The sequence below is a fragment of the Curtobacterium sp. SP.BCp genome (assembly GCF_051903255.1).
Classification (GTDB): domain Bacteria; phylum Actinomycetota; class Actinomycetes; order Actinomycetales; family Microbacteriaceae; genus Curtobacterium.
The window spans coordinates 2,882,759-2,939,006 of the sequence record NZ_CP194338.1; the positions used below are offsets into that span (position 1 = coordinate 2,882,759).

Here is a 56,248-nt window from a genome sequence, read left to right on the forward strand (position 1 = left end):
GGCGTTCGCCGACATCGGCTCGCACTGGTGCGACCTCGTCGAGTTCGTCACCGGCCAGCGCTTCGTCGAGGTCTCGGCCGCCACCGACGTCGTCTACCCGACCCGACCCGCGGCGTCCGGCCCGTCGTTCTCCGGATCCCCCGACCCGGACCCGCTCGCGGACGCCAGCCAGCGCGCCGACGTCACGACGGAGGACACCGCGGTCGCCACGTTCCGCACCGGTGCCGGCCGCATCGGGAACGTCGTCATCTCGCAGGTCTCCGCCGGCCGCAAGAACCGGCTCTGGTTCGAGGTGGACGGCACCCTCGGGTCGGCCGCCTTCGACCAGGAGCAGCCGGAGTCGGCCTGGTTCGGCACCGAGCGCGGCGCCCAGATCATCGTGCGCGACCCCACGCAGGGCACCCCGGACCAGCGTCGCCTCGCGGTCGTGCCGGCCGGCCACCCGCAGGGCTACCTCGACGCGTTCACGGCGTTCGTCGCCGACACCTACGACGCCGTCCGTGGCGGGTCCCCCGAGGGACTCCCGACCTTCGCGGACGGCGCGCGCGCCGCGGCGATCATCGGGGCGGTCCTCGACAGTGCGCGCGACCGCGCCTGGCACGCGATCGGCTGAGCGCTCCGCGCCCGACTGGAGGCCCGCATCACGTGACCGGCGTCGGTCACGTGGTCCGGGCCTCCAGTCTGAACGCGTACAGCCTGCGGGATGCACGCTGGTCGCATGGGCACCACCGTGAGCGACTTCGTCATCGACCGCATCAAGTCCTGGGGCGTGTCCCGGGTGTTCGGCTACCCCGGGGACGGCATCGGCGCGTTCGACGGAGCACTCGGCAAGGCGGACGGCAGCGAGCGTGCCCTCGAGTACGTGCGGCCGACGCACGAGGAGATCGCCGCGCTCATGGCGACCGCGCACGCGAAGTTCACCGGCGAGGTCGGCGTGTGCGTCGCGACGTCCAGCCCCGGAGCGTTCCACATGCTCAACGGCCTCTACGACGCGCAGATGGACAACCAGCCGGTCGTCGCGATCGTCGGCCAGCAGGGCCTGGCGTCGATCGGGTCGTTCACGCAGCAGGAGTCGAACCTCGAGCGGGTGTTCGCCGACGTCGCGTGCTACGTCGAGACCGTCGCCTCGCCGGACGCTGCGGGGGTCGTGATCGACACCGCGTTCCGCACCGCGATGCTCCGGAAGCAGCCCGCCGTCGTGGTCCTCCCCCACGACGTCCAGGCGATGGCGTGGGAGGAGCCCGCGGCCGAGCACTGGGTGTCCCGGTCGAGCGATGTCCCCGCCTCCACCCGCATCACCCCGTCGGCCGAGGACGTCCGGCGGTTCGCGGAGATCCTCAACGCCGGCGAGAAGATCACCTTCCTCGTCGGGGCCGGTGCCCGCGGTGCGACCGACCAGGTCCTCGCCGCCGCGGAGAAGACCGGCGCCGGCATCATCACCGCCCTCCGCGGCAAGGACGTCGTGCCGTCGGACGTGCCGTACCACACGCAGCAGGTCGGGCTCCTGGGGTCGCGGCCGAGCCTGACGCAGATCAAGGAGTGCGACACGATCGTGCTCCTCGGCACGAACTACCCCTACGGCGAGTACCTGCCGGCGACCGGGCAGGCCCGCGGTGTGCAGGTGGACATCAAGCCCGAGCAGCTCGGCCTCCGCTACCCGACCGAGCTCAACCTCTGGGGCGACGTCGGCGCGACGCTCGACGCGGTCCTGCCGCTCCTCGAGCAGACCACGGACCGCTCGTGGCAGGAGCAGCTCGCCGACGAGATGCGGGAGTGGGAGGCCGAGATGGCCCGCCAGGCCGAGGTCTCCTACAGCGACGGCGTCAACCCGCGGCGGGTGATCAGCGCCGTGAACGAGCGCCTGCCCGAGGGCGTCACCGTCACGTGCGACGCCGGGACCACCGCGGACTGGTACGGACACCACATCCGCCTCCGCCGGGGCATGCACGGCGACATGTCCGGCCGGCTCGCAACCATGCTCGCCGCGATGCCGTACGCCGTGACCGCCAAGTTCGCGTTCCCGGACGCTCCGGCCGTGTGCACCATCGGCGACGGCGCGTTCCAGATGCTCGGCATGAACGAGCTCATCACCGTGAAGAAGTACATGGCGAGCTGGCCGAACCAGCAGCTCGTCATCGTGATCATGCACAACGACGACCTCGGGCAGGTCTCGTGGGAGATGCGCACCGAGGACGGCAACCCGATGTGGCGGGGCTCGCAGGACGTCGAGACGATGGACTACGCCGGCTACACCGAGCTCCTCGGGTTCACGGGCATCGCCGTGCACGACGACGCCGAGGTCGAGGCGGCCGTCGAGCGAGCGTTCGCGAACCCGGGCGTGACCGTGATCGACGCCTACGTCAGCCGGAGCGTGCCGCCGCTCCCGCCGCACATCACGGCGGAGTACGCGATCAACACGGCGAAGAGCCTGCTGAAGGGCGACCCGGTCGAGCTCGACGTCGTGAAGGACTCGGCGAAGGCCATGGCGGCGGAGGCCGTCGAGCGGGTGAAGGGCGCGCTCGGCCGCGACTGAGCGGGTCGCGGGTGTTGCTCGTGTGAACATCGTGTGACGCGTTCGGGGGGCGTCTGGCGTGTTGCCTGTGCGTCCTCCTAGGTTCGTCGCCGATGAACACTTCCCACCACTCCCGAACGCGTCGTGGGCGCCTGGTCGCGGGCGCTGCGCTCGCGACCGCCGGTGTCCTCGTCGCGCTGTCCGTGCCGTCCGTCGCCAGTGCTGCCGAGGGCGACACCACGATCGACCTGTACAACGTGAACGACTTCCACGGTCGGATCGCGCAGTCCATCTCACAGACGAACGGCGTCCCGACCCCCCGCGACGGCGACGCTGCCGGAGCGGCGACGTTGGCCGGCGCACTGGAACAGCTCCGCGGCGACGGCACGACCTCCGCGTTCGTCAGCTCCGGCGACAACATCGGCGGCTCGACGTTCGAGTCGTTCATCCAGGACGACCAGCCCACGATCGACGTGCTCAACCAGATGGACCTCTCCGTCAGCGCGATCGGCAACCACGAGCTCGACAAGGGCCAGGACGACCTCCGCGACCGCGTGATCGGCGGCCAGGGCGAGGGCGTCCGTGCGGCGCAGTGGGACTACGTCTCCGCGAACATCCTCGACTCGGCCACGGGGAAGCCCGCGTTCCAGCCCTACTCGATCCAGGAGATCAGCGGCGAGCGCGTCGGCTTCATCGGCGCGACGGTGGACCTGATCGGCCAGGGCCTCGTCGCCCCGGACGGCATCGAGGGCCTCGAGATGGGCGACATCACGACCGAGGTCAACAAGGTCGCCGCGCAGCTCACCGACGGCGACCCGGCGAACGACGAGGCCGACGTGCTCGTGCTGCTCGTGCACGACGGCGCGGAGTCGTCGACGCCGGTCACGCCGACCTCCGACACCGACTTCTCGCGCGCGGTCTACGGCGTCACCCCGAAGGTCTCGGCGATCCTGTCCGCCCACACCCACCAGACGTACGCCTACTCGGTCGTCCCGACGGGCGGCACCGTCGCCCGCCCGGTGATCCAGACAGGCTCGTACGGCTTCAACCTCGGCCACGTGCGGCTCACGGTCGCCGCGGACGGCACCGTGACCCCGGCGGCACCCGAGAACCTGCGCCTGGTCGACGGGACCTACACGCCCGACCCCGCGGTCCAGGCCACCGTCGATGCCGCCGTCGCCGAGGCCGACCGGCTCGGCGCCGTCGAGCTCGGCACCGTCGACCGCGACCTCAAGCGCGCGGTGCAGACGGACGGCTCCGAGAACCGCGGCGGCGAATCGACGCTGGGCAACTTCGTCGCGGAGGTCCAGCGGAGCCAGACGCAGCGGCAGGGCTCGCAGATCGCGTTCATGAACCCGGGTGGCCTGCGCGCGGACGTTGCCTCGGGCGCGGTCACCTACAAGGAAGCCGCGGTCGTCCAGCCGTTCGCGAACACACTCGTCGTCCTCGACCTCACCGGCGATCAGATCCGGCAGGCGCTCGAACAGCAGTGGCAGCCGACGTCGGCCAGCCGCCCGTTCCTCAAGCTCGGCGCGTCCGAGGGCTTCGCCTACACGTACGACCCGGAGGCTGCGGCCGGCTCCCGCATCACCTCGATGACCCTCGACGGCGATCCCGTCGAGGCCACGCGCGCCTACAAGGTGACCGTGAACTCCTTCCTCGCGACGGGCGGCGACAACTTCGGCGCGTTCAAGGACGCCGCCGCGAAGCAGGACAGCGGCATGGTCGACCTCGAGGCACAGGTCCAGTACTTCCGGGCGAACCCGACGGTGGAGGTCCAGCAGGACCAGCGCGCCGTCGGGGTCCGGACGAACGAGCCCGAGGGCGGGTTCCAGCCCGGCGACGAGGTCCGGATCGACCTGTCCTCGCTCACCTTCAGCAACGCCACCGACCAGGCCGGCGAGGTCGCGGTGAGCGCCGACGGCGAAGAGCTCGACCGTGCCACGATCGACACGTCGGTCGTGGACACCACGGACGAGCAGGGGCGCGCGACGCTCGAGTTCACCGTCCCCGGCGGCGAGGCCGGCGTGGCGCGCTCGGCGCTGACGACGCGCGCCGCGGCCACGACCGACGAGCCGCTCGTCGTCACCCTGCCGAACGGGCAGACGATCACCCTCGCGGTGACGATCCCGGTCGCCGCCGAGACCGCGGACCCCGGTACCGACCCGACCGACCCCGCTGACCCGGGCACGACGCCCGGTGCGGGCAACGGCGGTGCCGTCGACGGCGGCGCGGGCACGGGTGTCGACACGGACGGCGACGGCACGGTCGACGTGATCGTCGCCGACGACGCCGACGGCGAGCTCGCCTTCACGGGCGCCGAGCTCACCGGTCCGGCGATCGCCGCCGGGCTGCTCCTCCTCGCCGGCATCGCCGGTCTGGTGGTCGCTCGACGACGACGCGCCCTGCGCGCCGGAGCGGTCACGACCGACTGACGGGCGACCGGATGACGGACTGGAGGCGCGGTGCCAGCTGGCACCGCGCCTCCAGTCCGTTCAGGTCCCTGTCCCCGCGGAGTGGGACGGCGTATCCTCAGCCGTGTCGCACAGCGACGCGTCGCGCCGGGTCATCTCTCATCCGCCGGCGGTGGTTCCGCTCGGTGCGGACTCCGCGGCGCGGGTGCTCTCCGTCTCCAGGGAAACGACGGAGGGCACCCACCACCCGGCTCGTCAGCGGAAGAGCTGCTCCGCGATGTACGAACCCTTCCGGGGCGCCGGCGGGACCGCGAAGACCCCGGAACCGATGTGCGAGACGTACTCGTTCAACCGGTCGGATGCGCCGAGCTTCCGCTGCAACCGGGTGAAGTGCTCCGGGTCGGACACGTACGCGGCGAACAGCAGCCCGGCGTCGAGCTGCCCGTACTGGTTCAGCCCGTCCGTGTAGTTGTAGCCGCGTCGGTGGATCTTCACGCCACCGTTCGCCTCGTGCGCCGCGAGCGCGATGTGCGAGCGGACGTCGATCTTCGTGGTGCCGTCACCGTGCGCCGCGTGGAAGTCGGGCGTCGTGTGCTCGGAGCCGCCGGACAGCGGGGCACCCTCGATCTTCGTCCGGCCGAAGACGCGCTGCTGGTCGCTGACGTTGTCGGCGTCCCAGGTCTCGAGGTTCATCCGGATCTTCCGGACGACCTGGTACGTGCCGCCGCGCATCCACGCGGCGCCGTCGCCCGGGTCGTCGACCCACACGAAGCGGCTGAACTCCTCGTCGGTGGACACGTTCCGCGTGCCGTCCTTGAACCCCATGAGGTTCCGCGGCGTCGACTGCGAGGGGCCGGCGGAGGCCCGTCCGAAGCCGAGCACCGTCCAGCGCACGGTCGCGGTCCCGCGGGCGATCCGGGCGAGGTCACGGACCGCGTGGTACGCCACCTGCGGGTCGTCCGCGCACGCCTGGAGCGACAGGTCGCCGCCCGTCAGCTGCTCGTCGAGGTTGTCGCTCGGCAGGGTCGGGATCGCGGCGAGATGCGCCGGACGCTTGTCGGCGAGGCCGAAGCGCTCGTCGAACACGCCGGGGCCGAGCCCGACCGTGACGGTGAGGGATGCCGGGCCGAGGTCGAGGGCCTCCCCCGTGTCCGCTCCGACGCCGTTCCCGTGCGCGGGCTCGACGCTGCCGACGGTCTTCCCGGCCTGCAGCTGTGCGATCGCCGCCGACCAGCGGGCGAGGAGCACCTGCAGGTCCGTCGTCACCGACGTCGACAGGTCGAACGTCATGAAGACGCAGTGCCGCTGCGGCACGGTGCGGATGCCGCCCTGGGGCTGCCCGGACGCCGTCGCGTAGAACGGGTGCTCCTGCGACAGGTCGATCGACTCGTCGCCGTTCGCGGCCGCGGCGAACGGGTTCACCCCGGTGGCCGCGGTCGCGCCGGCGACGCCGGCCGCGGCGCCGACACCGGCCCCGGCCGCGGCGAGGCCGGCGCCGAAGAGGCCGCGTCGGGACACGCCTCCCCGGCTACCCGCAGCCGACGTGGTCGCGGTCGCGGTGTCGCCCGGCGCGGTCGCGGCGTCGCCGGTGCGCGCGCCCGGCGCGTCGCGGTGCTCGTGCTCGCTCGTCACGCGGTGGCGACCTTCTCGGCCAGTCGGGACAGCGGATCCTGCAGCGCCTGGACTTGCTGCGAGATCCCGTTCGCGTCGTCGCGCTTCAGGTCGCCGGTCCAGGCCTTGAACCCACCGAGTCCGTCGGCGTCGCGGTAGCCGTCCATGAGCGCGTTCGTCGCGTCGAACTGCTTCGCGATCTGCTTCGTCAGCGTCGGGTCCGTCTTCGTCAGTCCGGGCTTGAGGTACGCGAAGGCCTGCCGCGCGCCCTCGACGTTGGCGGCGAGGTCGACGAGGTCGATGTGGCTGTAGGCCTCCTCCTCGCCGGTGATCTTGTTGGACTGGACCTCCTCGAGCAGCCCCGCGGCGCCGTTCGCGAGGTCCTCGGGCTTGTAGTCGAGCGTCGGGACGAGCTTCGCGAGCAGGTGCACGTTCTCGGTCAGCGCCGCGGCGGTCTTCTTCGTGGACGCGGTGATCTTCCCGGCTTCGAAGAGGTCTTTCTCGACTGCGTGGAAACCGCTCCAGCCGACGGACTCGTCGAGGTTCGAGGCCCGCATGTCGATGAGGTAGTCGAGGTTGCCGGCGTTGTCGGTGGCCTTGAACCCCTTCTTCACGAAGCCGTCGACGTCGCTCTCGATGTGCTCGTAGAACGGCCGGGCGTTCGCGTAGTCGGTCTTCGCCGCGGCGAGGTCGCCCGCGTCGACGTGCGCCTGCAGCTGCTCGACGGCCGCCACCATGTCGGTGACCTGGCCGTCGACGTAGGTCGCGTAGCCCTTCGTGCCGTCGGCGAGCAGGGTCGCCGCGCTGCTGTTCGCGGTGTCCGCGACCTTCCCGGTCACGGTGAAGTCCGTGAGCTCGGTCGTCGCACCGGGGCAGTACACCTGGTACTTCCCGCCGGTCAGCGTCGCGGTGAAGTGCACGGGCTCGAGGCCGGGCGCGAGGTTCTCCTTCTCGCCGAGGATCCGCTGGTCCTGCAGGAGCTCGACCTCGGTGATCGCCGTCGACGACTCGTTCTTGACCGTGAAGGTGACCGGTCCCGCCGGCACCTTCGTCGTGGAGACCGCGCAGGCGTCGGAGCCGTCGTTCGTCAGCGTGACGGTGACGCGGGCGACCTTCCCGGAAGCGGACGGGTCGCTCGACGCGGAGGACGAACCGGACGCGCAGCCGGTCAGCGCGAGCGCGGTCACGGCGCCGAGGGCGCCGAGGGTGATCAGGGGGCGGACGGTGGAATTACCGAGCGGCATACGCGGGGCTCCTCGTGGGGTCGTCGGCGGGCGGGCCGCGCGACGGGGTGGTGTCGGGGTCGGGCGCAGGGGTGGCTGTGGTGCGGCGGCGGTCACGGAGCGCGAGCAGCAGTTGCGCTGCGGCGGCGATGCCGAGCGCGAGCGGCAGCCAGGCTGCCCAGAGTTGCAGTTCCGCACCGCGCGTCGCGGCGGTCGCCGCGGTCGCGGTGGCGCGCTGGGCGACGGCGTCGGGGACGCTCCACACGGCGCGGTCGAGCGTCGTGGTGCGAGCGGACGGGAGGCCCCCACCGCTCAGCGTCAGCACGTCGCGTTCCGAGGCGGTCGCGTCCAGGACCCCGCCGGCTGCGGTCCAGAGGGTGGTGGTCCGCTTCGTGACCCACTCCGCCGTGAACGGGCCGGGGTTGGTGGACGGGGAGATGCCGACCGGGATGCGGCCGAACAACCCGACGAGGTCGTCGAGTGTCAGGCTGCTCGGCTGCGCGGAGGACGCACCGGCGTCGACGACCTGCCAGCGGTCAGCTGCGACGCCGTCGCGGGTGACACGGCGGTGCGTCGACGCGGGCAGCTCGATCTCCGCCTGCGAGCCGTTGCCCCGGGTGCGGAGTGCGCCGGCCGACCCGTGCACCTCGGCCGTGAGGCTCGTCTGGTCACCGTCGAGGCGGACGGTGTCGGACAGGTGCGGGGCGGAGGCAGCGACGGCCGGGACGCCGGCGGCCAGCGCGACCGCGGCGACCGCCAGACCACCGGCGACGACCGTGCGGACGAACGGCACCCGCGCCGGGGACGGGCGCCAGGCACGCGGCCAGAGGGACAGCGCGAGCACGGGTACGAGGTAGAGCACCCAGCCGAGCACCTCGATGACACGGGGGTCCGGTGGGATGCCCAGCACACCGGTGACGAGGGCGCCCTGCACCGAGCCGTTCGGCGCCAGCCAGGACAGGTCGACGGTGCGCTGCTGCCCGACGACGACCCAGCCGGCCTCGTGGGCGTGACGGATGGCGGTGAGGACGAGCCCGGCCGCGACGAAGACGAGGAACACCCCGGTGCCGGTGAAGAACCGCGACAGGTTCAGCCGGACGCCGCCCGTGTAGATGCCGTAGCCGATGAGGACCGCCGCGGCGATGCCGATCACCGCGCCGAGGGCGGCCGAGCCGGTGTCGCTCGACGCCTGGAACGTCGCGAGCAGGAACACCGCCGTCTCGAAGCCCTCCTTGAGGACGGCGAGGAAGGCCATGCCGGCGAGGGCCCACGCCGTCCCGCGGCCGAGGGCTGCCGTCGCACTGGCCTCGAGGTCCTTCCCGAGCGAGCGAGCGTGCGTCCGCATCCAGACGATCATCCCGGTGACGAAGACGACCGCGACGAGGCCGATGATCGTCTCCATGCCCTCCTGCTCGGCCTGCGGCAGCGCCTGCTCGACGAGCTGGAGCCCGAAGCCGACCGCGACGCTGAGCAGCACGGCCGTGCCGACGCCGAGCCACATCGGCGCGAGGGGGACGCGGTTGCGACGCAGGAACGCGGCGATGATGCCGACGATGAGCGTCGCTTCGAGGCCTTCACGGAGGCCGATCACGAGTGTGGCGAGCATGGCGTAGGTGAGGCTAACCTAACCCGGGCTCGGCTCGCCACTCCCGCCTCGTGGGGTTTGATGGTTCTCATGAACCTGCTGACCGCCGAGGGCCTGGCATCGGTCACGAACGTCCTCGACCTCGCCGGTGTCTTCGCGTCGGCGCTGCTCGGTGGCTCGATCGCCCGGACGATGGACTTCGACCTCTTCGGGTTCCTCGTCGTCGGGTTCGTCTCGGGCCTCGGCGGTGGCATCCTGCGCGACACCCTGCTGCAGAACGGTCCCCCGGTCGCACTCGTCGACCCGCTGTACGTGCCGGTCGCCATCGCCGGGGCGCTCGTGGCGTTCTTCGTGTCGTTCTCCGAGGTGACGTGGGACCGCCTCTTCACGATCCTCGACGCCGCCGTCATCGGCATCTGGTCCGTGGTCGGCGTGCAGCGGACGTTCGACGCGGGGCTCGGCTGGCCGGCCGCGATCATCATGGGCACGATCACCGCGGTCGGGGGCGGCGCGATGCGCGACCTGCTGCTCCGCCGTGTCCCGGCGGTGTTCGGCGGGAACGCCCTGTACGCCACCGTCGCGGTCGCCGCCTCGGCCGTGATGGTCGTCGCGTCCTTCCTCGGATCGCCGTCGATCGGGATCGTCGCGGCGATCGTGCTGTCCCTCGCGCTGCGGTACGGCGCGGTCCGGCGCGGCTGGGGCCTGCCGAACGGGCGCGACTGGCAGCCGCAGTCGACCCTCGGCTCCCTGCTCCGACGCGGCCGTGGCCTGCGGGTCGTCCGTCCGGACGCGCTGCGACTCCTCCGCCGACCGGGCCGTCGCTCGGGGGTCGGCAGCGTGCACGAGCACCACGAAACGGACGCGGAGAGCCAGGACGCGTAACGGACTACCGCCGCGAGGCCGCGCGGGCGTAGCATCGAGACCGCCGGGTATCGAAACCGGCGCACGTGGCACCGAGCACCGACGCGACCCGAACGCGGCGGTTCACGAGCAGCGTGCCGAGGGGGCTTCGCTGATGCCGCGCGGGATCAGACGCGCGGCGCGGCAGGTCTCCGCGGACCGAGGACGTCCGGACGACGCGAGCGTGTCGGACGGTGTCGTCGGACGCGCCAGAATGGTCCCGACCACCACCACACGCTCCACGACGTCGACCCGACGACGAGCGAGGGGGCACTGTCGAACCAGGATCAGATGAGCGACGTCGCTTCCCCCACTTCGCGAACCCCTCGGGCAGAGGTCCGAGAACGACTGCTGACCGCCGGCGCGCAGGTGTTCGCCGAGCAGGGCGTGCACGAGTCCCGGCTCGACGACGTCGCCGCGCGCGCCGGCTTCAGCAAGGGTGCCGTCTACTCGAACTTCAGCTCCAAGGAAGACCTCGTCGCACAGGTGATGCAGCGCGCGACGAACCTCGTGCTCGGGTCGTTGCAGGAGCTCGTGCACGCCGACATCGCCTCGGTGCAGATCGGCGACGTCGTCCGGCAGGCGTTCGGCCGCCACGACCAGAGCGCGCAGTTCGCCCTGCTGTCGGAGTTCCGCGGCTACGCGACGCGCCACCCGGAGCTCATGCCGGAGTTCGTGGCGCAGCGCCGGAGCCTGCAGGACGGCGTGCAGGAGCTCGTGGACCTGTGGTTCGGCGCCCACCCGGAGATCGACCCCGGCATCCCCCTCGACACCTTCGCGACCGCCCTGATCGCGGCGAACGTCGGCCTCGTGTTCGACGCGCCCGCCCTGCCCGGGCTCGATCCCGGCGAGGTCGTCGCGGCGCTCGTCGAGGCCGTCGTCCGCCCGCGCTGACCGAGCGCACCACCGGCCTCGACGCCTCGCCGGACGTCGCGCCGCGACCGCTCGCGACGGGGCCTCGACGCTACGCCGGGCTCCGGCGTGTCCGGCGTCCCTCGTGCGACCACGCCGACGAGGGCAGCAGGCTCGGCGGCAGCACGCGCGATCGCACCCGCCGACCGGCGGACACCGACGCGTCCAGCGCACCACGGGCCTCCCGGATGGCCTGCTCGAGTGCGTCGCGATCGGATGCCTCGGCACCGGCCGCACCGAACCGCTCGTGGTCGACGGCGTCGACCACCCGGTCGAGCGCCGGGACGACGGCCGGCGGCAGGCCCGGACGCAACCGACCGAGCACCGCTCGTGCGGTCCGGGCGGCGGCTGCGGCGTCACCCGGTGGTGCCAGGCCCGGCGCGTAGCCGTGGTCGGCGACGTCGTCGAGGACCTCACGCCAGGCAGCCGCGGCCGGGGAGCGTCCCGACCGGACTGCTGCGAGTCGCGACCGGCGACGGAGAGCACGCACGACACCGGGTGCGAACAGGAGCGCGACGGCGAGGACGATGCCCGCGGCGAGGCCGAGCACGCCGTTCCCGCCCCCGGTGCCCGGCGTGGCCGCGGCACCCGGCGCTGCCGAGGCCGACGGGGTGGCCGATGGCTCCGTCTCGGCGGGTGCGGAGCGGTCCGGCGCCGGGAGCGGGGTGTCGGGCGTCCCCGGTGTCGCGGACTCGGAGGGCTCGGTCGAGGGCTGCGCCGCTTCGTCGGAGTCGGGCGTCGGCTCGAACGCCACCCACCCGGCGCCCTGGATGTACAGCTCCGGCCAGGAGTGCAGCTGCCGGTTCGACACCGTGTACTCGCCGTCGGCCTGGTCCGTGCCGGCGCGGTAGCCGACCGCGATGCGGGACGGGATGCCGAGCGTGCGGGCCATCACCGCCATGGCGGACGAGAAGTGCACGCAGTACCCCTCGCGCACCCGGAGGAAGGTGTCGATGACGTCCATGCTGTCGCCGTCGTAGCCCTGCTCCACCGGGGCGGTCTCGGAGTAGGTGAAGAGGTCGCTCCGGAACCACCGCTCCAGCGCACGTGCTTCTTCGTAGTCGTTCCCGGCGCCGGCTGCGACCCGCGACGCCGTGGACGCGATGTCCTTCGGGAGGTCCTTCGGGAGGGTGAGGTCGGTGCGGAGCTGCTGTTCCGACGGCCGGGCGAACCCGCGCCCGTCGACCCGGGCGAGCATGCCTGTGCGGGCGAACGCGTCGAGGTACTCGTTGGCGAAGGTGGAGGCGCCGTAGACCTCGTAGGTGGCACCCCGCGGCGTGGCCTGGCCGGTGGACCGCAGCGTGTTCGACTGTCCCATCCAGCGCCACTGCTGCAGGTCGAGGTTGGTCGAGCGCGCCTGGACGGACACCGCGCCCGACGGCACGGGCAGGTAGTTGCTCGACAGCCCGGTGATCCGGATCGTGACGTCACCGCGCGTGGAGAGCCGCGGATTGACCCCGACGGCCCACTGCTGCTGATCGGCCGTCTCCGACTGGCTCGCGTCGGTGACCGTCGGTACCCAGTCGCCGGTGCCGAACTCGTCGAGGTCCGCGAGCTTGAGGTACTCCGGCTGGCCGTCGGACGACCGGTACCGGAAGACCTCGAGCGCGTTCGGCCGACGGAGGTCCTGCCCGAGGTTGAGCAGCGTGCCGGGACGGCCGGGCTGGATCGGCGACTGGATCGCCCCCGTGACACCGGAGAGCCAGCTCGCGTTGAGCGGGATCACCGACGGCAGACCGACCGCGACCACGAGGCCGATCGCCCCGACGACGGCCGCGGGCAGCGCGCGTTGCACGGGCCGGACCGACAGCCAGAGGATCGCGAGGAACGCCACGGCCGTGAGCACCACGAGCACCGGCGACGCGGGCGTGCCGGTGATGATGCCGGGGACGATGAGGATCACGAGCGCGGGCGTCGCGGCGAGGGCGGCCGTCGGTGCCACGGCGGCGAGGAAGAGGGACACCGCGGCGACCCAGGCGATCGCGACGACCACGACGAGCCGGATGGCGTCGGTCTGCGGCAGTGGCGCGGGGTTCAGCCGGATGGCGGCGATCGTCTCCCCGAGCGCGCCGTTCCGGTCGAGCCACCCGAGGGGTTGCACGTCGTTCACGAGTGCAGCGGCGCACGAACACGCGATCACGGCGGCGACGAGCGCGACGAACCGGATGCCGGGTGCGCGTCGGCGCACGGCGAGCACGACGGCGACGAGGACGGCCGCGACGACGACGCCGCCGACCCACCACGCGATCCCCTGCACGAGCGGGCGCAGGGCGAGCGCGGCGATCAGGACGGGCACGGGCGCGAGGACGGTGATCCACGCGCTGGGGGTGTCGCGCTGCTCGTCCGGTCGGTCGAGGATCTCGTGCACGTCGACCCCGCGCCGACGGGCGGGCGTCTGCGTCCCGGTCACCGGATGCTCCCGGGTGCGGACGCCCCGGCGACGGGGACGACGAGCGTGCGCCAGCCGCCGCGGTCGAGGATGCCGCGGACGACCGGCTCCGGCGGGACGATGGTCGCCAGGATCCCCCGGCTCGACCCGATGGTCGCCGACACGAGCTCGGCGGCCTGCTCGGCGGTGCACCGCCCGGTGACGACGGCGGTCATGCCGTGCACGTCGCGGCCCCGGACGTCGGGCAGCACCTCGGTGACGTCGCGGGCGTCCGAGCGCACCTGCACGTCGGCGAGGCCCACCAGGACGTCGGTGAGCCCGCCGGCGTCACCCGCGTGCCGGGTGACACCGTCCGGCTCGTCGCTCACGAGGACGACCCGCGAGGTCCGGGCGGCGAGGGCGCGGGCGACGCTGGCGGCGACGACGACCGCGTGCTCGAACGCGGCGTCACCGCCGAGGTCGGACAGTTCGGCGAGGTCGTCACGGCCGAGCGCCTGGTAGGACTCCCGGCGGACGTCGAGCGCGATCACGGCCTCCGGCGGCTGTGCCTGCGTGGTCTGGCGGACGTGGAGTTCCCCGCGCCGGGCGCTCTGTCCCCAGTGCACGCGGCGGATCGGGTCGCCGGGACGGTACGGGCGGAGTTCGCTGTCGTCCGCGGAGCCGCCCTGGCCCACGCGGCCCTCGTCGGCGGACACCGCACCCGCGAGGGCACCGGTGTCGATCGCGGTGAGCGGCATCGACGCCGGCACCACCACCACCTCTTCCGCGCGGACGACGGGCCGGTCGATGCGCAGCAGTCCGAAGGGGTCCTCGACGCGGATCGTGACCGGGCCGACGAGCCCGCGGCCGCGGTGCATCGCCAGCGCCTCGACGTCGAGCACGGCCGGCGGGGTGCGGGGTCCGACGGTCGCGTACGTCTCCGCCTCGGACACGCTCGCGAAGACGTCGTCGAGCTGCTCCCGGACGAGCAGTGTGGACCGGGGCCCGAACTTCAGGCCGGTGCCCTGCAGGGTGACGCGCTCGCGGTACACCTCGCCGACCTGGACGATGGCCCGCGCGGCGCTCCGGCTCCCCCGCAGCGGTGCCGCGACGACGAACGCCATCACGGTGCCCAGCACGAGCAGGACGAGCAGCAGCAGTCCCGCCGACACCGCGACGCTCGTGCTGCCGACGAGCCCGCCACCGACGAGACCGATGCCGACCGCGAGCAGCGTCCATCCGCGCACGGTCGGGCGTGGGAACGGCGTCCGACGCGCCAGCGCCAGACCGCGTCGCCCGTACCGCACCGCGACCGAGCGCGCCGCTCCCGCCCGCCGGGCGAGCGACGAGGGCGCCGCGGACGAGGACATCAGGACCGGACGGGGGTGGCGGTGAACGGCACGCTGGTGTCCGAGACGATGCGGACCACGATGTCGCGGACCGTGTCGTCGCCGGAACCGCCGAGGCCGCGCGCGACCGGCACGAGACGGTGGGCGAGCACGATCGGTGCGAGCGCGGCGACGTCGTCCGGCGTGACGAAGGGGCGGCCGAGGAGCGCGGCGTGCGCCCGGGAGGCCTGCGCGAGGTGGAGGGTGGCCCGGGGGCTCGCCCCGAGGACGAGGTCGGGGTGGTGGCGCGTCGCGCGGACGATCGCGACGATGTACGCCTCGACGTCGGGCGAGACGTGCACGCCCCGGACGGCGGCGATCATGCCGCGGAGCGTCGCGACGTCGACGATCGGTCGGAGTGCGGACAGCGGGTCGCGGCCGCCGCGGTTCGCGAGCATCTGCCGCTCGGCGTCGAGGCTCGGGTACCCCATCGCGATGCGCGCGGTGAAGCGGTCGCGCTGGGCCTCGGGCAGCGGGTACGTGCCCTCCATGTCGATCGGGTTCTGGGTCGCCACGATCATGAACGGCGACTCGAGCGGCCGTGTCACGCCGTCGACGGTCACCTGGGCCTCGGCCATGGCCTCGAGGAGCGCCGACTGGGTCTTCGGGCTGGTCCGGTTGATCTCGTCGCCGATGACGACGTTCGCGAAGACCGGGCCCGGCGAGAACCGGAAGGTCCCCGACGACTGGTCGAACACGTTCACGCCGGTGACGTCGGAGGGGAGCATGTCGGACGTGAACTGGATGCGGTTCACGGACCCGCCGACCGACGCGCCGAGCGCCTTCGCCAGCACGGTCTTGCCGACCCCGGGCACGTCCTCGACGAGGAGGTGTCCCTCGGCCAGCATCACCGTCAGCGCTGTCCGGATCGCGTCGGTCTTGCCGTCGACGACGGTCGAGACGGCCGCGACGATCGCGGCGCCCGCGTCGCGGACGTGCTCGAGCGGGACGGCTGGGGCGGTCGGTTCCGGCACGCAGGCCTCCTCGGCTCGGGACAGGTGTCGTGCATGCTACAACGGCCCGGTGACAGCCAGCGGAGGATGCGTCACCGACGCGGCCCGCCGCTGGTGGACCCTGCCACGGGCGGACGGGAGGCACGGCACCCGCTGGTGACGCGCCTCCCGTCCGACCTGTGGTCGCGTCTCAGACGCGGGCTGCGAGCGCCGCGTCCGCCGCCGTCAGGACGCGCGCCGCCACGGCGACGCCCTCCTCGCGCCCGAGTTCGGTGTCCTCGTGCTCGATGTTCACCCAGATGTCGGGGTCGACCTCGTGGAGCGCGGCGAGGAACTCCGTCCAGTAGGCGACGTCGTGCCCCTTGCCGAGCGCGACGAAGTCCCACGCGGCCGTCTTCGGCCACTCGTTCGCCCACTCGTCGCCGCCGAGGTTCGTGCGCGCCTCGCCGGGCGACAGGCGACGGAAGGAGTTGTCGAGCACACCGTTGATCGCCGCGTGGGGGTTGACGCGGACGTCCTTCGCGGCGGCGTGGTACACGAGCGTGCCGAGGTCACGCACGACCGCCACGGGGTCCATCTGCTGCCAGAACAGGTGGCTCGCGTCGAGTTCGACACCGGTGTTCGTCAGCCCGCCCCGCTCGACGAGCTCGCGGACCGACGCCGGGTTGAACACGAGGTTCTGCGGGTGCAGCTCGAGGGCGACCCGCACACCGAGCTCCCGGGCGAGCGCGTCGATCTCCTGCCAGAACGGCACCGCAACGCTCCACTGGTGCTCGAGCACGTCGAGGGCGGCGGAGTTCCACGCGTTGACGATCCAGTTCGGTCGACGCCCGCCCGGCTCACCGGCGGGGAGGCCCGACATGGTGACGACCCGGGTCTGCCCGAGGCGGGCCGCGAGCCGGATGCTCCGACGGAGGTCCTCGGCGTGCGCCGGTCCGATCGCGGGGTCCGGGTGCAGCGGGTTGCCGTTGCAGTTGAGTCCGGCGATCTCGACCCCGGTGCCCTCGAACTGCGCGAGGAACGCGTCGCGTGCGGCGTCGTCAACGAGGATCGCGTCGATGTCCGGAACGTGCACCGGCGGCAGGAACCCGCCGGTGTTGAGTTCGATGCCGGTGAGGCCGTTGCCCGCGATCGCCGTCAGGGCGTCGGCGAGCGGCCGGTCGTGGAAGATCGCGTTGTAGAGACCGAGCTTCATGCGAGCGCTCCTTCGGTGGTGGGGACGTCGACGGTGGCCCCGCCGGCCGCGGCGGACCGTGCCACCGCGTCGAGGACCTCCATGTTGTGGACGCCGTCGTCGAACGTGGCGTTGGCCGGCAGCGGGTCGGCGGTGTTGCCGACGACCTCGTCGAGGAAGGCACGGGCCTGGTACTCGAACATCTGGTTCTGGCCCCAGCCGACGCCCGGCGCGTCCATCGCCATGCCGCCGGCGACGTACGGGTGGTCCGGGCCGAGCACGACCTGCCGGAACCCGCCGAGCCGTGCGCCGTCGGACCGCAGGGCGAGGGCGATCTCGCTCGGGCGCTCCTGGTCCCACCGGGCAGCACCCTCCTCGCAGAAGACCTCGACGACGAGGCCGTTCGGGTGCCCGGCGGCGACCCGCGAGACCTCGAACGAGCCGACCGCGGCGCCGTCCCCGAGCCGCGCGCCGAACGTGGCGTAGTCGTCGTTCTCGACGTCGGCTTCCTCGCCGGTGAGCGGGACCGCCTGGCCGCGGAGCGCGAACCCGGCTGCGATCGGACGCTTCGTGATCGCGGTGGTGAAGGCGCCTCCGTTGACGCTCCGGACGTCACCGGTGAGGAACTCGGCGACGTACGTCAGGTGCGATCCGACGTCGGCGAGTGCGCCGGTCCCGGGAGCGCCGGCGAACCGCCACGAGAACGGCACCTCGGGCGAGGCGCCGTAGTCGGTCCAGTACCGTCCGGAGACGTGCAGGACCCGGCCGAGCGTGCCGTCCTCGACGAGCTGCCGGATCGCAGCGAGCCCCGGGGCACGCCGGTAGGTGAAGCCCACACGGCCGAGAACGCCGTCCGCCTCGGCGGCGCGAGCCGCGTCCGCCATCGCGCGCGCGTCGTGGAGCGTGTCCGACAGCGGCTTCTCGCACAGCACGTGCTTGCCCGCCGCGAGCAGCCCCTCGACGATCTCGCGGTGCAGGTTGTTCGCGACGACGACGCTCACCACGTCGACGTCGTCCGCCTCCGCGACCGCCCGCCAGTCGGTGTCGTGCCGCGCGTAGCCGAACCGCCGCGCCGCTTCGTCGGCGAGCGGCTCGTAGACGTCACCGACCGTGACGAGCCGGACGGGCGGCAGGCTCCGGCCGAACAGGGACGGGGCGTTCCGCCACGCGGCCATGTGGGCCTTGCCCGCCATGCCCGCGCCGATGACGGCGACGCCGATGCTGTCGCTCATGGTCTCTCCCTCGAGATCGTGGCCGATTCTGGAACGTTCCAGACCGTGCGGCTAGACTGTACCTCCCCGAACCCATGTCCTGTCAAGGAGTGCCCGTGCCGGATCGCGCCCCGACGATCATCGACGTCGCCGCGCGCGCCGGGGTGTCGAAGTCGCTCGTGAGCATGGTGATGCGGGCGGACCCCGGCGTCTCCCCACGACGTCGGGACGCGGTGCTCGCCGCCGCCGCCGAACTCGGGTACCGGCCGAACCGCGCGGCGGCGATCCTCGCCGGCACCCGGACCCGAACGATCGGCGTCGTGGTCGACGACTTCCGGAACCCCTGGTTCGTACCGCTCCTCGACGGCATCCGGGGGGCGCTCGCACCGCACGGGCTCCGGCTCACCCTCGCGGACGTCCGCGCGAACGCGCACCTCGGGTCCTCCCCCATCGACGACCTCCTCTCGCTCCGCGTCGACGGGGTCGTGCTCGCCGCCGAGGGCTTCCCCGACCTGGTCGCACCGTCCGGCACCCCGGTCGTCGTCGCCGGCGCGCGCGGTGACGTCCCCGCGGACCTCGACGTCGTCGCGTCGGACGAGTCCGCCGGCGGGCGGCTGGCGGTGGCGCACCTGGTCGGCGCGGGTCACCGGCACGTCGTGCACGTGACCGGCTCGGGAGGCCCGGCAACGGTCCGCAGGGAGGCCGCCGTCGCCGAGATGGTCGCCTCCGGCGTCGAACCGCTCGTGTACGGCTCGGGTCCGACCTCGGAGGCCACCGGCTACGAGGGCACGCGGCGGGCGCTCGCCGAGCACCCGGAGGTCACCGCGGTGTTCGCCGCGAACGACGTCATGGCGATGGGCGCGATCGCCGCCGTCCGGGAGGCCGGGCTCCGGGTACCGGAGGACGTCTCGGTCATCGGGAACGACGAGACACCGCTCGCGTCGTCACCGCTGTTGCGCCTGACGACGGTGGACCCGCACAACGAGGAGGTCGGTCGGCTCGCCGCGGTTCGGCTCGTCGAGCGGATCGCCGGCGGCGTGGGTGCCGCCGGTGCCCCGACGCCGACACGGACCCTCGTCGACCCGACGCTGGTCGTCCGCGCGACGACGGGGCCGCCGCGCCGCTGACGTCCCCGCGGCGCCGCCGGGGCCCGCCGCCGCGCCGGCGCCGGTCGCGCCGGCGCCGGTCGCGCCGGCGCCGGTCGCGCCGGCGCCGGTCGCGCCGCGCCGGCGCTCGTCGCGCCGGCGCTCGTCGCGCCGCGCCGGCGCTCGTCGCGTTCGCACAACCGAAGTCGTCCGGCACCACGGTTGTGCGCGGTGCCGTCGGTCTTCGGTTGTGCGACGGCCACTCGCGCCGCGTCAGGTGCGCGGCAGCGCCTCCAGGTTCAGGGACCAAAGTGCGACGCCGTGCAGGCGCAGCGTCGTCGCGAGGGCCACGCGGGCGCGGTAGGACCGCGCGTCCGACCAGTGCACACGGACGCCGTCACGAAGCACCGCAGACCACTCGCCGTCGCGGGCCGACCAGGTCGCCGCCTTCCCGGCGAGCTCCGCAGCCCGGGCAGGCGTCACCTGCTCACCGTCGTGCTCGCCGCCCCACACGTAGCCGTAGCCAGCGATCCCGAGGTCGATCCGGCTCCGCGGGACCCCCTCGGCCTCGGCTGCTCGGACGACCCGCTCCGTCCAGGGCAGCGACCCGATCGCGCCGGGGCCACTCCAGGGCCCGTGCTGGTCGTAGGTCATGAGCACGACCCGGTCCACGTGCTGCACGAGACGGCGCAGGTCGTAGCCGGTGTCGCGGTAGCCGTCGGCGTCCGTCGAGGCCATGACCGCGATCGAGACCCGTGCGCTCCGGCCGAGGCGGTCGTGCACGGCGTCGGACAGCTCGCCCGCGAACGCGACGAGGCCCGCTCGGTCGCGCGCACGGAGTGACTCGAGGTCGATCTGCACGCCCCGCACGCCGAGGTCGTGCGCACGCCGGGCGAGCTCGGCGGCGACGGCCGAGCGGTGCGCTGCGCGGGACAACAGGGCAGTCCCGATCTGCGGGGAGAAGTCGCCGAGGTCGGACGAGAAGTTGCTCACCAGGAGCTCGGGCGACGAACCCGCCCGGGTGGCCGTCCGAGCGAGCGCAGCGGTGCCGTCGGGCGGGTCCAGCAGGGTCGCGCCGTCATCCGCCAGGGTCACGCCGTCGATCCCGATCGTGCTCGCCCGGTCCGCAGCGGCCGTCACGCGGCCCGCCGCCCCCGACCCGGGTTCGACGTAGCCCTCGACGGCGAGCCGACCGGCGGCGACGCTCGGATCGGACGAGCAGCCCGCGAGCAGGACGCCGGCCAGCAGGACCGCGGCCACGGTGATTCCTCGACGCACCATGCGATCACCGTAGCCCGCGGGGCGGGGTCGACCCGTGCCTCCCGGCCGGGTCTCCCACCTGCGATCGTCAGGCGCGCACGCCCTCGAGGCGATCGACCGACGCCGCGAGTTCCTCGAGTTCCGGGACCTCGCGCGCTTCGGCGAGCGCCTCCTCGAGCGCCGCGGCGTGGAGGGGCGTCGCCGCGTCCAGGAGCACCTGGCCGGCGTGGGTGAGCTCCGTGTACAGGCCGCGACGGTCGTCGGCGCAGAGCACGCGGGTGAGCAACGCCCGGTCCTCGAGCCGGTTGACGAGCCGCGTCGTGGCGCTCGGGCTCAGGGCGGCCGCGCGGGCGAGCTGCTGCATCCGCATGTGGAAGCCGTCCTGTCGCCGGAGAGCATCGAGCACCGTGTACTCGACGACGGACAGGTCGACGGCCCGGAGTGCTCGCTCGAGCCGCGTCTCGATGAGGCCATGCAGGGCGGCGAGGGTCCGCCAGCCGTGCGCGCGGACAGCGGTGGACGTGTCGTCGACACTCATCGGGACCTCCGGGCACACGTGTTTGCTTGCGCGGATACCCAGCGTGTGCAACTATCGATACCCCGCGTCTGCAACAACCAGCGTACGCGGGTCACGCTTGCTGCACAACGGAAGGACCACCATGCCCGCGGGACTCATCGCCCTCGCCCTCGGCGGGTTCGGGATCGGACTCACCGAGTTCGTCATCACCGGGCTGCTGCCCGAGGTCGCCGCCGACTACGGCGTGACCGAGACCACCGCCGGATGGCTCGTCACCGGGTACGCCCTCGCCGTGATCATCGGGGCGCTCGGCCTCACCGCCGCCACCACGCGACTCCCCCGCAAGCAGGTGCTCCTCGGGTTGCTCGTGCTCTTCGTCATCGGGAACACGCTGTCCGCGGCCGCGCCGACGTACGGCGTGATGATGGTCGGTCGGGTGGTCGCTGCGCTCTGCCACGGCGCGTTCTTCGGCATCGGCTCCGTCGTCGCGTCGAACATGGTCGCCCGGGAGCGCCGCGCGTCCGCCGTCGCCCTCATGTTCACCGGCCTCACCGCGTCGAACGTCCTCGGCGTTCCGTTCGGGACCTTCCTCGGGCTGGCACTCGGCTGGCGGGCCACGTTCTGGGCGATCGCCGGCATCGGGGTCGTCGCGCTCGTCGGGGTCCTCGTCCTCGTGCCGGCCGTCCGGCAGGCCGAGCAGCCGTCGCTCGTCCGGGAGCTGGGCGCCTTCCGCTCCGGCCAGGTCTGGCTGTCGCTCGGGATCACGGTCCTCGGCTACGGCGGGATGTTCGGCGCGTTCACCTACATCGCGTACACGCTCACCTCGGTCAGCGGCTTCGCGTCCTCCACCGCCCCCTGGCTGCTCGTGGTGTTCGGCGTCGGGCTGTTCGTCGGGAACTTCGTCGGCGGCAAGCTCGCCGCACGGTCGATCGACGGCACGCTCCTCGTCGTCCTGTCCGCACTGACGGTCGTGCTCGCGCTGTTCGCCCTCGTCGCGACCTCGCCGGCGCTGACCGTGGTCGCCCTCGTGCTCATGGGGGCGTTCGGGTTCGCCACGGTGCCGGCACTGCAGACGCGGGTGATGCAGCACGCGGATCACGCGCCGACCCTGGCGAGCGGTGCGAACATCGCGGCGTTCAACCTCGGGAACGCGCTCGGGGCATGGATCGGCGGTCTGACGATCGCTGCCGGGTTGGGCTACACGTCGCCGATCTGGGCCGGCGCGGGCATCACGGTCGTGTCCGTGGCGCTCACCCTGATCGCGGCCGCGGCTGCTCGTCGGCACCGGCGCGCAACGGCCGCGACGAGCGGGACCGGCTCGGTCGCGACCGCGTAGCGACGGGGCGGGCGGCGAGGGTCAGGCGCCCGGCGTCGAACCGCGAAAGCGACATCGAACCGACGTGCGGCGGTGGTTCGATGTCGCTTTCGCGATGCAAAGCGACGACGCACGGCGGCGGCAGCGCACGGCGGCAACCCCGGGAACGACGAGAGCCCCGGTCCGACGGACCGGGGCTCTCCTCGAGTGCGGAGACGGAGGGATTTGAACCCTCGGTCCCCTCAAAGGGGACTCCACCTTAGCAGGGTGGTGCACTCGGCCTGACTATGCGACGTCTCCAAGCGCCCTCACGAGCGCTGCCCCCACCATACAGGAGGACGAGCCCGCTCTCGACCCGGACCACGACGGCCGCGCGCGCCGCGAGCGACAGTCGGTCCCCCGAAGTGGGGACACCGAGGGGTTGTCGCGACGTACCCCGGTGCATAGCATCATCGAGACGCGGCGATCACGTTCCGGAGTTCCGCTCCGCAGTCGCGACACAGCACCCGACGTCGCTCCCCCGGCTTCTGGATCCGCGCGCCCGATAGCGATGCGTCCGCCGGAGGGAGCGACTCGACGGGGGCGCGGCCCAGCGCCGCGTCCCCGTTCAGGTCGCCCGCGGTCCTCGGCCGGCAGCAGGTTCACGCCGACAGCGCCACCCCGAACCGCTCGGGCATCCCGATCAGCGCGTCCGCGAGCTCGACCAGCGCCTCCGTGCACGCCGTGACGGCATCACGCTCCGCCGCCGACCGAGCCCGCTCGAGCAGCTCCACGCGGTACCGGCGGTCCACAGCGGCGTCGATGCCGTTCGCCAGGCAGACGTCGTCCGTGAAGAAGACGTCGAGCACCGCGAACTGCGACTCCAGCCAGTCCGCGCTCACGGAAGCCCCCGATCGCCGGAGCACCCACGCCCCGAGTTCGACGAAGCACCCGGCCTCGGTCCGGCACTCCGCGATGAGTCGACGGTCGAACCGGTCGGAGACGCCCACGCTCCCGCCGAGGGGTTCGACGAGCATGGACCGCGCGATCCGCAGTCGTTCGCACATCTCCCCGACGGTCCAGTTCGCGATGACGACACCCACGTACCGCTGCACCGACACCAGGCGGAGCGATTCGAGCGGGGTGAGCGCCTCACGCACGGGTGTCCGCGAGACCTGCAGGTCGTCCGCGATCTGCTCGAGTCGCAGCCGCTCACCACGGCGGTAGACGCCGAGCAACACGTTCTCGAGCAGGATCGTGAACGCGGCGTCGCGCAGCAGACTGCGGCGGACGGCGAGCTCGTCGGGCTTCCGGATGCGACGGCGGTCTGGTCTGCGTTCCACACCGCCAGGGTCACGCACGACGGCCACCGTCCTGGTCGGGACGGCGGCCGTCGTGGATCGTCAGCGCATCGGTCGTGTTGTGGAGGAGTGCCATGCCGAGGAGCGTGGCACGGGCACCGTCTGAACGCTGAACACTCTGCATCCAGAATTCCACTAGCGCTTCGCGGGTTCCTCCTGCCCGGTGAGGACGGACAGTGGCTGCGTGATGTCCTCGAGCCCCTTCCGGGCCGAGTCCACGCCGAAGATCAGCGCGATGACACCGCCGGCGATCATCACCGCAGAACCGAGTAGGTAGCCCCAGAAGAGCGGTTCGCGCGAGGTCCCGTCCCCGATGAACGCACCGTAGATCGCGGGTGCGATCGCGCCGAAGATCTGTGCGAGGGCGAAGAAGTACGAGATCGCCTGGGACCGCAGTTCGAGCGGGAAGATCTCCGAAACCGTCAGGTAGGCGCTCGACGCCCCGGCCGAGGCGAAGAAGAAGGAGACGCACCAGAAGGCGACCTGGACGCCGGCGCTGATCGCGTCGGCGCGGAACAGGAACGCCGAGGTCGCCAGCACGAGACCGGACACGAGGTACGTCAGGAAGATCATCTGCCGCCGACCCCAGGTGTCGAAGAACCGACCGAGGATGAGCGGGCCGAGCAGGTTCCCGACCGCGAACGGGAAGAAGTACACCGACGTCTGCGCGGTCTTCAGCCCGAAGAAGTTCGTCAGGACGAGCGCGTACGTGAAGAAGATCGCGTTGTAGAGGAACGCCTGCGTGATCATCATCGTCGCGCCGACGAGCGTCCGCTTCGGGTACTGCCGGAACAGCACCTTCACGATGGTGCTGAACCGGACGTTGTCGAGCGGCGTCACCGTCAGGGCCTTCGAGGGGTCGACGTCCGGCAGCTTCTGCCCGGTGGAGCGTTCGACGGACGCCTCGATCTCCGAGACCGTCCGTTCGGCCTCCTCCTCCTTGCCGTGGGTCATCATCCAGCGGGGACTCTCCGGGATGTGCCGCCGGAGGAAGATGATGGCGATGCCGAGCACCGGGCCGAGGAAGAAGCCGATGCGCCAACCGATGTTCTCGGCGAAGTGCGCGGTGTCGAGCAGGTAGATGTTCGCGAACGCTCCGAGCGCCGCTCCGCCCCAGTACGTGCCGTTGATGGCGATGTCGACGTGCCCGCGGTACTTCGACGGGATCAGCTCGTCGATGGCCGAGTTGATCGCCGCGTACTCGCCGCCGATGCCGAGACCCGCGACGAAGCGGAACACCGCCAGGAACCAGAAGTCCTGCGCGAGACCGGCGATGCCCGACCCGACGAGGTAGATCGCCAGCGTCAGGATGAAGAGCTTCCGCCGGCCGAGCTTGTCGGACAGCCGGCCGAACACCAGCGCCCCGATCACCTGTCCGAACAGGTAGATCGTCCCCAGGAGGGTCACCTGCTGGGTCGACAGACCGAGATCAGCCTGGAAGCCCGCGTTCGAGACGATCTGGATCTCCAGACCGTCGAGGACCCAGGAGACCCCGAGACCCACGACGACGCTCCAGTGGAACCGCGTCCACGGCAGCCGGTCCATCCGGGCCGGTACAAGACTCTTGACTGTGCTGCTCACGGATGGAGAACCTACGCCGGGAACGCGCAGGTGGTTCGCAGGTCGGCGACGACGCGTCCAGCAGGACCGGCGCGGAGCCGGATCCCCCTACTCGAACCCGGCTCCGGCGCCGAAGTCACAATCATCGCAAGTGCGATGACAACCCACAAGCGGCCTGGAGGCGCGTGGTGGCGCCGCTCCGCGCCTCCAGGCCGTCCCCGGTCACCACGTGACGCGTGTTGCGTGTCGGAGGCGCGGCGTAACGTCGGCGACGTGACCCGACCTGACATCCGTACGGTCGGCGAGCTCCGCGCTTCTGGTCACGTCCAGAAGTCGGTCCGCGCCGAGATCCGCGACAACCTCCTCCAGGCCCTCCGAGAGGGCCGCGACCCGTGGCCCGGCCTGCACGGCTTCGAGACCACCGTGATCCCGCAGCTCGAACGCGCCCTGATCGCCGGGCACGACGTCGTCCTGCTCGGCGAGCGCGGCCAGGGCAAGACCCGGCTCCTCCGCACCCTGCAGGGGCTGCTCGACGAGTGGACGCCGGTGATCGCCGGCTCCGAGCTCGGGGAGCACCCCTTCGAACCGATCACGACCGCCAGCATCCAGCGCGCAGCCGACCTCGGCGACGCACTGCCGATCGAGTGGCGGCACCGCGACGACCGCTACGTCGAGAAGCTCGCGACGCCGGACACGAGCGTGGCCGACCTCATCGGCGACGTCGACCCCATGAAGGTGGCGGAGGGTCGCAGCCTCGGCGACCCCGAGACGATCCACTTCGGCCTGGTCCCGCGCGGACACCGCGGCATCGTCGCGATCAACGAGCTGCCCGACCTCGCCGAGCGCATCCAGGTCGCGATGCTCAACGTGATGGAGGAGCGCGACGTCCAGATCCGCGGCTACGTCCTGCGACTGCCGCTCGACGTGCTCGTCGTGGCGAGCGCCAACCCCGAGGACTACACGAACCGCGGCCGGATCATCACCCCGCTGAAGGACCGCTTCGGCGCCGAGATCCGCACGCACTACCCGATCGAGCTCGCGGACGAGATCGCCGTCATCAAGCAGGAGGCCGCGATCACGGCCGACTTGCCCGACGCGCTCATCGAGATCCTCGCGAGGTTCACCCGGGCACTCCGGCAGTCGAGCGCGGTCGACCAGCGCAGCGGTGTCAGCGCCCGGTTCGCGATCGCCGGGGCCGAGACGGTCTCCGCGGCTGCCGTGCACCGAGCGGCGCGCCAGGGCGAGGAGCACCCGGTCGCCCGCCCGATCGACCTCGAGACCGCCGTCGACGTCCTCGGCGGCAAGATCGAGTTCGAGAACGGTGAAGAAGACCGCGCCGACGAGGTCCTCGAACACCTGCTCCGCACCGCCACGGCCGAGACGGTCCGCGAGCGCTTCCGCGGCATCGACTTCGGCGTCCTGGTCGAGGCCCTCGACGGCGGCACGATGGTCACGACCGGCGAGCAGGTCAGCGCGCGCGACTTCCTCGAGGGGCTGCCGTCCTTCGGGGAGTCCGACGTGTACGACCAGGTGTGCGAGCGGCTCGGGGCGAACGACGACGGGGAACGGGCCGGTGCGATCGAGCTCGCGCTCGAGGGGCTCTTCCTCGCCAGGAAGATCAGCAAGGAGTCGGGAGGGGGCGAGGCCGTCTATGGCTAGCCGCCAGAACCGCCGCCTCACCCGGGACGCCCGCTACGGGAGGTACGAGGGCGGCCCGGACCCGCTCGCCCCACCGGTCGACCTGTCCGAGGCGCTCGACGCCATCGGCGAGGACGTCATGGGCGGCACCTCGCCCGAGCGTGCGCTGCGGGAGTTCCTGCGCCGCGGCGGTCGGACACAGCGGGGCCTCGACGACCTCATGCGTCGCGTGGCCGAACGGCGCCGTGACCTCACGAGCCGGAACAACCTCGACGGCACGCTGCAGCAGGTGAAGCAGCTCCTCGACGAGGCCGTGCTCGCCGAACGCGGCGAACTGGCCCGCAACGTCGACATCGACGACGGCGACCGCGCCCTCGCCGAGATGCAGCTCGACAGCCTCCCGCCGTCGCCCGCCGCAGCCGTGCAGGAGCTCGGCGGGTACGACTGGACGAGCCCGACCGCCCGCCAGAAGTACGAGGAGATCAAGGACCTCCTCGGCCGCGAGGTCCTCGACCAGCGCTTCGCGGGGATGAAGCAGGCGCTCGAGAACGCCACCGACGAGGACCGCGCCGCCGTCTCGGAGATGATGCGCGACCTCAACGAACTGCTGGAGTCGCACCGCGCCGGGACGGACACGCAGGAGCAGTTCGACGACTTCATGGCGAAGCACGGACAGCACTTCCCGTCGAACCCGAAGGACGTCGACGAGCTCCTCGACGACCTCGCCGCCCGTGCCGCGGCCGCCCAGCGGATGCGCAACTCGATGACCCAGGAGCAGCGGGACGAGCTCGACGCACTGGCCCAGCAGGCCTTCGGCTCCCCCGACCTCATGGGGCAGCTGGGCCAGCTCGACGGCAACCTCCGCGCTCTCCGCCCCGGTGAGGACTGGGGCGGGTCCGAGCGGATGGACGGCGACCAGGGGCTCGGGCTCGGCGACGGCACCGGGGTCTTCCAGGACATCGCCGATCTCGACGCACTCGCCGAGCAGCTCGCGCAGACCGGGCCCGGCTCGGACCTCGACGACCTCGACCTCGACGCGCTCTCGCGGCAGCTCGGCGACGAGGCGGCCGTCGACGCCCGGACGCTGCAGCAGCTCGAGAAGGCCCTCCGCAACTCGGGCACCGTCCGACGGGGTTCGGACGGGCAGCTGCAACTCACCCCGAAGGCGATGCGGCAGCTCGGGAAGAGCCTCCTCAAGGACGTCGCCGAGCGGATGTCCGGCCGTCAGGGCGCGCGCGACCTCCGCCGCTCCGGCGCGTCCGGTGAGCCGTCCGGGGCCACCCGCCCGTGGGAGTACGGCGACACCGAGCCGTGGGACGTCACGCGCTCGATCACGAACGCCCTCGTGCGCACCGCGGCGGCCGGACGCTCCGGTCCCGGCGTGCGGCTGCAGATCGACGACGTCGAGGTGCAGGAGACCGAGGCCCGGACGCAGGCCTGCGTGGCGCTGCTCGTCGACACCTCGTTCTCGATGGCGATGGAGGACCGCTGGGTGCCGATGAAGCGCACCGCCCTCGCCCTGCACACCCTCGTGTCCACCCGGTTCCGCGGCGACGACCTGCAGCTGATCGCGTTCGGCCGCGAGGCCGAGGTGATGGACATCGAACAGCTCGTCGGACTCGACGCGATGTGGGACAAGGGCACGAACCTGCACCACGCGCTGCTCCTCGCGAACCGGCACTTCCGGAAGCACCCGACCGCACAGCCGGTGCTGCTGGTCGTCACCGACGGCGAGCCCACGTCGCACCTGGAGCCGAACGGGCAGGTCTGGTTCAACTACCCGCCCGACCCGATCACGGTCGCGCTCTCCGTCCGCGAGCTCGAGAACGCCGGACGGCTCGGCGCCCAGACCACCTTCTTCCGGCTCGGCGACGACCCGGGGCTCGCCCGGTTCATCGACGCGATGGCGAAACGGGTGGACGGCACGGTCGTGGCGCCGGAGAACGACGACCTCGGCGTCGCCGTGGTCGGTTCCTACCTCGGTTCGCGACGCGGCGGTGGCGCGTACGGCGGCAGCGCCTTCGGCGGCGGCCTCTTCGGCGGGTACGGCCGCGACGACTGGTCGTTCTGAGCCCGCCCACCTGACGGCCTGGAGGCCCGTGACGGCGCCGCCACGGGCCTCCAGGCCGTCACCCGCTCACGCTGCGTCGGAGCGCGACGGCACGATCGAGCCAGGCCGGCCCGGTCGGGCGGGATCGGCTCAGAACAGTGGCCAGGGCACGGCCGAGCCGTGGCCGGGCGGCGGCGGGAAGATCCCGACGGCGCGGAGCGCCGCGCACCGCGCCGCGATCGTGTCGACCTCCTGCCCCGTGAGGTGTTCCCGCAGCGCACGACCGAGGTCGCCGCTCAACGCGCCGGAGACCCGGTCGATGCCCTCGAGTTCGTCGGGGGTCAGGGGTTCGCCGATCCAGCCCCACAGCACCGTGCGGAGCTTGTGCTCGACGTGGAAGGTCAGGCCGTGGTCGACGCCGTACCGGTGGCCGTCCGGCATCGCGAGCACGTGCCCGCCCTTGCGGTCGGCGTTGTTCACGACGACGTCGAACACCGCCATGCGTCGGAGCTGCTCGGAGTCCTCGTGCACGAGCGTCACGGGCTGCTCGTGCTCGTCGATCGCCTCGAGGACGGGCAGCCACGGGGACCCCGGCGCCTCGGCGACGTCCGGCGCGACGATGTCGACCGCGTCCTGCTCCGGGTCGACGTCCTGCCAGCGCTGGAGCATGCCGGGGCCGAACGGCCCGTCGCCGAGCCAGGTCGGCGGGACGACGCCCCAGCCGAACGCCTCCGAGACGAGGTACGCCGCGACCTCCCGGCCGGCGAGCGTCCCGTCCGGGAAGTCCCACAGGGGGCGCTCGCCCTCGATCGGCTTGTAGACGACGGCCTCGCCGTCGAGGTCGGCGAGGAAGGTCGCGTTGGACGCCTCGCGGATCCGGGCGCGGATCGTGACCTCGCTCATGCCACCCCGGGTGGGCGTCCGGCGGCGACGACCTCGCGGGTGCGCTCGACGAAGGCGCGGGCGGTGCCGACCGGGATCTTCACCTGGAACAGCTCCGCGGGCTCGGGGATCTCGACGACCGCCTCGACCTCGCCGTCCTCGCCGGTCTCCTCGGCGACGATCTCGACCTCGTCGCCGATCGGGTAGGCCTCGATGACGACCTGTGCCGTGGCGGGGTCGAAACCGAGGCTCAGGGCACCAGCGCGGAACTCCGGCTCGACGGGCTGGTCGAGCGGGTCCCCGTCGAAGAGCTCCTTCGGCGCGGTGTCCGGGACGCTGAAGCGGTTGTCGTCGACCGTCGCGACCTCGTCCAGGAGCTCGTCGACCTTCTCGGCGAGGACCGCCGACTGCTCCTTCTCGAGGGCGACGCTCGTGACGCGCTTGCCGTCCCGCGCCTGCAGGTAGAACGCACGCTCACCGGGGCGTCCGATCGTGCCGACGACGATGCGGTCCGGCCAGTCGAAGCCGTGGACGATGGTGGGCATACCTGGATTGTAGGAGCGTCGTGCTCCGCTCGTTCAGGGAGCGGCGGTCCCCGGATCCCGGTCCGACGCATCGGCCGCGGAACCGTGTCCCGCTCCCCCGCCGACGGCCGCGTCGCCGCTCGGGGCAGGGGCCGCCGCGAGCCACGCCAGGTCGCCCGACTCGGTGTTCGTCGCGACGACCTCGGGCCGGTGCTCCCCGTAGCGGACGATCGACACCGAGGCGGGCCCGACCGCGATCCGCTGGAAGAGGTCGAGGTGCATGCCGAAGGCGTCGGCGAGCACGGACTTCACGATGTCACCGTGGCTCACCGCGACCCAGACCGCGCCGGGCCCGTGCTGCCGCTCGACCTCGGCGTCGAGGCGCCGGACGGCCGTGACCGCGCGGGACTGCATCGTCGGCATGGACTCCCCGCCGGGGAACACGACCGCGCTCGGGTTCGACTGGACGGTGCGCCACAGGGGTTCCTTCGCGAGGTCGGCGAGCTTCCGCCCCTGCCACTCGCCGTAGTCGGCCTCGGTGATCGCTCGTTCGACGGTGGTCTCGGGCACGTGGCCGTGCGTGGCGCGCTCGGCGTCGGCGATCGCGCGGGCCGTCTGACGGCAGCGCTCGAGGGGGCTCGTGACGAGGGCGGCGATCGGGACCGCGGCGATGCGCTCCGCGGTGCGCTGGGCCTGGCGCCGTCCGACCTCGTCGAGCCGGACCCCGGCCGTGCGTCCGGCGAGCAGGCCGGTCGCGTTCGCGGTGGTGCGTCCGTGCCGGACGAGGAGGACGGTCGCCATGCCCCGATCCTAGGCCGCGTGCAGTGCGGCGCCGGCGGTCTCCGGGACGAGCCGCCCGTCGACGACCGTCACCAGCCGGTCGAGCGCGCCGCGGTGCACGAGGTCGTGCGTGACGAGGAGCGTCGCCGTTCCGCGCTCGTGCGTGAGCCGGGCGAGGAGATCCATCACCGCGCCACCACGCTCCTGGTCGAGGGCACTCGTCGGTTCGTCCACGAGCAGGACGTCGGGATCGTGCACGAGCGCTCGGGCGATCGCGACGCGCTGCCGTTGCCCGCCGGACAGCTGCGCGGGGCGCTTGTCCGCGTGCTGTGACAGCCCGACGGCGTCGAGCAGTTCCGCGACGCGGGCACGGTCGACCCGGTGACGACCACCGCCGCGACCGGCTCGGTCGGCTCGACCCCCGTCACGCGCCCCGCCGAGGTGTCCCATCACGAGCAGCTGCTCTCCTGCGGTCAGCGACGGCAGGAGGTTCGACTGCTGGAACACGATGCCGATCCGCTCCCGTCGGAGCGCGGCGGCCTCGCGGCGGGACAGACGGGCGGCGTCGACCGGCGCACCGTCCGGCCCGCCGATCAGCACCCTGCCGGAGTCCGGCCGGATGAGCGTCGCGGCGACGGCGAGGAGCGAGGACTTCCCGGAGCCGGAGGGCCCGGTGATGCCGGTGACCACGCCCGGCGCCGCGGTGAGCGACACGTGGTCGACGGCGATGACGCGGCGGTCGCCGTCGGGGAAGGTCAGGGTGACGTCGTCGAGGGTGATCATCGGTTGCTCCCGAGTGCGGTGAGGGGGTCGGCTGCGGTGACGGTCCGGAGGGCGACGGCCGCGCCCGCGAGACCGAGGAGGGCCATCACCACCCCGGGGACGAGCGTGGTGAGTGGACTGAGGAGGAAGGGCAGGGTCCCCCCGGCGAGCGTCCCGAGCCCGACGACGGCAGCGGTACCGACCCCGATGCCGACGACGAGCACCACGAGCGCCTGCCCGAGGGCATCGCGGACGAGCGACGGCGTGCTCGCGCCGAGGGCCTTGAGCACGGCGACGTCGCCGGAGCGCTGCATCGTCCACACCGTGAAGAACGCGCCCACGACGAGTGCGGAGACCCCGAACAGCATCGCGATCATGAGTCCGAGGGACCCGACCTCGGACTTGAACGTCTCGAGCGCGGTCAGCGAGGCCAGCGGTGTCGCGGCCGAGGTGTGGGTGCGCTCCGCGACGGTCGCCCAGTCGGGGTCACCGCTGACGGCGAGCACGGTCGGGTCGCCGTCCCCGCCGAGGCGCTGGTCGGCCGTGGACCACGCTCCGGGGGTCATCGCGACGACCGGCGTGTGGCTGTACCAGGCGTCGCCGCCGACCGTCGCGACCCGGAACGTCGTCCCGGCGATCGTGACGCGGTCGCCGGCACGGACACCGAGGTCGTGCGCGGCCCCGGCGGAGAGGCCGACCTCGTCGACCGAGCGGGGTGCGAGCGCTGCGACACCGTCACGGTCCGCGGACGCCGGCAGGCCGAAGAGCGCGACGCCGACGGCGGCGCCGTCCGCGGTCGCGCCGACGGCGGACCCTGCGGCGCGCACGGCCCGGCCCTGGACGATGCCCACCGGCACCACCTCGTCGACGCCGGCCGACGCTCGCCAGCCGGCCAGTGCCTCCCGGCCGATCCGCGAGTCCGCGAACGTCGGCTGCCCGTCGGACGGTTGCTGGAGGACGATCCGGTCGCCCGGCAGGGCGAGCACGGCGGAGACGTTCTGCGCCGCGAGGCCGCCGGTCAGTCCGGCGAGGAACCCGACGAGCAGCGTGATGAGTGCCACGACGGAGCCGATGAGCACGAAGCGTCCACGGGCGAACCGGAGATCGCGCCAGGCGACGAACACGGTGGTCCTTCCTGCGGCCACGGACCCTCCACGACCACGCTGTCCAGCCTCGCGACCAGGGCGGCGACCGGCATCGGCGGTCGAGAGGGTCCTGCGCTCCGACTTTCGGTTGATCCACGTGCGCGGCGACGACCGTACGCTGACGGGGACATGGCCCACAGCACGCTCACCCCGGTCTTCGTCGGTCTCCGCACCGGCCTGCACGTGCTGTCCGCCGCGCTGCTCGCGCTCGTCGTCGTGCGGATCGCGGTCGTCGGGGGGCCGTGGGCGCTGCCATCGCTCGTGCTCGCGGCGGCGTTCGGCGCGGTGTACCTGCTCGGCGCTCGGGTCGCCCGGGTCGCCGAGGGGCGACGGTCGCGTGCCGGAGCGCTGTGGCTGCTCGCCCTGACGGTGCTGTGGACGGCGCTCCTCGTCCTCGTGCCGGAGGCCGCCTACCTCGTCTTCCCGCTGTTCTTCCTGTACCTGCACGTCCTCCCCCGCATCGTGGGGCCGGTCGCCGTCCTCGTCGCCACGGCCGTCGCGATCGTCGCGATCGGCCTCCACGGCGGCTTCACCGTCGGCGGCGTGGTCGGTCCGGTCGTCGGTGCCGGCGTCGCCCTCCTCATCGGGCTCGGGTACCGTGCCCTCGCCCGCGAGGCGTCGGAACGCGAGCAGCTCGTCGCCGAACTGCTCGCCACCCGTGACCGCCTCGCCGCGACCGAACGCGAGCAGGGCGTCCTCGCCGAACGGGCACGGCTCGCGCGGGAGATCCACGACACCGTGGCGCAGGGCCTGTCGAGCATCCAGATGCTGCTGCACGCCGCGGAACGGGCCGACGGCGAGCGTCCGGGTACGGAGCACATCCGACTCGCTCGGCAGACCGCCGCGGACGGCCTCGCGGACACCCGCCGGTTCATCCGCGAGCTCGCACCGCCGGCGCTCGAGGCGGGTCTGCCAGCGGCGCTCGGCCGACTGGCCGAGACGCAGTGGTCGTCCGACGGGCTGACGGTCACGGTGGACGCCCCGGCGACCGTGACCTTCCCGATGGACGTGCAGACCGCGCTGCTCCGCATCGCGCAGGGCGCGGTCGCGAACGTGGTGCAGCACGCCGGGGCGGCGACGGTCCGGCTCGTGCTCGCGGTCGACGGCCGGGAGGCACGGCTCACCGTCATGGACGACGGTCGCGGCTTCGACGTGGTCGCGGCCGACCACCGCGCGGGCTCGTCCGACTCGTTCGGCCTGCGCGCGATGGCGGACCGCGTCGCCCAGTTCGGCGGCCGCCTGGACGTCGACTCCGCACCGGGCGCCGGCACGACCGTCGTTGCCACCCTGGAGGTCCCGTGATCCACGTCGTGATCGCCGACGACCACCCCGTCGTTCGCGCCGGGCTCCGGGCGCTGCTCGACGGCGAGGACGACATCACCGTCGTCGCCGAGGCCGCCACCCCGGACCGGGCGGTCGAGCTCGCCACGGAGCACGCGCCCGAACTCGTGTTGATGGACCTGCAGTTCGGCGAGCGCACCACCGGGGCCGATGCCACCCGCCGGATCCGGGCGCTCGAGGCCGCGCCGTACGTCCTCGTGCTCACGAACTACGACACGGACGGCGACATCCTCGGCGCGGTCGAGGCCGGAGCGAGCGGCTACCTCCTGAAGGACGCGCCACCGGAGGACCTCGTCGCCGCCGTCCGGGCAGCGGCCTCCGGACAGAGCGCCCTCGCACCCACGATCGCCGGACGGCTGATGGCACGGATGCGGGCACCGCAGGTGTCGCTGTCGGCCCGGGAGATCGAGGTCCTCGCGCTCGTCGCCGAGGGTGCGTCCAACGGTGACGTCGCAGCGCGGCTGTTCATCTCCGACGCCACCGTGAAGTCGCACCTCGTGCACGTGTTCTCGAAGCTCGGGGTGTCGTCGCGCACGGCGGCGGTCAACGAAGCACGTCGACTCGGTGTCCTGCGGCGCGGCGCTTGACCCGGCCGCGCGCGCACGGTCTGATGGGGCGATGAGGGCCCGACACCGCGCAGCCCTCTTCGCCACGTCCACGATGACCGGGTTCGGCATCGCCTCGTGGATCACCCGCACGCCGGCCGTCCGCGACGAGCTCGGCGCGAGCATCGAGACGATGGGCATCGTCCTGCTCGGGCTGTCGGTCGGGTCGATGATCGGCATCCTCGGTGCCGGCGCCCTCGTCCGCCGAACCGGCACACGGCCCCTCGTCCTCGTCGGCGGTGCGCTGCCGGTGCTCGGCATGTTGCTCGTCGCACTCCTCGCCCCCGCCCACGTCGCCGCGGGCGTCTGGGCCGGGCTGTTCTGCATCGGGTTCGGCTCCGGCGTCGCCGAGATCGGGCTGAACGTGGAGGCGGCCGCGGTGGAGCGGCAGCTCGGCCGGCCGGTCGTCCCGGTGCTGCACGCCTGCTTCAGCCTCGGCACGGTCGTCGGTGGTGCGGCGGGGATCGGCCTGACGGCGCTCCGGACACCGGTCACCGCGCACCTCGTCGTCGCGACCGTGGTCATGGCGGGTCTGGCGGCCTTCGCCGCGACGAACCTCCGCCCGGTGGCGCGCACCGAGCCCGTCGGGACCGCGTCGTCACCGCCGCCCCGACTCCGGTCGGTGCTCACCGTGCAGGTGCTCCTGATCGGGGTGGTCACGCTCGCGATGGCCTTCGCCGAGGGTGCCGCCTGCGACTGGTTGCCGCTCCTCATGACGTCGGGCCACGACGCGCCGGAGGTCGTCGGATCCCTCGTGTTCACCGGCTTCGCGCTCGCGATGTTCGTCGGCCGCTCGGCCGGGACCCCGCTCGTCGCACGGTTCGGGCGCGCACCGGTCGTCCGGGGCTGTGCGGCCGTCGGCACCGTCGGGGTGCTGCTCGTCGTGACGGCCGGGTCACCCGTGGTTACCGCGATCGGTGCCGCGGTGTGGGGCCTCGGGATCGCACTCGGGTTCCCGCTGGCGATCTCGGCCGCCGGGGACCACCCCACCGACGGCGACCGGCGTGTGTCCGTCGTCGCGACCGCCGGGTACGTGGCGTTCCTGGCGGGGCCACCGCTCCTCGGGTTCCTCGGCGAGCACCTCGGGCTGCAGGCGGCGATGCTCGTCCCCGCGGCGTTGCTCGTCGTGACGGTGTGCATCGCCTCCGCCACCCGAACTGCGCAATCCGGACAACGGACGGGCGAGGCGCGGTGAGGCACCAGGATGGGACGGTGCTCGTCTCCATCCTCTACATGAGCCGCGCGAACGTGCCCTTCGACGACGCCGACATGCAGGAGCTGCTCCGCGAGGCGCGCATCCGCAACACGGCGCTCGGGGTCTCCGGACTGCTCGTCGCGAAGGGCGGTCGGTTCATGCAGCTGCTCGAGGGCCCGGCGTGGAGCGTGGACGACCGGTTCGCGGCGATCTCGCGGGACACCCGCCACGGGGACGTGCAGTCACTCGTGCGCGAGGACGTGGACCACCGACGGTTCGACGGGTGGGCGATGGCGTACCGCGCGCTCGAGGACGCCGACGTGGCGCAGCAGGAGGGGTTCAGCCCGTTCCTGACGGGCGACATGGACTTCGCGCCGGACTTCGACCGCACGAGTTCGGCCTGGCTGCTGCGGTGGTTCCGCTCCCGCGAGCTCAACGACGCCTGACCAGCCCGGGCTCGAGCGTCACCCACTCCTCGTCCCGCCGGTAACCGACGGCGGTGCCCGCGGCGATGATCGCCGGGTTGTCGTCGGAGCCCCCGGTCCGGAAGCGGACGACGTGCTCGTCGAGCAGCGCGAGGACCGATGCCGCCTTGAGCGCGGTGCCGATGCCCCGACCGCGGTGGTCCCGAGCGACGACGGTGAACGCGGTCTCGACCGTGTCGCCGTCGACGTCGACGTACGTGGTGCCGACGAGGTCCCCCGAGGGCGTCCACGCGCCGAACCCGCGCCGGGTCCGGGAGAGTGCGGCCGATGACCCGGTCAGCGCCTCGTGCTGCGTCGCCACGCTCCCCGGGTAGTCGTCGACGGTGGCGGCGTCGAGCGCGAGGACGGCGGGGAGGTCGGCTGCGCGGAGCTCCTGCACCACGACCGGCGCCACCCGCTCGACGAGCTGGCGGAGCACGCGACGGTCGGCACGGTCCGCGTCGAGCTGCGCCGCCCACGACCGCGCGGTGATCCGCCACCCGGCCTCGAGGAGTGTCGGGACGCGCTGGTCGTCCGCGCGCAGCACCGCCGTCTCCCCCGCGTCCGTCTCTCCCACGTCGCGAGCCTAGCGACCGACGGGCTGCTCGCTGAACGCCTCGGCGACGACGTCGAGCAACCGGTCCCGGTGCCGCGGGTCGGCGATGGCGTCGAGGACGATCCGCCACATCGCGGCCACGGCCGGGAACAGGTCCTGCCGACCGGTCCGGACGGCCGACACGAGCTGGACGCCCGTGAACATCGGCACGACGGTGGCACCGAGCTGCTCGGCGGAGAGGTCGGTGCGGAGCTCACCGGCGGCGATCGCGAGACGGAACAGGTCGCTGATCCCGCCGATCCACTGCTCGTAGAAGGCGGCGGTCGCCGCGCCGAACTCGCCGCGCTCCAGGGACAGACGGATGCCGGCGCTGACGACCGGATCGGTGAGCAGCATCCCCGCGATGCCCCGGGACGCCGCGACGAGCGCTTCCGTGGGCGAGCTGTCGACGTGGCTCACGACGTCGAAGGTGCGCACGTTCTGCTCGTCGATCACGCCCAGCGCGAGCGCCACCTTCGACGGGAAGTGGAAGTGCAGCGCGCCCTGGGACACGCCCGCCTCGCGGGCGACCGCCGCGATGGTCGTGGCGGCGTAGCCGACACGCTCGAACTCGCGGGCGGCGGCCTCCAGGATCAGTGCGCGGCGTTCCACGCCACCAGTCTGACGGCCTGGAGGCACGGGGCGGGCCCGCACCGTGCCTCCAGTCCGAGGGGTGGTCGCGTCCACGGCGGCGCCGACTCGGCTCAGCCGTGGAGGTGGTCGGTGCGTTCCGGCACGTCCTCCGTCTGCAGGCGGACCTTCACCACCGGACCGGAGTGCGGCGTCGTCGGACCGGGCACGGCGACCTCGAGGGCGTCCGGGGTCTGCGTCCACGTGACCTCGCCCTCGATGCCGAGCACCTCGACGCTGCGGATCGGACGCCCGAGGAGGTTCGCCGAGCTGCCGAACGAGCGGATGCGCGCGGTGCCGTCCTCGGGGTGTGCGAGGAGGACGGCGTGCACGTACTCCCCCGTGGCGTCGACGCGTCGGGTGAAGCGGACGTCGGCGGGCGTGTAGTCCGGTGCGTCGCCGTCGACGAACGATCCCGCCTGGACGTGGGTCGGGCCCTCTCCGGGGATCACCCACGGTCGGGTGCCGTACACGGCCTGCCCGTTGACGACGAGCCAGCGGCCGATCTCCTCGAGCAACCGCTGTTCGGGCTCGGCGATCGTGCCGTCCGCCTTCGGCCCGACGTTGAGCAGGAGGACACCGTTCTTCGCGACGACGTCGACGAGCTCGGCGACGAGGTCGGCCGTCGACTTGTAGTCGTGCCCCTCGACGAAGCACCAGGCGGTCTTCGACACCGACGTGTCGTTCTGCCAGACGAACGACGGGGTCCCGCCCATGGCACCGCGCTCGATGTCGTACACCGCGGAGCCCTCGGCGAAGGCGTTCCACTTGTAGTTGATGACGACCTCGCGACCCCACTCGGCCGCCCGGTTGTAGTAGTACGCGGCGAGGGTCCGGAGCCAGGGCTCGAAGGCGGGCTGCTCGATCCACCAGTCGAACCAGAGCACCTGGGGCCGGTAGCGGTCGATGACCTCGACGGTGCGGAGCAGCCAGTCCTCGAGGTGCCGCTCGTTCGGCGCGGTCTCCTCGCGCTGGGCGGGACCGTAGAAGTCGATGAAGCGCGGGTCGAGGACGTCGGAGTCGAACCGGGTGCCGCCGTTCATGAAGAACCAGTGCTCGGCCCGGTGCGAGGAGGCACCGCGGACCATGAAGGCGTCGTCCACGGCCTGGAGCAGGTCGCCGAACACGTCGCGCTCCGGGCCCATGCGGGCGGCGCTCCAACGGGACCGCTCGGTGTCGTACATCGCGAAGCCGTCGTGGTGCTCGGCCACCGGGACCACGAACTGCGCTCCGGCGCGCCGGAAGAGCGTCGCCCACGCCTGCGGGTCGAAGTGCTCCATCGTGAAGGACGGGATGAAGTCCTTGTAGCCGAACTCCGACTGCGGGCCGTACGTGGCGACGTGGTGTTCGTACTCGGGCGTGCCCGCGCGGTACATGTCGCGGGAGTACCACTCGTTCCGGAACGCGGGCACGGAGTAGACACCCCAGTGCAGGAAGATCCCGAACTTCGCGTCCTGGTACCAGCGCGGCGGCTCGTACCGCTGCAGCGACTCCCACGTGGCGTCGTACGGGCCCGCGGCGACGACGGTGGCGACGCGCGCGAGTGCCTCGGAGTTGTCGGACACGTCGACGGGTGCCGGCAGGCGATCCGGGTCGATGCGGGGCAGGTCGTTCGGTGCGGTCATGTCTCCTCCTCGAGCTGCACGAAACGTTACGTGTTCGTCCGTCGGCGCGCTAGTGTGTCCCTCGACTTACGGAGCGAAACGTTCCGTTCTCGACGGGGAGAGGACCACGTGGACACGATGACCCGCGCGCTGCGCACCGGAGCGCAGATCCCGCCGATCGGTCTCGGGACGTTCGGCTCCGACCGGTACGGCCCGGACGAGGTCGCGGCGGCGGTCCGGGGCGGGCTCGAGGCCGGCTACCGGCTGGTCGACTGCGCATCGGTCTACGGCAACGAGCCGGCGGTCGGTGCGGCGATCGTGGCGAGCGGCGTCCCGCGTGACGAGCTGTTCGTGATGTCGAAGGTCTGGAACGACGCGCACGACCCCGACGACGCGGTCGCCTCGGTCCGTCGTTCGCTCGACGACCTGCGGCTCGACCACCTCGACGCGGTCTTCGTGCACTGGCCGTTCCCGAACCACCACGCGCCGCACGCCTCGGTGGAGGACCGCGACACCACGGCTCGCCCGTACGACCACGACGCCTACCTCGCGCTCTGGCGGGCGCTCGAGGGACTCGTCGACGAAGGGGTCGTCCGGCACCTCGGGACGTCGAACACGACCGTGCCGAAGCTCCGGCTGCTCCTGCGCGACGCCCGGGTGCTGCCGTCGCTCAACGAGATGGAGCTGCACCCGACGTTCCAGCAGCCGGAGCTGTTCGACCTGTGCGTCGCGAACGGCATCCAGCCGGTGGGGTACTCCCCGCTCGGCTCCCCGTCGCGGCCGGAGCGCGACCGCACCGACGACGACCCGGTGGACGTCGAGCACCCCACCGTCCGCCGCATCGCCGAGGCCCACGGCGTCCACCCCGCGGTCGTGTGCCTCAAGTGGGCCGTCGCCCGTGGGCAGGTACCGATCCCGTTCGCGGTCAAGCCCGAGCAGTACCGCGCCAACCTCGAGGGCGCGCTCACCGACCCGCTCACCGCGGACGAACTCGTGGCCATGGCGGGCGTCGACCGCGGGGCACGGCTCATCAAGGGCCAGGTGTTCCTCTGGGAGGGCGCGTCGAGCTGGCACGACCTCTGGGACGAGGACGGCACGATCCGGGGCGGTCGCGTGTGACGGCGACGTACAAGGACCTCCAGCGCGAGACCGGGCTCTCGCTCGCGACGATCTCGAAGTTCTACAACGGCGGTGCGGTCCGCGACGAGAACGCCCGCGCGATCGAACGCGCCGCGGCGGCCCTCGGGTTCCGGCCGAACGCCTTCGCGCGGAGCCTGCGGTCGCGCCGCTCCGGCACGATCGGGGTGCTGCTCCCCGCGCTCGACAACGACTTCCACCTGACGGTCATCGCCGGCGTCGAGAGCGCGCTCCGGCCGTCCGGGACGAGCGTCATCGTCTCGTCGAGCCCCGATGCCGGGGCCGGCGCGGTCGACCTCCTGCGCAGTCGGATGGTCGACGGGATCATCGCGGTGCCGTCGCCGCACGACGTCGAGGCGCTGTCCCGGGCGGCCGAGCAGGTCCCGGTCGTGCAGATCGACTGGCGCGCGGACGACCTCGTCGTCGACGGGGTCTTCCTCGACAACCACCGCGCCGGAGCCCTCGCGGCGCGGCACCTGCTGGACCACGGGCACCGGCGGCTCGGCGTCGTCGGGGGCGACCCGGCCGTCTCGACGATGCGCGGGCGGGTGGACGGCTTCCGCGAGGTCGCTCGGCAGGCAGGTGCCGACCTCGCGCCCGACGCCGTGCTCGCCGGCCCGCTCACGGTCGCGAACGGCCAGGCCGCGATGCAGCAGCTGCTCGTCCTCCCCGAGCGCCCGACCGCGGTGTTCTGCGCCAACCACGAACTCACGATCGGCGCGGTGATCGCCGTGAACGAGTCCGGGCTGACCCTCGGGCGCGACCTGTCGGTGCTCGGCTTCGACGGCCGTGAGCTCGCGCAGGTGACCGTGCCGAAGCTCACGGTCATCGAGCAGCCGACGCACGAGATCGCGGTGCGGGCGGCCGAACGGATCCGGGAGCGGCTGGACGAGCGGCGGGTGCCGGGCGCGTCGGTCGCGGCCGGTCCCGTCGACGTCCTGGTCGCCCCACGACTCGTCGCCGGCGGGTCCGTCGCACGGGTCGGCCCACCGATCACCGGCCCCACGGAGGCATGATGCTGCGCTACACCCTGACGCACCGCCCGACCCTGAGCGCGCTGGCGTCGCTCGGCCACGGCTCGAGGGTGCTCATCGCGGACGGGAACTACCCGCTCGCCACCGCGATGCACCCGCGCGCGGAACTCGTGCACCTCAACTGGCGTCCGGGGCTGCTCGACGTCGACGAGGTCCTCACGACGCTCCTCGACGCGGTCCCGTTCGAGGCGGCCACCGTGATGACACCACCCCCGGACGCCCCGGTGGCGGCGCACGACGGGTACCGCCGGGTCCTCGGGCCGGACGTGCCGCTCGGGACGCTCGACCGGTTCGCGTTCTACGACGCGGTCCGGGCGCCGGAGACCGGGCTCGTCATCGCCACGGGTGACCAGCGGTCGCACGCCAACCTGCTGCTCGAGGTGGGGTTCGTCGCGGCGAGCTGAGTTCGGGCCGGCCCTGCGCCGGTCCGCGTGCGCCGCTGTCGCACGACGCGACCGCTGTCGCACGACGACGGCGCGGTCGCACCGCGGCGTCCGCAACAGTCCGCGCACGCAACGAACGACGCGACCGCTGTCGTACGACGACGGCGCTGTCGTCCAGCAACGACGGCCCGGGCTCGGCAGCGCGCCCCCGCCCGCGCGACCAGGCGCCGCGCCCCGCGCCCGGGCCGACGCCGCGGCTCAGGCGGCGTGCCTGCCCAGGGTGATCCGTTCCTCCCGGCCGGTGCCGAGGTCACGACCACGGAACCACCGCAGCAGGAAGTCGGCGGAGGTGCCGGACAGCGACACCGGGAGCCCCTCTCGGCGCTGCAGGAAGCCGCTGAAGCCGGGCTCCTCGAGGACGTCGGCGTCGGACGGTGCGCCGAACGCCATCGCCCACCCGTCGAACCGACGCGCGTCGATCGGCTCTCGCGACAACGACTGCACCTCGGTGTGCCGCGGGTCGCGCTCGATGGCTGCGAACCGGTCCTCCACGCTCCACTCCGGGCCCTCGAGCACCTGCATGAACCGACCGCCCTTCGCGAGGAGCAGCCCGGAGACGCCGAGTGCCTCGTTGCGGAGTCGGGCCTCGCGGAGCATCGCGACGAGCTGGGCGTCGGTGAGGTCGTCGACGGCGACGGACATGTACACGAGCGAGGTGAGGGAGGTCATCGGCGCCAGTTTCGTTCGATGGTGGAACATCCGTCAACGCGGTCGTCCACGCACCGCACCGGGCCCGTGGACGACCGCGTGTTCCGGACGACTCAGGTGAGCGCCAGGAGGGTGTTGACCTGCTCGTTGACCGCCGTGAGCGAGGACACCGGCTTGCCGTTGGCGTAGATCCCGTCGAACGCGGGCTGCACCAGCGCCTGCACGTCGGCCGGGTTCCGGGTCACCGGGAAGAGGAACGTCGTACCGTCCTCGACCTGCTCGGTGAACGCGGTGACGTCGAGGCCGCGCTTCGCGTAGGCCGCGACCGCGGCGTCCGTCCCCGATCGGCGGGCCGGGAACACGATGCCCGCCCGGCCGACGATCTCCTGCGCCGCGGCACTGCCGAGGAACGCGACCCACTTCGCCGCCGCCTCGGGGTTCTTCGCCTGCTTCGTGATCGAGTCGCCGAGGCCGTTGAACATCGAGGCGCGGTGCCCGACCGGCCCCTTGGGCGTGGGCGCGACACCGACGTCGATGCCCTGCAGGCCGAGGTAGGTGCCGATCATCCACGAGCCGTTGAACGACAGCGCCACCTTCTTCGAGCCGAGCTGCACGTCCGGACCGGTGGTCGTCGAGAACACGCCGTACTTCGGCATGTAGCCCTTGTCGGCCAGGCCGAAGTACCACGAGATCGTCTTCTGGAACTCCGCGTCGTCGTAGCGGAACTTGTTCCCCCACGGGTTCTCGTTCGTGTAGAACCAGTCGATCGACCCGGTGAACGGCGACCACTGCGTCTGCCCGAACCCGTCGCCGCCGCTGCCGTTCGCGCTCATGCCGTAGACGGCGACGTCGTCCTTGTCGAAGCCGGGTTCGTCCCCGCGGCGCCCCTTGCCGTCGATCGTGAGGTGGGCGACCGCCCGTTCGAAGGAACCGCCGTCGTCGGGGTTCCACGACAGGTTCGCCAGGTCGTCGGCGGTGTAGCCCGCCTTCGCGATGACCTTCTCGTCGTAGAACATCGCGATGGTGTCCCAGTCCTTCGGCGAGCCGTACCGGTGGCCGTCCTTGCCCTTCCAGAGCTGGGCGAGGCCGGACTGGTAGTCGTCGTCACGGATGGAACTCGTCGCCTCGAGCTCGTCGAGCTTGTACAGCACGTCGAGGTCGGCGAACTGCGGGAACTTCGACAGGTGGTCCGTGAAGACGTCGGGCGCGGTACCGGCGATGAACCCGGCGGTGAGCTTCGTCCAGTAGTCGGCCCACCCGAGCTGGGTGATCTTGATGCGGATGTCGGGGTTCTCGCGCTCGAAGGCCTTCGCGACGGCCTGGTACGCGGGGAGTTGGTTCGCGTCCCAGAGCCAGTACGACACCGTGCCGGTCACACCGCTCCTCGGGTTCGGCGTGCTCGGACTCGAGCAGGCCGCCAGCGCTCCGAGGGCCAGGGCCGAGGCGCCGCCGGCGAACAGGGCGCGGCGGGTGATGGGGTTCGTCATGAGCTGGTCCCTACTTGATGCCGGAGAAGCCGATGGAGTTGACGATGCGCTTGGCGAAGAGGCCGAACAGCACGATCATCGGGAGCGCCGCCACGAGGGTCGCGGCCATCAGGCCCGCCCAGTCGGTGCCGGATTGCGGCGACTGCGACTTGAAGACGCCGAGCGCCACGGTGAGCACCCGGGAGCTGTCGGTGTAGGACACCATCAGCGGCCAGAAGTAGTCGTTCCAGGCGGTGATGTACGTCAGCACGGCGAGCGTCGCGATCGGTGCGGAGGCCATCGGCAGGATGAGCCGGAAGAACACCCGGACCTTGCCGGCGCCGTCGATGAGCGCCGCTTCCTCGACCTCGCGCGAGATGCCGAGGAAGAACTGCCGCAGGAAGAACACCGCGAACGGGGTCATCAGCATGGACGGGAGCGCGATGCCGAGCAGGGTGTCCACGAGTCCGAGTGACTTGATGAGGGCGAAGTTCGGCAGGAGGGTGAAGATCGTCGGCACCATGAGCCCGGCGAGGAACACCGCGAACACCTTGTCGCGTCCGGGCCACCGCAGGCGGGCGAAGGCGTAGGCGGCGCCGGCCGAGAAGAACACCTGGCCGACGGTGATGAGCGTCGCCGTGATCACCGAGTTGAGCAGGTACTGCCAGAAGTTGATCGCCGCACCCGAGCCGCCCTGGGCGAGCGCCTCCTTGGTGGACTGCAGGCCGAAGACCCGCTCGAACCCGCCGAGGCTGAACCCGGTCGGCAGCACCGAGGTGGGGTCGGCGGAGATCGCGCCGTTCGACGACAGGGCGGTGCGCAGGATCCAGTAGAACGGGAACAGGGTCACGACGATCACGGCGATCATCGCGATCCAGGCGATCACCCGTCCGACGGAGGGCTTGCGACGCGGCGGACGTGGGCCGCCGCGGGTGGTGATCGCGCGGGTGGCCTGGGGCTCGACCACGGGGGGCAGGGTGCTGGTCATCTCGGACTCGCTTTCCGGGAGGTCTGGTGGGCGGCCGCGTCAGTCCAGGTCGCTCTCGCCGGAGCGCGAGAGGCGGTACTGGATGAACGTGATGACGCTGAGGACGATGAGGAGGGCCACCGAGACGGCGGACGCGTAGCCGAACTGGAACCGGCCGAAGGCGAGGTTGTAGATGTAGTTCTGCACCACGTTCGTGGCGTTCGCCGGCCCGCCCTGGGTCGTGACCGCGACGGTGTCGAACACCTGGAACGAGCCGATGATCGTGATGATGAGGACGAGCGAGAGGATCGGCCGCAGGAGCGGGACGGTGATCCGCCAGAACATCTTCCACTCGCTCGCACCGTCGATGCGGCCCGCTTCGTAGACCTGCTCGGGCAGCGCCTGGAGCCCCGCGAAGATGAGCAGAGCGGTGTACCCGACGTTCCGCCAGACGTTGATGAACGCGATCGTCGGGATGCCCCAGAAGTCGCTCTGCAGGAACGGGATGCGTCCGACGCCGATCGCCGACAGGATCTCGTTGCCGATGCCGAGCTGCGTGTCGAGGATCCACAGCCAGATGAGCGCGGCGACGACGTTCGACACGAGGTACGGCGCGAGGACGATGCCGCGGACGAACGTGGACTTCGTGAGCCGGTGCATCATCACGGCGATGAACAGCGCGAGGATCGTCTGGAAGCCGATGTTGAGGAGCACGTACTCGACGGTCACCGCCATCGAGTTCCAGAAGATCGAGTCCTGCACGAGTCGGACGTAGTTCTGCAGGCCGGTGAACACCGGCGGGGTCAGCAGGTTGTAGGTCGTGAAGCTCAGGTAGATGCCCCGGACCGTCGGCCACGCCAGGAACAGCAGGAAGCCGACCGTGGCGGGCGCGATGAAGACCAGCGCGAGCCAGAGGTCGTTCCGTGGACGGCGGCGTGGGGAGGTGGTGCCGGCACGGGCACGGTCGGCGACGCGACCCTGCCGTCTCGTGCTGGCGGTCGTCAGGGTTGACGACACGGGGCTCTCGGTGACCATCGCGACTCCTTCGTCTGCGGTGGACTGGCTCGAAGCAGCAGTCCGTGGCCGGGAATCTACACGTGGAGACTGTCGTCGACAAGAGGCACTTTCAGCAGTCGTAACAGGGGGTTGTCACGAGTAGACGATCGTGGAATGCTGACGGGGATCGCACCGGCGCGACCTGCCCGGCGATGCATCCACACCACTTCGGAAAGGTCCCCGATGATCTCCATCGCCATGGTCGGAGCCGGCCAGTTCGCGCCCCAGTTCGCCAAGCTGTTCAAGCTCCACCCCGACGTCGACCGGGTGTTCGTGACGGACCTCGTCGAGGACCGCGCGTCCGGCCTCGTCGCGGAGCAGCACCTCGACGGCACCTTCGCGGACTTCGACGCCGCGCTCGCGTCCGACGTCGACGCGGTCGCGATCTTCACGCAGCGCTGGACCCACGGACCGCTGGTCGTGCAGGCCCTCCGCGCCGGCAAGCACGTGTACTCCGCCGTCCCGATGGCGATCTCGGTCGACGAGATCCGCGCGATCATCGACACGGTCCGCGAGACCGGTCTCACCTACATGATGGGCGAGACGAGCTACTACAACCCGGCGACGGTGTTCGCCCGGAAGAAGGTCGCCGAGGGGGCGTTCGGCCGGGTGTTCTACGCCGAGGGCGACTACGTCCACGACATGGACCTCGGGTTCTACGCCGCGTACCAGTTCAGCGGCGGCGAGGACTGGAAGCGCACGGCCAGCTACCCACCCATGCTCTACCCGACGCACTCCGTCGGCGGCGTCCTCGGCGCGATCCCCGGCCATGCGGTCAGCGTCAGTTGCATCGGCGTCAAGGACGACCGCGGCGACGGCGTCTTCGACAAGGACGTCAGCCAGTTCGACAACGACTTCTCGAACGCGACCGCGCTGTTCGAGCTCGACAACGGTGGCGTCGTCCGCATCAACGAGATGCGCCGCGTCGGCTACCCCTCGCACATCCGGGAGTCCCGCTTCCGGTACTTCGGCACCGAGGGCAGCTTCGAGCAGCTCGCGAAGGTCAGCGTCTGGCAGGACAAGCAGGACTCGGTCGACATCAGCGACCAGATCGACACGCAGGCGACGATGTCCCTCGACGACCCCCGCCTCGCCGGCGTCGACCCGTCCCTCCGCGACGCGTTCGTCTCCGGGTACGCCCCGGTGCACGACACCTCGCGTCTGCCGTCCGAGTACGACGGGGTGCCGACCGGCCACGAGGGCAGCCACCAGTTCCTCGCCGACGACTTCGTCCGCGCCGTCGTCGACCGGACCCTGCCCCCGGTGAACGCCTGGACCGCCGCCCGGTTCACGCTGCCCGGCATCATCGCCCACCAGTCCGCGCTGCAGGGTGGCGTCCGCCTCGAGGTGCCCGACTTCGGTGACGCCCCGGAACCGGCCGAAGCAGCAGCGGGGTCGGACAACGCGGCCACGGCCGGCGGCCCGTCGACCGCCGTCTAGGATCGCAGCGACGACAGCGGTCCGGCTGCCGACCCCTCCGGGTCGGCGGCCGGACCCCACCGTTCGGGTGCCGGGCCGCACGGTCCGGCACCCGATCGCCATCCAGGAGGCCCCCGTGAGCACCCCGACCACCCCGCGGGCGGTCACGCGCGCGGACGTCGCTCGGTACGCCGGGGTGAGCACCTCCGTCGTGAGCTACGTCGTGCACGACGGCCCCCGCCCCGTCGCCGCGGAGACCGCCGCCCGGGTCCGCGAGGCCATCCGCGTCCTCGGCTACCGCCCGAACGCGAGCGCCCAGGCCCTCCGCACCGGCTCCTCGAAGATGCTCGGACTGATCGTCCCCGAGCTCGACAACCCGTTCTGGTCGGAGCTCGCCGTCGAGGTGACGCACGCCGCCGCCGCGCGCGGGTACGACGTCCTCCTCGCCAACAGCGACGGCGACAGCACCCAGGAGCGCGAACGCCTCCGCACCCTGTCCGCCCGCCAGGTCGACGGCATCATCGTGACGAGCATCCAGACGCACCCGGACCTCTCCACCGTGACCGACCCCGGCATCCCGATGGTGCTGCTCAACACCTTCTTCGAGGTCCCCCACTACGTCAGCATCGGGGTCGACGCCCTCCGCGGTGCCCTCGACGGCACCCGGCACCTCATCGAGCACGGCTACGGGTCGATCGGCCTCGTGATGGGCCACGCCGGCACGATGGAGCTCCGCGAGCAGGGCTGGATGCGGGCCCTCCGCGACGCCGGGCACCCGGACGGTCCGATCGTCCGCTGCGACTTCACGCGCCGGGGCGGGTACGAAGCCGGACTCCGCATGTTCGGCGACGGCACCGGCCCCCGCGCCGTCTTCGTCAGCTCGGACATGCAGGCGATCGGCGTGATGCGTGCGCTGTTCGAGCTCGGGCTGCGCGTCCCCGAGGACGTCGCGATCGTCTCGTTCGACGGTGCCGCCGAAGCGGACTACACGAACCCCCAGCTCACCACCGTGCGGCAGCCGATCGAGGTGATGGCACGGGAGGCGGTCGACCGCGTCCTCGGCGACGGCGCCGACGAGGGGCACCGTCGACTCGTCCCGCCGCAGCTGGTCCTCGGTGCGAGTTGCGGGTGCGACGTGCGTCGCTGACGCACCCACCCACCGGCCGGGAGGCCCGTGGCGGGCCCGCCACGGGCCTCCCGTCCGGCGCCGGGTCACCTCGGGCCACGCCCCTCTCGCACGGCGACTCCGACGATGCACCTGTCGATCACGCGGTGCTTCGTCGCTCGGTGCACGTGCATCGGATGCACGTGCATGTTCCGACGAAACACCCGTCGATCACGCGGTGTCCCGTCGCAGCCATGACACAGGGTGAGGTCAGCCCGCGGCGCCCCGTCTGGTGATGCCCCGCGTGCTCGCGGCGATCGACGCCCGTTCCTCGTCGGTCAGCCCTGCTGCGCGGAGGACCCGGTCGAGGACGTCGCTCTTCCGGGCGATGTACGCGTCGATGTCCACTGCCTCCCGCCCCGCTCGCCGCTTCACCGCCGCGTACTCGTCCCGGAGCGCATCGTCGGCACGCAGGACGTCCCGCACGCCGAGGTGGTTGCGGAGCGCGAGCGATCCCTCGGCGACGACGTAGGTGTTGCTCGGTGCGAACCGGTCCGGGGTCCGGAAGGCTTCGCGGCCCGCGATGCCGAGGTCGCCGCGGGGCACGAAGCCGATCGTCGCGAGTGCGCCGACGGCGGCGGGCACGTCGTCCTCCGCGACCACGACGTCCACGTCGACGACGGGCTTCGCTGCGAGCCCCGGGACCGATGTGCTGCCGACGTGCTCGATGCGGTGCCGGACACCTGCGCGGTCGAGAGCAGCCGAGTAGGCAGCACGCAGCAGCCCGAACCGGTCGCGCCACTCGTCCCGGTACTCGACCACCTCGATCACCCGTGCCTCCTCGTCGGGGAGACGGTACGCGCACTGCGGCGATCCGGATTCTCTACATCTTGTAGAGTCACATGCCGTGCGGCACGAGGTCGCGCCCGACACCGGAGAGTCCCGATGCCGCACGCCCCCGCACCCACGTCCAGCGCGGGCTGGTTCCCCCAGCTCCTGCTCCGCCTGCACTTCCTCGCCGGGCTGTTCGTCGGCCCGTTCATCCTCGTCGCCGCACTGTCCGGGGCCGTGTACGCCGTGGCGCCCTCGATCGAGCGTGTCGTGTACGCCCACGAGCTCACCGCCCCGGCGACCGCGACGACGATGCCCCTCGCCGACCAGGTGTCCGCTGCCGAGCGGTACGTCGACCGTCACCACCCGGGCGACAGCGTGACGGAGGTCCGCCCGGCCCCGAGCGCCGGCACGACCACGCGCGTGATGTTCACCGAGGAGGGTCTCGCTGCGTCCACCACCCGCGCGGTCTTCGTCGACCCGGGCACCGCCGAGGTCCGCGGCGACCTCCCCGTGTACGGCACGTCCGGCTCCCTCCCCTTCCGCACGTGGGTGAGCACCGTGCACCGCAGCCTGCTGCTCGGCGACGTCGGGCGGCTCTACAGCGAGACCGCCGCGTCGTGGCTCGGCATCGTGTCGCTCGCCGGCGTCGCCCTCTGGGTAATGCGCATCCGACGGGCCCGACGCAAGCGCGAACTCGTCGTCCCCGACAACCGGGCGCGCGGGTACCTGCGGACGTTCTCCTGGCACGCAGCGACGGGCGTGTGGGTCCTGCTCGGCGCGCTCTTCCTCTCGGCGACGGGGATCACGTGGTCGCACTTCGCGGGCGACAACGTCACGGCGATCCGGTCGGCGCTGAGCTGGCAGGCCCCCGCGGTCGACACGACCCTCGGCGCTCCGGCGACGACCGGAGCCGGCACGACCGACGGCCACGGAGAGCACGCCGGCCACCACGGCAGCGATGCCCCGACGGCTGCGGCCCCCGTGGTCACGCCGGACCAGTTCGACACCGTCCTGTCCGCAGCCCGCGCAGCCGACATCGACGCCGCGGAGGTCCGCATCCACGTGCCGACCGCGTCCGACCAGGCGTGGACGGTCGAGGAGAGCAAGCAGACCTGGCCCGTCGCGATGGACGCCGTCGCGGTCGACCCCGCCGACGCGCGGGTCGTGTCCGAGGTGCACTGGTCGGACTACCCGAACATGGCGAAGGCCGCCAAGCTCGGCGTCAACACCCACATGGGCGTCCTGTTCGGCGTCGCGAACCAGATCGTGCTCGTCCTCGCCGCACTCGGCATCGCCGCGATGGTCGTGTTCGGGTACGTGATGTGGTGGCAGCGCCGACCCGCCGGTGCCCGGTTCGGCCGCGCCCCCGCCGCCGGGGCGCTCGCCCGCGCGCCGGGATGGGGCCTGGTCGTGGTCGCACTGGTCGCAGCACTCCTCGGCGTCCTGCTCCCGACGGTCGGCGTCACGCTGCTCCTCTTCCTGCTCGTCGACGCCGTGGTCGTCACCGTGGGGGCTTCTCGCACCCGCTGAGCGTGCGAGACTCGATCAGTGCACCACCCACCGATCGCGGTCGTCATCGCCGCCATGAGCGAGGAGGTCGGCGCCTTCGCCGGTCTCCTCGGCGGCACCCCCATCCTCGACGGCCCCGTCGGCGGTCACGACGAGCACCACCTGCTCGACGTCGGCGGTGCGACCGTCGCGGTCCGCCGGAGCGGCATCGGGTTCACCAACGCCACGGCCGCGGCAGCACACGCCTTCCACGACTTCGGCCCCGGCATCCCCGTGATCAGCGTCGGTACCGCCGGCGGCCTCATGCACGGTGTCGCGATCGGCGACGTCGTCGTGGGCGACCACTACGTGAACCTCAACGCCGACGCGACCGCCTTCGGCTACGCCCTGGGCCAGGTGCCGGGCATGCCCGCCGGGTACGAGCCCGACCAGCGGCTGGTCGACCTCGCGCTCGCCTCGGACGCCGGGTACCCGATGCGCGCCGCGACCATCGGCTCGAGCGAGATCTTCGTGACCGAGGGGCGAGCACGCCTGCTCCGCGAGGCCTTCCCGACGGTCGCGGCGGTCGACATGGAGACGGCGGCGATCGCGCAGTTCGCGCACGTGCACGACATGCCGTTCGTGTCGGTCCGCTGCATCAGCGACCTCTGCGCTCCCGACGGGGACGAGTTCAAGGAGCACCTCGACGACGCGGCTGCGCGCGCCGCGCGCGTGGTGCACGACGTGGTGACCGGTCTCGTCGGCTGACGTCGGGCCCTGGTCTCGACCCCGGAACGGACTGGAGGCCCGACACCAGCTGGTGTCGGGCCTCCAGTCCGTGGGGTGGTGAGGATCAGGCCGCTACGGGCTCCGTGATCGCGTCGCGCAGGGCGGAGGCCGCCGCCGCGACGTCGTCGGCGCTGTAGATCGCGCTGCCCGCGACCGCGACGCGGGCGCCCGACGCCTGCACGGCGGCGATCGTGTCGGTGGTGATGCCACCGGCGACCGAGAAGTCGACGCCGGAGGCCTCGCCGTCGCGCAGGAGCGTCTCGAAGGTGAAGCCCTCCTCGGCCTGCTCGTCGAGCCCGGCGTGCATCTCGACGAACTCGACGCCGAGCGCGGTGACCTCCTTCGCACGGGCCGCCTTGTCCGGCACGCCGATGAGGTCGACGACGATGCCCTTGCCGTGCTGCTTCGCGGCCTTGACGGCACCCGCGATCGTGCTGTCACCGGCGACGCCGAGGACGGTCACGAGGTCGGCACCGGCCTGGAAGGCGATGTCGGCCTCGAGCTCACCGGCGTCCATCGTCTTGAGGTCCGCGAAGACGATCTTGTCCGGGTGCGCCTCCTTCACCGCGGTGATCGCGGAGAGGCCGGCGCTCTTGATGAGCGGGGTGCCGAGCTCGATGACGTCGACGTACGGTGCCGCCTTGCTGGCGAGTTCGAGGGCGTGCTCGGTGGTCAGGGTGTCCATGGCGAACTGGAGCTGCATGTTGGTGTCCTTCCGGTGGTGGGTCATTCGAGGTTGGCGTGGCGGGGCCACAGGTCGTCGGCGGAGTGTCCGCTGCGCTGCCAGAGCGTGTGGAACAGGGCGTCCCCGAGGAGGGCGACGGCCTGCTCGAAGAGGCTTCCGGCGTACTGCGCCGAGGCGGTCCCGGAGCGGTCGGTCTTCGTCGCCGCCGGGACCACGAGCGTGGTGTCGGCGACCTCGGACAGCGGGGAGTCGTCCGTCGTGCTGACGGCGAGCACCCGGGCGCCGACGCCGGCTGCCGTGCGCGCCGCCTGGGCGATGCCGCTCGTGGCGCCGGAGCCGCTCGCGACGAGGAGCACGTCGTCCTCGCGGATCGCCGGGGACGTGACCTCGCCGACGACGTGCACGTCGAGTCCGAGGTGCATGAGGCGCATCGCGGTCATCCGGAGCGCGAGGCCCGAGCGGCCTGCGCCGTGGACGAAGACCCGGTCGGCCTCGGCGAGCAGCGTGAGGGCACGCTCGAACGGGGCGGGATCGGCCGAGCGGAGCGCGGCGAGGGTGTCCTGCAGCTCGCTCCCGATCGCACCGAGGGCGTCCGCGACGGTGGTGGTGGGCATGGGTCCGATGGTGGCCTGGTGGCACGGCGTACGGAGCCGCTCGGGCGCACGGTGCCCCCGTCCGATCGGGTGGGGCAGTCCGTTCGGGTGGGACCGGTAGGTTCGGATCGTGGGATCGGACGTGCACGCTCCAGCCAGCAGGACGGCCGCCGCCGAGCACGCCCGGACCGTCGCCGAGACGGCGGACCGGCACGCCCTGACGCTCGAGTCCGTGCTCGCCGCCCTCCGCTCGAACAGGCTCTCCGACGCTGCTGCCCGCGCCGAGGCCGTCGAGATCGCCTCGGCCGCGCTCGTCGAACTGCGGACCTCGAGCGACCGACAGCGCAGCAGCCTCCTCGAACCCGTGACCGGCGCGTTCTCACGCCTCCGCGCCGACCTCCGCCCGCTCGTTCGCTTCGGCGACCTCGACGTGCAGTTCGTCGAGCCACCCGCCACCGGCCGCGCCCTGCCCGGGGACGTCGCCCACAGCGCCCGCGCGATCGTCCGGACCGCGGTCCTCGCGCTCGTCGACGACGGGGCGGCTCGGCGGGTGCGCATCCAGTGGGACTGCGACGGCCGGAACCTCCTCATGCAGCTCCGCGACGACGGTGCCGGCACGCTCGACGCCCACGACGACGCCGTGCGCCCCATCGCCGAGCGGGTCGTCGCCCTCGACGGCACCCTCGCGGTGGACTCGACGCCTGGTTGGGGTTCGACGCTCGACATCGCGCTGCCCCTCGACCCCTCCCCCACCGCGCTCGACGTGCCGGACGACACCGACCTCACCGCACGGGAGCGCGACGTGCTGCGGCTCGTGGCGACCGGCGTCGGGAACCGTGAGATCGCCGAGGGGCTCGGCATCAGCGTGAACACGGTGAAGTACCACGTGGCGAACCTGCTCCGGAAGCACGGGGCCCGCACCCGCGCGGAACTCGCGGCGTTCAGCGTCCGGGGCTGACCCGGCGGGACGTCGACCCGACGGAGGGTCTTCCCTCGTGCACTTTCCGCATCGGCCCCGTCGTCGGCGACGTTCCGGCGGGCATCGTGGTTCGATCACTTCGGGCACGAGCTGCGTGCGTCCGACCGCGCACCACGACCGAGAGGCCACGACATGCCGTCGAGATCGAGCAGGTCGTTGCGGAGGCGACTCGGCGGGTGGACCTACGTCTTCGTGGGGTGCGCGGTGATCGTCCTGGCCGAGGTGCTCGGTCACGCACTGTCCCTGACCGAGCTCGTGGTCACCGAGGACGACCTGGACGCGTCCCCCGCCCACGCCGACCACCCGTCGGCCCCGGTCCGGTCGCGCTGAGGAGCCGACCGGTCTCGGAGAGCTCGTGGCGGAGGGTGTGGGATTCGAACCCACGAGACATCACTGCCCACCTGTTTTCAAGACAGGCTCCATCGGCCGCTCGGACAACCCTCCAGTGACGCGACCACGTGGCGAGACGTGACCGCGTCCCGGGAAGTCTAGCGGGCCTCCAGCGTGGCCAGCGAGACGAGCGAGAGCGCTACCGCGGCAGCGTGTCGAGCGCCGCCGCGAGCCCGTCGTCCGTGACACCGCCGGTGAGCTCGTTGCCTGCGTCGACCACGTCGTCCGGAGCCTGGCCCATCGCGACCCCGCGGCCGGAGGTGGACGCCCACCGCAGCATGTCGATGTCGTTCCGCCCGTCACCCGCGGCGAACACCCGGGAGCGCGGGATGTCGAGCCACTCGCGGACGCGTTCCATGGCCGTGGCCTTCGTCACACCCTCGGGAGCGATGTCGAGCCACGAGGTCCAGCCGACCGAGTACGAGACCTTGTGCAGCCCCATCCGCTCGACGACCTGCAGGAAGTCCTCGGTGTCGTGCCCCGGTGAGATCACGACGACACGGGTCGCCTCGACGCCGAGCAGCTGGTCGAACGGGACATGCTCGCCCTGCACGGTCATGGTGTCGTCGGGGAAGTTGCCGGACAGCAGGAAGTGACCGTGTTCGTCCTCAACGCCGAACGCCGCGTCGGCGAGCGCGCCGTGGATCGTCTGCAGCACCTCGGTCGGGTCGAACCGCTCGACGTGGGCGTGCTCGTAGGAACCGTCCTCACGTCGGCGGAGGGTGAGGGCACCGTTCGCGACGACGAGGTACTTCGGACGGATGCCGAGGGTGTCGAGCAGCGGGACGGTCATGCTCTCGCTGCGGCCGGTGGACAGCATGACCTCGTGCCCGGCGGCCTCGGCGTCGCGGACGGCGGCGATCACGGTGTCGGTGATGACGCCGTCCTCGCGCATGGTCGTGCCGTCGATGTCCAGCGCGACGAGCCAGCGCTTCGTCCGCGCCGGGGCAGCGCCACCAGCGGCGGCGGCAGTACCGGCGGCGCCGGCAGCCGCGGCTCCGCCGCTGCCGGACCCGTCGACGAACCGCTCGTGGGAGGTCATCGGGGCTCGATCACCTCGACGCCGCCGAGGTACGGCCGGAGCACCTCGGGGACGACGACCGACCCGTCGGCCTGCTGGTGCGTCTCGAGGATCGCGACGATCCACCGCGTGGTGGCGAGCGTGCCGTTGAGGGTCGCGACGGGAGCGGTCTTGCCGGACTCGGTGCGGTACCGGATGTCGAGGCGACGGGCCTGGAACGTCGTGCAGTTCGAGGTCGACGTGAGCTCGCGGAACGTGCCCTGCGTCGGCACCCACGCCTCGATGTCGAACTTGCGCGCGGCACTCGTGCCGAGGTCGCCGCCGGCGACGTCGATCACGCGGTAGTGCAGGCCGAGGTCCTGGAGCATGGACTCCTGGTACCCGACGAGCTTCTCGTGCTCGGCCTCGGCCTGGTCCGGGTGGACGTAGGAGAACATCTCGAGCTTGTTGAACTGGTGCACGCGGAGGATGCCGCGGTTGTCCTTGCCCGCGGACCCGGCCTCGCGGCGGTAGCAGGTCGACCAGCCGGCGTAGCGGTGCGCCTGGCCGTCCTCGAGCGGGAGGATCTCGTCGGCGTGGAACCCGGCGAGCGCGACCTCGCTCGTGCCGGTGAGGTAGAGGTCGTCGGCCTCGAGGCGGTACACCTCCGCG

At 72.2% G+C, this 56,248-nt stretch carries 52 protein-coding genes and 2 tRNA genes (2 of these 54 cut by a window edge); 22 read left to right on the plus strand and 32 right to left on the minus strand.

Annotated elements, in window-relative coordinates:
* From ACRQ4C_RS13680 to ACRQ4C_RS13690, 3 genes are all read left to right on the plus strand, one after another.
* Positions 1-613 carry the 3' portion of a Gfo/Idh/MocA family protein gene (locus ACRQ4C_RS13680; RefSeq protein ID WP_439689034.1) on the plus strand. The gene continues 542 nt to the left of window position 1, outside the view, so 613 of the gene's 1,155 nt are visible here — the last part of the coding sequence; its start codon lies beyond the left edge, outside the window; the stop codon is at positions 611-613.
* Between the two features lie 105 nt (positions 614-718).
* Positions 719-2,533 (plus strand): thiamine pyrophosphate-requiring protein, encoded by a 1,815-nt coding sequence (locus ACRQ4C_RS13685; protein WP_439689035.1) that lies wholly within the window; start codon positions 719-721, stop codon positions 2,531-2,533.
* Positions 2,534-2,625: 92 nt separating this feature from the next.
* Entirely contained in the window at positions 2,626-4,947 is a 2,322-nt protein-coding gene (locus tag ACRQ4C_RS13690; RefSeq protein ID WP_439689036.1) for a 5'-nucleotidase C-terminal domain-containing protein, read from the plus strand.
* Positions 4,948-5,181: 234 nt separating this feature from the next.
* On the opposite strand, the gene efeB is transcribed toward ACRQ4C_RS13690, so the two are convergent.
* Genes efeB through efeU form a run of 3 tightly spaced genes read right to left on the minus strand, consistent with a single transcriptional unit; the run spans position 5,182 to position 9,366 of the window.
* A complete protein-coding gene (gene efeB, locus ACRQ4C_RS13695; protein WP_439689037.1) occupies positions 5,182-6,558 on the minus strand; it encodes an iron uptake transporter deferrochelatase/peroxidase subunit in 1,377 nt (458 codons plus the stop codon).
* On the minus strand, positions 6,555-7,781 hold the full coding sequence (gene efeO / locus ACRQ4C_RS13700; RefSeq protein WP_439689038.1) for an iron uptake system protein EfeO: 1,227 nt from the start codon (positions 7,779-7,781) through the stop codon (positions 6,555-6,557). Before efeO ends, efeB begins: the two co-directional genes overlap by 4 nt.
* Positions 7,768-9,366: an iron uptake transporter permease EfeU gene (gene efeU, locus ACRQ4C_RS13705; RefSeq protein ID WP_439689039.1), complete on the minus strand. Its 1,599-nt coding sequence runs from the start codon at positions 9,364-9,366 to the stop codon at positions 7,768-7,770. The genes efeO and efeU overlap by 14 nt, the downstream gene beginning before the upstream one ends.
* 69 nt (positions 9,367-9,435) lie before the next feature.
* Here efeU and ACRQ4C_RS13710 point away from each other — a divergent pair, with 69 nt between their 5' ends.
* Positions 9,436-10,227 (plus strand): trimeric intracellular cation channel family protein, encoded by a 792-nt coding sequence (locus ACRQ4C_RS13710; RefSeq protein WP_290134130.1) that lies wholly within the window; start codon positions 9,436-9,438, stop codon positions 10,225-10,227.
* 309 nt (positions 10,228-10,536) lie between these two features.
* Positions 10,537-11,139: a TetR/AcrR family transcriptional regulator gene (locus ACRQ4C_RS13715; RefSeq protein WP_290134129.1), complete on the plus strand. Its 603-nt coding sequence runs from the start codon at positions 10,537-10,539 to the stop codon at positions 11,137-11,139.
* Between the two features lie 70 nt (positions 11,140-11,209).
* On the opposite strand, the gene ACRQ4C_RS13720 is transcribed toward ACRQ4C_RS13715, so the two are convergent.
* The 5 genes from ACRQ4C_RS13720 to ACRQ4C_RS13740 form a co-directional block, all read right to left on the minus strand.
* Positions 11,210-13,567 carry a transglutaminaseTgpA domain-containing protein gene (locus ACRQ4C_RS13720; RefSeq protein WP_439689040.1) on the minus strand — a complete coding sequence of 786 codons (2,358 nt, stop codon included), beginning with the start codon at positions 13,565-13,567 and terminating at the stop codon, positions 11,210-11,212.
* A complete protein-coding gene (locus ACRQ4C_RS13725) occupies positions 13,564-14,895 on the minus strand; it encodes a DUF58 domain-containing protein (protein WP_439689041.1) in 1,332 nt (443 codons plus the stop codon). The genes ACRQ4C_RS13720 and ACRQ4C_RS13725 overlap by 4 nt, the downstream gene beginning before the upstream one ends.
* The gene (locus tag ACRQ4C_RS13730) at positions 14,895-15,887 is read right to left on the minus strand and encodes an AAA family ATPase (protein ID WP_290134125.1); all 993 of its coding nucleotides are present in this window, start codon (positions 15,885-15,887) and stop codon (positions 14,895-14,897) included. The genes ACRQ4C_RS13725 and ACRQ4C_RS13730 overlap by 1 nt, the downstream gene beginning before the upstream one ends.
* A 169-nt stretch (positions 15,888-16,056) precedes the next feature.
* Positions 16,057-17,061 (minus strand): sugar phosphate isomerase/epimerase family protein, encoded by a 1,005-nt coding sequence (locus ACRQ4C_RS13735; RefSeq protein WP_439689042.1) that lies wholly within the window; start codon positions 17,059-17,061, stop codon positions 16,057-16,059.
* On the minus strand, positions 17,058-18,272 hold the full coding sequence (locus ACRQ4C_RS13740) for a Gfo/Idh/MocA family protein (RefSeq protein ID WP_439689043.1): 1,215 nt from the start codon (positions 18,270-18,272) through the stop codon (positions 17,058-17,060). Before ACRQ4C_RS13740 ends, ACRQ4C_RS13735 begins: the two co-directional genes overlap by 4 nt.
* Positions 18,273-18,367: 95 nt before the next feature.
* On the opposite strand from ACRQ4C_RS13740, the gene ACRQ4C_RS13745 reads away from it, so the two are divergent.
* The gene (locus ACRQ4C_RS13745) at positions 18,368-19,378 is read left to right on the plus strand and encodes a LacI family DNA-binding transcriptional regulator (RefSeq protein WP_439689044.1); all 1,011 of its coding nucleotides are present in this window, start codon (positions 18,368-18,370) and stop codon (positions 19,376-19,378) included.
* Positions 19,379-19,609: 231 nt separating this feature from the next.
* Here the strand turns inward: ACRQ4C_RS13745 and ACRQ4C_RS13750 are convergent, their stop codons facing one another.
* Entirely contained in the window at positions 19,610-20,617 is a 1,008-nt protein-coding gene (locus ACRQ4C_RS13750) for a glycosyl hydrolase family 18 protein (protein WP_439689045.1), read from the minus strand.
* 67 nt (positions 20,618-20,684) lie between these two features.
* Complete coding sequence (locus tag ACRQ4C_RS13755) at positions 20,685-21,134, minus strand: MarR family winged helix-turn-helix transcriptional regulator (protein ID WP_290134119.1); 450 nt, start codon at positions 21,132-21,134, stop codon at positions 20,685-20,687.
* A gap of 121 nt (positions 21,135-21,255) precedes the next feature.
* Here ACRQ4C_RS13755 and ACRQ4C_RS13760 point away from each other — a divergent pair, with 121 nt between their 5' ends.
* Positions 21,256-22,449, plus strand: coding sequence for an MFS transporter (locus ACRQ4C_RS13760; RefSeq protein WP_439689046.1), 1,194 nt, complete (start codon positions 21,256-21,258; stop codon positions 22,447-22,449).
* 189 nt (positions 22,450-22,638) lie between these two features.
* Here ACRQ4C_RS13760 and ACRQ4C_RS13765 read toward each other — a convergent pair.
* The 4 genes from ACRQ4C_RS13765 to ACRQ4C_RS13780 form a co-directional block, all read right to left on the minus strand.
* Positions 22,639-22,728 (minus strand) — tRNA-Ser (locus ACRQ4C_RS13765).
* 341 nt (positions 22,729-23,069) lie between these two features.
* Positions 23,070-23,750: a GntR family transcriptional regulator gene (locus ACRQ4C_RS13770; RefSeq protein WP_290134116.1), complete on the minus strand. Its 681-nt coding sequence runs from the start codon at positions 23,748-23,750 to the stop codon at positions 23,070-23,072.
* Between the two features lie 10 nt (positions 23,751-23,760).
* Complete coding sequence (locus tag ACRQ4C_RS13775) at positions 23,761-23,892, minus strand: hypothetical protein (RefSeq protein ID WP_439689047.1); 132 nt, start codon at positions 23,890-23,892, stop codon at positions 23,761-23,763.
* Positions 23,893-23,903: 11 nt separating this feature from the next.
* Positions 23,904-25,313 carry an MFS transporter gene (locus ACRQ4C_RS13780; protein WP_290134115.1) on the minus strand — a complete coding sequence of 470 codons (1,410 nt, stop codon included), beginning with the start codon at positions 25,311-25,313 and terminating at the stop codon, positions 23,904-23,906.
* Between the two features lie 288 nt (positions 25,314-25,601).
* Here ACRQ4C_RS13780 and ACRQ4C_RS13785 point away from each other — a divergent pair, with 288 nt between their 5' ends.
* A complete protein-coding gene (locus ACRQ4C_RS13785; protein ID WP_439689048.1) occupies positions 25,602-26,987 on the plus strand; it encodes a magnesium chelatase in 1,386 nt (461 codons plus the stop codon).
* Entirely contained in the window at positions 26,980-29,037 is a 2,058-nt protein-coding gene (locus ACRQ4C_RS13790; RefSeq protein WP_439689049.1) for a vWA domain-containing protein, read from the plus strand. Before ACRQ4C_RS13785 ends, ACRQ4C_RS13790 begins: the two co-directional genes overlap by 8 nt.
* Before the next feature lie 129 nt (positions 29,038-29,166).
* Here ACRQ4C_RS13790 and ACRQ4C_RS13795 read toward each other — a convergent pair whose 3' ends face one another.
* The 5 genes from ACRQ4C_RS13795 to ACRQ4C_RS13815 are packed head-to-tail and all read right to left on the minus strand — an operon-like array spanning position 29,167 to position 33,088.
* Positions 29,167-29,919, minus strand: a complete 753-nt coding sequence (locus ACRQ4C_RS13795; protein ID WP_400412715.1) for an SCO1664 family protein — start codon at positions 29,917-29,919, stop codon at positions 29,167-29,169.
* Positions 29,916-30,443: a DUF3090 domain-containing protein gene (locus ACRQ4C_RS13800; RefSeq protein ID WP_439689050.1), complete on the minus strand. Its 528-nt coding sequence runs from the start codon at positions 30,441-30,443 to the stop codon at positions 29,916-29,918. Before ACRQ4C_RS13800 ends, ACRQ4C_RS13795 begins: the two co-directional genes overlap by 4 nt.
* Before the next feature lie 33 nt (positions 30,444-30,476).
* Positions 30,477-31,223 carry a histidine phosphatase family protein gene (locus ACRQ4C_RS13805; RefSeq protein WP_439689051.1) on the minus strand — a complete coding sequence of 249 codons (747 nt, stop codon included), beginning with the start codon at positions 31,221-31,223 and terminating at the stop codon, positions 30,477-30,479.
* Between the two features lie 9 nt (positions 31,224-31,232).
* On the minus strand, positions 31,233-31,985 hold the full coding sequence (locus ACRQ4C_RS13810) for an ABC transporter ATP-binding protein (protein ID WP_439689052.1): 753 nt from the start codon (positions 31,983-31,985) through the stop codon (positions 31,233-31,235).
* Positions 31,982-33,088 carry an ABC transporter permease gene (locus ACRQ4C_RS13815; protein ID WP_439690911.1) on the minus strand — a complete coding sequence of 369 codons (1,107 nt, stop codon included), beginning with the start codon at positions 33,086-33,088 and terminating at the stop codon, positions 31,982-31,984. The genes ACRQ4C_RS13810 and ACRQ4C_RS13815 overlap by 4 nt, the downstream gene beginning before the upstream one ends.
* 150 nt (positions 33,089-33,238) lie before the next feature.
* Between ACRQ4C_RS13815 and ACRQ4C_RS13820 the strand changes: the two genes are divergently transcribed.
* The 4 genes from ACRQ4C_RS13820 to ACRQ4C_RS13835 are packed head-to-tail and all read left to right on the plus strand — an operon-like array spanning position 33,239 to position 36,696.
* Positions 33,239-34,411, plus strand: a complete 1,173-nt coding sequence (locus ACRQ4C_RS13820) for a sensor histidine kinase (RefSeq protein WP_439689053.1) — start codon at positions 33,239-33,241, stop codon at positions 34,409-34,411.
* The gene (locus tag ACRQ4C_RS13825; RefSeq protein WP_400412709.1) at positions 34,408-35,037 is read left to right on the plus strand and encodes a response regulator; all 630 of its coding nucleotides are present in this window, start codon (positions 34,408-34,410) and stop codon (positions 35,035-35,037) included. The genes ACRQ4C_RS13820 and ACRQ4C_RS13825 overlap by 4 nt, the downstream gene beginning before the upstream one ends.
* A gap of 31 nt (positions 35,038-35,068) precedes the next feature.
* Positions 35,069-36,250: an MFS transporter gene (locus tag ACRQ4C_RS13830; RefSeq protein WP_439689054.1), complete on the plus strand. Its 1,182-nt coding sequence runs from the start codon at positions 35,069-35,071 to the stop codon at positions 36,248-36,250.
* Between the two features lie 17 nt (positions 36,251-36,267).
* Complete coding sequence (locus ACRQ4C_RS13835) at positions 36,268-36,696, plus strand: BLUF domain-containing protein (protein WP_439689055.1); 429 nt, start codon at positions 36,268-36,270, stop codon at positions 36,694-36,696.
* On the opposite strand, the gene ACRQ4C_RS13840 is transcribed toward ACRQ4C_RS13835, so the two are convergent.
* The 3 genes from ACRQ4C_RS13840 to ACRQ4C_RS13850 all read right to left on the minus strand — a co-directional run bounded on the left by ACRQ4C_RS13840 (position 36,683) and on the right by ACRQ4C_RS13850 (position 39,564).
* Positions 36,683-37,291 carry a GNAT family N-acetyltransferase gene (locus tag ACRQ4C_RS13840; protein ID WP_439689056.1) on the minus strand — a complete coding sequence of 203 codons (609 nt, stop codon included), beginning with the start codon at positions 37,289-37,291 and terminating at the stop codon, positions 36,683-36,685. The two genes, ACRQ4C_RS13835 and ACRQ4C_RS13840, sit on opposite strands and share 14 nt — an antisense overlap.
* Before the next feature lie 9 nt (positions 37,292-37,300).
* Positions 37,301-37,921, minus strand: coding sequence for a ScbR family autoregulator-binding transcription factor (locus tag ACRQ4C_RS13845; protein ID WP_439689057.1), 621 nt, complete (start codon positions 37,919-37,921; stop codon positions 37,301-37,303).
* 92 nt (positions 37,922-38,013) lie between these two features.
* Positions 38,014-39,564: an alpha-L-fucosidase gene (locus ACRQ4C_RS13850; RefSeq protein ID WP_439689058.1), complete on the minus strand. Its 1,551-nt coding sequence runs from the start codon at positions 39,562-39,564 to the stop codon at positions 38,014-38,016.
* Between the two features lie 117 nt (positions 39,565-39,681).
* Between ACRQ4C_RS13850 and ACRQ4C_RS13855 the strand changes: the two genes are divergently transcribed.
* The 3 genes from ACRQ4C_RS13855 to ACRQ4C_RS13865 are packed head-to-tail and all read left to right on the plus strand — an operon-like array spanning position 39,682 to position 42,118.
* Complete coding sequence (locus ACRQ4C_RS13855) at positions 39,682-40,662, plus strand: aldo/keto reductase (RefSeq protein ID WP_439690912.1); 981 nt, start codon at positions 39,682-39,684, stop codon at positions 40,660-40,662.
* Complete coding sequence (locus tag ACRQ4C_RS13860) at positions 40,659-41,696, plus strand: LacI family DNA-binding transcriptional regulator (RefSeq protein WP_439689059.1); 1,038 nt, start codon at positions 40,659-40,661, stop codon at positions 41,694-41,696. The genes ACRQ4C_RS13855 and ACRQ4C_RS13860 overlap by 4 nt, the downstream gene beginning before the upstream one ends.
* On the plus strand, positions 41,696-42,118 hold the full coding sequence (locus ACRQ4C_RS13865; RefSeq protein ID WP_439689060.1) for an RbsD/FucU domain-containing protein: 423 nt from the start codon (positions 41,696-41,698) through the stop codon (positions 42,116-42,118). Before ACRQ4C_RS13860 ends, ACRQ4C_RS13865 begins: the two co-directional genes overlap by 1 nt.
* Before the next feature lie 237 nt (positions 42,119-42,355).
* Here the strand turns inward: ACRQ4C_RS13865 and ACRQ4C_RS13870 are convergent, their stop codons facing one another.
* The 4 genes from ACRQ4C_RS13870 to ACRQ4C_RS13885 all read right to left on the minus strand — a co-directional run bounded on the left by ACRQ4C_RS13870 (position 42,356) and on the right by ACRQ4C_RS13885 (position 46,273).
* Entirely contained in the window at positions 42,356-42,826 is a 471-nt protein-coding gene (locus tag ACRQ4C_RS13870; protein WP_439689061.1) for a BLUF domain-containing protein, read from the minus strand.
* A gap of 92 nt (positions 42,827-42,918) precedes the next feature.
* The gene (locus ACRQ4C_RS13875) at positions 42,919-44,292 is read right to left on the minus strand and encodes an ABC transporter substrate-binding protein (protein ID WP_439689062.1); all 1,374 of its coding nucleotides are present in this window, start codon (positions 44,290-44,292) and stop codon (positions 42,919-42,921) included.
* A 10-nt stretch (positions 44,293-44,302) separates the two neighbouring features.
* Positions 44,303-45,259, minus strand: coding sequence for a carbohydrate ABC transporter permease (locus tag ACRQ4C_RS13880; protein ID WP_439689063.1), 957 nt, complete (start codon positions 45,257-45,259; stop codon positions 44,303-44,305).
* Between the two features lie 39 nt (positions 45,260-45,298).
* Positions 45,299-46,273 carry a carbohydrate ABC transporter permease gene (locus ACRQ4C_RS13885; RefSeq protein WP_439689064.1) on the minus strand — a complete coding sequence of 325 codons (975 nt, stop codon included), beginning with the start codon at positions 46,271-46,273 and terminating at the stop codon, positions 45,299-45,301.
* A gap of 204 nt (positions 46,274-46,477) precedes the next feature.
* Here ACRQ4C_RS13885 and ACRQ4C_RS13890 point away from each other — a divergent pair, with 204 nt between their 5' ends.
* Together ACRQ4C_RS13890 and ACRQ4C_RS13895 are read left to right on the plus strand one after the other, a co-directional pair.
* On the plus strand, positions 46,478-47,734 hold the full coding sequence (locus ACRQ4C_RS13890) for a Gfo/Idh/MocA family protein (RefSeq protein ID WP_439689065.1): 1,257 nt from the start codon (positions 46,478-46,480) through the stop codon (positions 47,732-47,734).
* A gap of 115 nt (positions 47,735-47,849) precedes the next feature.
* Positions 47,850-48,860, plus strand: a complete 1,011-nt coding sequence (locus tag ACRQ4C_RS13895; RefSeq protein ID WP_439689066.1) for a LacI family DNA-binding transcriptional regulator — start codon at positions 47,850-47,852, stop codon at positions 48,858-48,860.
* 228 nt (positions 48,861-49,088) lie between these two features.
* Here the strand turns inward: ACRQ4C_RS13895 and ACRQ4C_RS13900 are convergent, their stop codons facing one another.
* On the minus strand, positions 49,089-49,649 hold the full coding sequence (locus ACRQ4C_RS13900; protein WP_439689067.1) for a GrpB family protein: 561 nt from the start codon (positions 49,647-49,649) through the stop codon (positions 49,089-49,091).
* Positions 49,650-49,763: 114 nt separating this feature from the next.
* On the opposite strand from ACRQ4C_RS13900, the gene ACRQ4C_RS13905 reads away from it, so the two are divergent.
* Positions 49,764-51,182: a PepSY-associated TM helix domain-containing protein gene (locus ACRQ4C_RS13905; RefSeq protein WP_439689068.1), complete on the plus strand. Its 1,419-nt coding sequence runs from the start codon at positions 49,764-49,766 to the stop codon at positions 51,180-51,182.
* 18 nt (positions 51,183-51,200) lie between these two features.
* Positions 51,201-51,908: a 5'-methylthioadenosine/S-adenosylhomocysteine nucleosidase gene (gene mtnN / locus ACRQ4C_RS13910; RefSeq protein WP_290134090.1), complete on the plus strand. Its 708-nt coding sequence runs from the start codon at positions 51,201-51,203 to the stop codon at positions 51,906-51,908.
* An 85-nt stretch (positions 51,909-51,993) separates the two neighbouring features.
* Here the strand turns inward: mtnN and hxlA are convergent, their stop codons facing one another.
* Positions 51,994-52,632, minus strand: coding sequence for a 3-hexulose-6-phosphate synthase (hxlA, locus tag ACRQ4C_RS13915; protein WP_439689069.1), 639 nt, complete (start codon positions 52,630-52,632; stop codon positions 51,994-51,996).
* A 23-nt stretch (positions 52,633-52,655) separates the two neighbouring features.
* Positions 52,656-53,228, minus strand: coding sequence for a 6-phospho-3-hexuloisomerase (hxlB, locus tag ACRQ4C_RS13920; RefSeq protein WP_439689070.1), 573 nt, complete (start codon positions 53,226-53,228; stop codon positions 52,656-52,658).
* 121 nt (positions 53,229-53,349) lie between these two features.
* Between hxlB and ACRQ4C_RS13925 the strand changes: the two genes are divergently transcribed.
* Complete coding sequence (locus ACRQ4C_RS13925) at positions 53,350-54,165, plus strand: LuxR C-terminal-related transcriptional regulator (RefSeq protein WP_290134086.1); 816 nt, start codon at positions 53,350-53,352, stop codon at positions 54,163-54,165.
* Between the two features lie 153 nt (positions 54,166-54,318).
* Positions 54,319-54,516: a hypothetical protein gene (locus tag ACRQ4C_RS13930; RefSeq protein ID WP_439689071.1), complete on the plus strand. Its 198-nt coding sequence runs from the start codon at positions 54,319-54,321 to the stop codon at positions 54,514-54,516.
* Positions 54,517-54,542: 26 nt separating this feature from the next.
* Here ACRQ4C_RS13930 and ACRQ4C_RS13935 read toward each other — a convergent pair.
* The 3 genes from ACRQ4C_RS13935 to serS form a co-directional block, all read right to left on the minus strand.
* A tRNA-Ser gene (locus tag ACRQ4C_RS13935) sits at positions 54,543-54,630 on the minus strand.
* A gap of 85 nt (positions 54,631-54,715) precedes the next feature.
* Complete coding sequence (locus tag ACRQ4C_RS13940) at positions 54,716-55,618, minus strand: HAD family hydrolase (protein ID WP_439689072.1); 903 nt, start codon at positions 55,616-55,618, stop codon at positions 54,716-54,718.
* Positions 55,615-56,248, minus strand: the 3' portion of a protein-coding gene (serS, locus tag ACRQ4C_RS13945; protein ID WP_439689073.1) for a serine--tRNA ligase. It continues 632 nt past the right edge of the window; the window shows 634 of its 1,266 coding nt (coding positions 633-1,266); its start codon lies beyond the right edge, outside the window — the gene reads right to left on this strand; its stop codon occupies positions 55,615-55,617. The genes ACRQ4C_RS13940 and serS overlap by 4 nt, the downstream gene beginning before the upstream one ends.

Excerpts from the sequence above, each read along its gene's own strand:
- ACRQ4C_RS13685 (WP_439689035.1), top strand. The coding sequence starts at position 719 with ATGGGCACCACCGTGAGCGACTTCGTCATCGACCGCATCAAGTCCTGG.
- ACRQ4C_RS13690 (WP_439689036.1), top strand. The coding sequence starts at position 2,626 with ATGAACACTTCCCACCACTCCCGAACGCGTCGTGGGCGCCTGGTCGCG.
- efeO (WP_439689038.1), bottom strand. The coding sequence starts at position 7,781 with ATGCCGCTCGGTAATTCCACCGTCCGCCCCCTGATCACCCTCGGCGCC.
- efeU (WP_439689039.1), bottom strand. The coding sequence starts at position 9,366 with ATGCTCGCCACACTCGTGATCGGCCTCCGTGAAGGCCTCGAAGCGACG.
- ACRQ4C_RS13710 (WP_290134130.1), top strand. The coding sequence starts at position 9,436 with ATGAACCTGCTGACCGCCGAGGGCCTGGCATCGGTCACGAACGTCCTC.
- ACRQ4C_RS13715 (WP_290134129.1), top strand. The coding sequence starts at position 10,537 with ATGAGCGACGTCGCTTCCCCCACTTCGCGAACCCCTCGGGCAGAGGTC.
- ACRQ4C_RS13725 (WP_439689041.1), bottom strand. The coding sequence starts at position 14,895 with ATGTCCTCGTCCGCGGCGCCCTCGTCGCTCGCCCGGCGGGCGGGAGCG.
- ACRQ4C_RS13735 (WP_439689042.1), bottom strand. The coding sequence starts at position 17,061 with ATGAAGCTCGGTCTCTACAACGCGATCTTCCACGACCGGCCGCTCGCC.
- ACRQ4C_RS13740 (WP_439689043.1), bottom strand. The coding sequence starts at position 18,272 with ATGAGCGACAGCATCGGCGTCGCCGTCATCGGCGCGGGCATGGCGGGC.
- ACRQ4C_RS13750 (WP_439689045.1), bottom strand. The coding sequence starts at position 20,617 with ATGGTGCGTCGAGGAATCACCGTGGCCGCGGTCCTGCTGGCCGGCGTC.
- ACRQ4C_RS13755 (WP_290134119.1), bottom strand. The coding sequence starts at position 21,134 with ATGAGTGTCGACGACACGTCCACCGCTGTCCGCGCGCACGGCTGGCGG.
- ACRQ4C_RS13760 (WP_439689046.1), top strand. The coding sequence starts at position 21,256 with ATGCCCGCGGGACTCATCGCCCTCGCCCTCGGCGGGTTCGGGATCGGA.
- ACRQ4C_RS13775 (WP_439689047.1), bottom strand. The coding sequence starts at position 23,892 with ATGCAGAGTGTTCAGCGTTCAGACGGTGCCCGTGCCACGCTCCTCGGC.
- ACRQ4C_RS13780 (WP_290134115.1), bottom strand. The coding sequence starts at position 25,313 with ATGGACCGGCTGCCGTGGACGCGGTTCCACTGGAGCGTCGTCGTGGGT.
- ACRQ4C_RS13790 (WP_439689049.1), top strand. The coding sequence starts at position 26,980 with ATGGCTAGCCGCCAGAACCGCCGCCTCACCCGGGACGCCCGCTACGGG.
- ACRQ4C_RS13795 (WP_400412715.1), bottom strand. The coding sequence starts at position 29,919 with ATGAGCGAGGTCACGATCCGCGCCCGGATCCGCGAGGCGTCCAACGCG.
- ACRQ4C_RS13800 (WP_439689050.1), bottom strand. The coding sequence starts at position 30,443 with ATGCCCACCATCGTCCACGGCTTCGACTGGCCGGACCGCATCGTCGTC.
- ACRQ4C_RS13805 (WP_439689051.1), bottom strand. The coding sequence starts at position 31,223 with ATGGCGACCGTCCTCCTCGTCCGGCACGGACGCACCACCGCGAACGCG.
- ACRQ4C_RS13810 (WP_439689052.1), bottom strand. The coding sequence starts at position 31,985 with ATGATCACCCTCGACGACGTCACCCTGACCTTCCCCGACGGCGACCGC.
- ACRQ4C_RS13820 (WP_439689053.1), top strand. The coding sequence starts at position 33,239 with ATGGCCCACAGCACGCTCACCCCGGTCTTCGTCGGTCTCCGCACCGGC.
- ACRQ4C_RS13830 (WP_439689054.1), top strand. The coding sequence starts at position 35,069 with ATGAGGGCCCGACACCGCGCAGCCCTCTTCGCCACGTCCACGATGACC.
- ACRQ4C_RS13850 (WP_439689058.1), bottom strand. The coding sequence starts at position 39,564 with ATGACCGCACCGAACGACCTGCCCCGCATCGACCCGGATCGCCTGCCG.
- ACRQ4C_RS13855 (WP_439690912.1), top strand. The coding sequence starts at position 39,682 with ATGACCCGCGCGCTGCGCACCGGAGCGCAGATCCCGCCGATCGGTCTC.
- ACRQ4C_RS13865 (WP_439689060.1), top strand. The coding sequence starts at position 41,696 with ATGCTGCGCTACACCCTGACGCACCGCCCGACCCTGAGCGCGCTGGCG.
- ACRQ4C_RS13870 (WP_439689061.1), bottom strand. The coding sequence starts at position 42,826 with ATGACCTCCCTCACCTCGCTCGTGTACATGTCCGTCGCCGTCGACGAC.
- ACRQ4C_RS13875 (WP_439689062.1), bottom strand. The coding sequence starts at position 44,292 with ATGACGAACCCCATCACCCGCCGCGCCCTGTTCGCCGGCGGCGCCTCG.
- ACRQ4C_RS13880 (WP_439689063.1), bottom strand. The coding sequence starts at position 45,259 with ATGACCAGCACCCTGCCCCCCGTGGTCGAGCCCCAGGCCACCCGCGCG.
- ACRQ4C_RS13885 (WP_439689064.1), bottom strand. The coding sequence starts at position 46,273 with ATGGTCACCGAGAGCCCCGTGTCGTCAACCCTGACGACCGCCAGCACG.
- ACRQ4C_RS13890 (WP_439689065.1), top strand. The coding sequence starts at position 46,478 with ATGATCTCCATCGCCATGGTCGGAGCCGGCCAGTTCGCGCCCCAGTTC.
- ACRQ4C_RS13905 (WP_439689068.1), top strand. The coding sequence starts at position 49,764 with ATGCCGCACGCCCCCGCACCCACGTCCAGCGCGGGCTGGTTCCCCCAG.
- hxlA (WP_439689069.1), bottom strand. The coding sequence starts at position 52,632 with ATGCAGCTCCAGTTCGCCATGGACACCCTGACCACCGAGCACGCCCTC.
- hxlB (WP_439689070.1), bottom strand. The coding sequence starts at position 53,228 with ATGCCCACCACCACCGTCGCGGACGCCCTCGGTGCGATCGGGAGCGAG.
- ACRQ4C_RS13930 (WP_439689071.1), top strand. The coding sequence starts at position 54,319 with ATGCCGTCGAGATCGAGCAGGTCGTTGCGGAGGCGACTCGGCGGGTGG.
- ACRQ4C_RS13940 (WP_439689072.1), bottom strand. The coding sequence starts at position 55,618 with ATGACCTCCCACGAGCGGTTCGTCGACGGGTCCGGCAGCGGCGGAGCC.